Genomic DNA, 56569 nt, shown 5'->3' on the forward strand with positions numbered 1-56569 from the left:
CGTGGACCGACGCCTACAACCTTGCCCGCCCACACGCCGGCATCAAAGGTCTCACACCCTGGCAGCGTGTGAACAACCTTCTTGGAAACGACACCTAGGCCGCGTTCGCCGCGGATCGGGAAGGGGAAGCCGAAAGCCCCGGCGAGGTCTTGGGAAATCGCCCGCGATCCTGCTAAGCCCTTCCCATGCTGACCGATCCGCTGTTCTACGCCGTCGCCATCCCCGCCGTGATCCTGCTGGGCCTGGCCAAGGGCGGGTTCGCCGGGATCGGGGTGGTGGCGGTGCCGTTGATGGCGCTGGTCATCTCGCCGGTGCTGGCCGCGGCGATCACCCTGCCGATCCTGCTGGCCCAGGACGTGGTCAGCGTCTGGTCCTTCCGCAGGACCTGGGACAGGGGCCTGCTGGTCCTGATGCTGCCGGCCGCGGCGGTCGGCGTCTTCGTCGGCTGGCTGCTGGCGGCCCGGGTGTCGGTGGCGGCGGTCGAGCTGTCGATCGGCGTGATCTCGATCGCCTTCTCGCTGCAGCGCCTGTGGGCCGAACGGGCGGCCAAGGCCGCCGAGGCGGTCGAGGCCGGGCCGGGTCGGCCCCTAATAGGGTTGGGGCTCGGCGCCCTGTGCGGCGCGATCGCGGGCTTCACCAGCCAGGTGGCCCACGCCGGCGGCCCGCCGTTCCAGATCTATGTCCTGCCCCGCCGCCTGCCGCGCGACGTGTTCATCGGCACCAGCGCCATCTTCTTCGCCACCGTCAACTGGATGAAGGTGCCGGCCTATGTCGCCCTGGGCCAGTTCACGCCCCAGGTGCTAACCACGGCGGCCGTGCTGCTGCCCCTGGCCCTGGCCTCGACTTGGGCCGGCGTCTGGCTGGTGCGCCGGGTGCCCGCCGAGGGGTTCTACCGGGTGATCTATGTCCTGCTGATCGCGGTCGGGGCCAAGTTGGCCTGGGACGGGGCCCACGGCCTGCTGGCCTGAACGAAACCTGAGCGAAATAACATCGGCGGCCCTATCCCAGCCACGATGATCGGCGTTTATATGTCACCGATCGCGCATAGAGTGGGGCCATGACCGAGACGACCAGCATCATCCCGACCACGCCCGCGGCGCAGGTTCCGGCGACGGTCGCGGCCACCCACTATCCGACGCCGGCCGCCAAGTGCGCCGACCTGGTGGTGCACCTGGCCGGCCTGGCCTGCGCCCTGCTGGGCGGCGGCATCATGCTGGGCCTGGCCTTCGGCCTGGGTTCGCTGAGCCAGGTGGCGGCCATCGCCGTCTACACCGTCGGCCTGATCACCATGCTGTCGCTGTCGACCGCCTACAACTTCGCCAAGGCCCGCTGGCGGCCGCTGCTGCGCCGCTTCGACCACGCCGGCATCTTCATCATGATCGCCGCCTCCTACACCCCGTTCACCACCCAGAACCTGCATGGCTGGTGGGCGATCGGCATGACCACGGCGGTGTGGTCGGTGGCCGGCGTCGGCGTCGCCGCCAAGCTGTTCCTGCCGGGCCTCGACAAGCGCTTCTGGGTCGGGCTGTACCTGGCGCTGGGCTGGCTGGTGCTGGTGGCCATCAAGCCGATGATCGCCGGCATGGGGTGGGCAGCCCTGCTGCTGCTCGCGCTTGGCGGCGTGATCTATTCGACCGGTACGGTGTTCTACCTGATGAAACGGCTGAAGTTCCGGCGGGCGATCTGGCACGGTCACGTGATCGGCGGCGCCGGCCTGCACTACGCCGCCGTGCTGGTCGGGGTGGTCCTGGCCTCCAGCGGTCACTCCTGACCGTCCGTCCGTCGAGTTTGCCTTGAACACCCCGTCCGATCCCAAAAAGACCGTCCAGAGCTTCTTCCGGGATCGCGCGGCGAACGGCCAGCGCGGCAAGCGCCTGTCCGCCCCGCTGGGCCATGCCGACAACGCCATCGAGGCTGCCGGCTTCCCCGGGGTGCGGCTGAGCATCGACGAGGCCGACGAGGCCCTCCGCAGCGTCGCCGACCGCCTGGCCCCGATGCGGCCGCTGCTGGGGCGCGACGACTTCAACATCCTGGCCCTGTCCGGCGGCGCGGCCGGCGGCGCCTTCGGGGCCGGCGCCCTGATCGGCCTGACCAAGGCCGGGACGCGGCCGCAGTTCGCCATCGTCACCGGCGTCAGCACCGGCGCCTTGATCGCCCCCTTCGCCTTCCTCGGCCCAGCCTGGGACGACCGCCTGGCCGAGGCCTATGTCGGCGGCCACGCGGCCGACCTGCTCAGCCTCAAGAGCCTGGGTCCGACCCTGGGGCCCAGCCTGTTCCGCGGCGACTCGCTGGACGGGCTGGTCGCGCCGTTCGTCGACCTTGAGATGATCGAGGCCATCGCCGGCGAGCACGCCCGCGGCCGGCGCCTGTTGATCGCCACCACCAACCTCGACAGCCAGAAGGCGACGATCTGGGACATGGGCGAGATCGCCAGCCGGGGCGGCGAGGCGGCCGTTCGGCTGTTCCGCGACGTGCTGGTGGCCTCGGCCACCCTGCCCGGCCTGTTCCCGCCCAAGCTGATCGACGTCGAGGCCCCCGACGGTCATGGGGGCCTGACCCGTTATCAAGAGATGCACGCCGACGGCGGCATCGCCGCGCCGCTGTTCCTGATGCCCGACGCCCTGCTGCGCTGGCGCGAGCTGGGCCAGCGCCTGCGGCGCGGCCGGGTCTATGTGATCTTCAACACCGTGCTCGACCCCTCGCCGCGCACCACCGCGCCAGGCGTGACCTCGATCATGAGCCGCAGTTTCGAGACCATGCTGCGGTTCTCCTACCGCCAGGCGCTGAGCGTGGCCGCGGGCTTTTGCGCCCGCCACAACCTGCCGCTCTGGTCGGCCTCCATCCCGGCCAGCTTTTCGGACTTCAACATGATGAAGTTCGAGACCGCCGTCATGCGGCGGACCTTCGACGACGCCCAGGCCCTGGCGATCAGCGGCCAGCTGTGGTCCAGCGCCATCCCGACCCCCGAGCCCCTGTGGCGCGGGCTGTTCAAGCGCCAGGCCGGGGCCCGGCGGCAGGCGGTCAAGGATCCGATCCTGACGCCGGCCCTGGCCGCGCCGGACGAACCGCCCATCGATCTGGCGACCGATCCGGCGGTGGCCTCAGGCGTCGAACGGGAAGAGCCTATTTCTTGAGGTAGCGGGCGCGCAGCTTCTCGACGCGCGGCGGATCGGCCCGGAAGTCGGCGGCCAAGCCAAGGCGGGCGTTGCAGGACGGGCAGCGCACCGAGTCCTCGTCGGCCAGCTCGGCCGGCGGGTCGAAGCGCGTGCCGCAGGGCTTGCACTTGAAGTCACCCGTCGGCGGTGGCGGGGCGGGCTGCGGCGGCGGCTCGGGGGCCCTCAGCACGACGCGCTTGGCGCCGGCCGGCCGCGGGATGCGCTCGAGCGGCGGCGGGCCGCCCGGCGCGGCGACGCCGCTCTTCAGGCTCAGGATCTTGCGGCGAGGGGGCTCGCTATCGCTCATGACGCTGGATGGCTCGGCTGGAGGCCCGGCTGCAGGCTTCGGTGAAAGACGGGCGCTAGCTGCATGATCTGAGCCCGAAACTCAAGCGCCGAAGCGTGGGACGCCGGCGCGGCGGTCCTACCAGTGCGGCCTCAGGCTGAACGAGAAGGCGACCATCTCGTCCTTCTGGGTCGCCATGCCCATGATCTGGTCCTTGGCCCTGATCTTGCGATGAACATAGCCGAACGAGGCCTGCATGGGCCCCTTGCGCCAGGCCAGGCCGGCCTGGCCGTCGCCGACCAGCTTGCTGCTGGTGTCGGTGGTGACGCCGGCCCGGCTCCAGTCGCCGTCGCCGCTGCGCAGCATGTTCAGGCCGACGGCCTGACCGCTGGCGGCCGCGAACATGTACCAGCGCCCGCGCTGGCCGAACTGGCGGCCGTCCTCGACGCCCAGCGAGTCCACGACCCGGTCGCCCATCTTCTTGCCGAACCGCACCGTGGCCCCGGCCTCCGCCGAGCCGCCGGCCCCGCCGATGCCCAGGCCGGCGTGCGGCGTGACGTCCAGGGCGTACTTGCCCGCGCCCAGCGACACGGCGGCCGGCCAGCCGCGGGTGACGGTCACGTCGACGTCGCGATCCTCGAAACTGTCCTGCTCGGGCCGCACCAGGGCCAGGGGCCGGGTCTTGCCCACCGGCGCGACGCTGGCCACCGACACACGCACCGAGTCGACGGCGTGATGGCCCTCGCCGACCACGAAGGCGTTGGACCGCCAGGTGACCGGGCCGCGGCCTTCGTAATAGCGGTTGGCGTCCAGCAGGCCGGCGTCGCCATAGGCGCCGGCCGGCGACAGCGAGAAGGCGGGATCGGCGTCGCGCGCGGTCTTGGCGGCGGGCGCCTCGGCGAAGCCGACCGCGCGGCCGGCGGGCCGAACGTTGCGGACGCCCAGGTCCACGGGCGCACCGGCGCGCAGGTCGACGACAAAGCTGGGCGAGGCGGGCTTGCGAGCGGCGCTGGACGTCCTATCTGAAAGCCTGGACGACTTGCCAGCTTTCGGTGGGATGGACCGCGTCGGCGCGGCCTGCGCGGTGGCGACAGCCAGAGCGCTTACCCCCAAGATCGCGACAAATGCCGTGCAAGCACGCATTCAGGTCCCCAGAACCCTTTTTCCCCACCGAAAGCCTACTCGGAATCCGTATGACGTCCATGGGACAAATCCCCACGTCATGAACATTTCTTGGAAGCTAAGGTTCCCGACGCGAAAACGGCGCCGCGGGGATCCGCGACGCCGTTGATTTCAGGGTTCGCCGAGCGTTACCCGGGCCAGGTCACTGGCAGGCCAGGCATTCCTCGTAGTCGGTCTTGGACGGCGCGTCGAAGCCGTTGGCGGGGCCCGCCACCGCGACGTCGGAACCGGCGTAGGACGCCCGCTGCACCGACTTGGAGCGCAGGTAGTACAGCGACTTCACGCCGCGCTCCCAGGCCTGCCAGTGCAGCATGTGCAGGTCCCACTTGTCGACGTCGCCGGGCAGGAAGATGTTCACCGACTGGCTCTGGCAGACTTCCGGCGTGCGGTCGGCGGCCAGTTCGACCACCCAGCGCTGATCCAGTTCGAAGGCGGTCTTGTAGACGTCCTTGTCGTCCTGGCTGAGGAAGTCGAGGTGCTGGACCGAACCTTCGTTCTCCAGGATCGAACCCCAGACCGCGTCGGTGTTCTGGCCCTTCTCTTCCAGCAACTTCTCCAGATAGGGGTTCTTCACCGCGAACGAGCCCGACAGGGTCTTGTGGGTGTAGATGTTAGCCGGGATCGGCTCGATGCCGGCCGAGGTGCCGCCGCAGATGATCGAGATCGAGGCGGTCGGGGCGATGGCCAGCTTGTGCGAGAAGCGCTCCAACGAGCCGCGCTCGGCGGCGTCGGGGCACGGGCCCTTCTCCTGGCCGATGGCGATCGACGCCTTGTCGGCCTCGCGGCGCAGGTGCTTGAACATCCGCATGTTCCAACTCTTGGCCAGGGCGCTCTCGAACGGCACGTTCTGGCTCTGCAGGAAGCTGTGAAAGCCCATCAGGCCCAGGCCCACCGAGCGTTCGCGCATGGCCGCATAGGCGGCCGTCGAGGCGGCGTCCGGGGCGCGGTCGATGAAGTCCTGCAGGACGTTGTCGAGGAAGCGCATGATGTCCTCGATGAACATCGGATGGTCGCGCCACTCCAGGAACGTCTCGGCGTTGACCGACGACAGGCAGCAGACCGCCGTGCGGTCGTTGCCCAGGTGGTCCAGGCCGGTGTGCAGCATGATCTCGCTGCACAGGTTCGACTGGCGGACCTTCAGGCCCAGCTCGCGCTGGTGCTGCGGCATGGCCCGGTTCACGGTGTCGGAGAAGATCAGGTAGGGCTCGCCGGTCTGCAGGCGCAGCTCCAGCACCTTCTGCCACAGGGCGCGGGCGTCGACCTCGCGCAGGACCTCATTGGTCTTGGGCGAGCGCAGGCCGAACTTGTGGCCGTCGCGGACGGCGTGCATGAACTCGTCGGTGATCGAGATGCCGTGGTGCAGGTTCAGGGACTTGCGGTTGAAGTCGCCCGACGCCTTGCGGATCTCCAGGAACTCTTCGATTTCCGGGTGGTGGATATCGAGGTAAACGGCCGCCGAACCGCGGCGCAAGGACCCTTGGCTGATCGCCAGGGTCAGGCTGTCCATCACGCGGATGAAGGGGATGATGCCGCTGGTCTGGCCCTGGCCCTTGACCTTCTCGCCGATCGACCGGACGCCGCCCCAGTAGGTGCCGATGCCGCCGCCGTTGGCGGCCAGCCAGACGTTCTCGTTCCAGACGCCCAGGATGCCGTCCAGGCTGTCGTTGACCGCGTTCAGGAAGCAGCTGATCGGCAGGCCGCGCTCGGCGCCGCCGTTGCTGAGCACCGGGGTCGACGGCATGAACCACAGCTGGCTCATGTAGTCGTAGACGCGCTGGGCGTGGTCGGCGTCGTCGGCGAAGGCCGTCGAGACGCGGGCGAACATGTCCTGATACGACTCGCCCGGCAGCAGGTAGCGATCTTCCAGCGTGGTCTTGCCGAAATCGGTCAGCAGGGCGTCGCGCGAGCGATCGACCTCGACCTTGCGCACCAGCGCCAGTTTCGGACGTTCAGCCTTCATGCCGCCGGTGCGGGCCTGGGGGATCGCCGTCGTCTTCGCCGCTTCACTGCCGTTCATGATCAAAATCCATAATCAATCAGCGTGTTCCGGAAAAGGGAAGTCCCGTCCAGCCGCTATATCTTGTGGCCGAGGAGCCCCCTCAGCCCACATATGGGGCCACAGTGGCTAATGACTCGTCAACGACGAGATGCGCCTCCGAAGCGAGTTTTTTCTTAACAAGCTGTGAACGAACGCCGGTCCCTCGGAAGATGCTGGGCGCGATCAACGGGTTGCCTGATCAAGGCGATGACGCCTGCGACGCCCTGTCGCGGCCAACAAAGAAGTGATCCGGCCGCGGAGCGGATTCGCCCAAAAGGCGCTTGCCAATCCAATGCGCCCGAACGGCGGGCTTCTTCGGGAGGATGGCCCGGGCGCGACGCCTCAAGCGGCGCACCAACCGCCCGCGTCCCGCCGATCAACGCCCAAAAGAAAAGGGCCCGGCGTCGCCGCCGGGCCCTCAACCTTAGTGACGATCTTGATCTTAGAAGTTGATCGAGATCGTGGAACGGCGGTTCAGCGGTTCCTTCACACCGTCGCCGGTGGCGACGGCGGGGGCGCTTTCGCCCTTCCAGTCAACGGCCAGGGTGTCAGCGGCGACACCGGCGCCGACCAGGGCGTCAGCCACGGCCTTCGCACGACGCTCCGAGAGCTTGGCGTTGTACTTCGGCGAACCCGAGGTGTCGGTGTGACCGACAACCACCAGCTTGGTGGCCTTGCCCGAGGTCGCGTAGTTCGCAGCTTCCGAAACCACCGACTGGGCTTCCGGCGTCAGCACGTACTGATCGAACGGGAAGTAGACGATGAATTCGCGCGCTTCGTACTGCGCCACCGGCGGAGGCGGCGGGGGCGGAGGCGGAGGCGGCGGGGGAGGCGGCGGGGGCGGCGGCGGCGGGGGAGGCGGCGGCGGCGGCGGGGCGGCGAAGGAGTACCGCAGACCGACGGTCAGCGACTGGTCCTTGTACTGGCCCTCGAACGTGCCGGGGTTGATCGGGCCCGAGCTGGTGGTCTGCCAGGCATGATCCTGGGTCGCGAACCAGCGGTAGGTCACGTCGACCTTCAGCTTGTCGGTCGCCTTGATTGAGGCGCCGGCAATGGCTTGCCAGGCGACGGCGATGTCGTCGTCGTCGGCGGTCAGGTTCTGGATCGCCGGGTTGGTCGCGGTGACCGGGCCGACGCCGCTGTATTGACCCAGCGCGCTGACGTCCAGGCGGTTGATGCCGACACCGGCGCCCAGGAACGGGTTGATCCACGAGTCCGGCGCGAAATCGTACAGGACGTTGACCATCAGCGACCAGGAATCGATCGAGCCCGACGGGCTGCCGCAGTTCGGGGCGGCCGTGGTGCGGGTCACGCCGGGGGTGCAGAGGCCGATCGGCTGCTGACGGACCGGGTTGCCACGGACGCTGAGCAGGTCGCCGGGGCGATAGCCGCCCTCGACTTCGGCGCGCCAGTTCGGGTTGAACTGGTAGCCTAGGCGGACGAAGCCGGCCCAGTCGTTATCCGTCGCCCAGGTCCAGTGCGCCGGGGCGCCGTCCCGCACGTTCTGCTCGGATTCGGTATTGATGCCCTCGGGCCAGTGGTAGCCAAGGTCGACCGCGCCGTACCAGCCGGTCTCTTGGGCCGAAGCGGCGCCAGCGGCGAACACCGCGGCCAGAGCCACCCCCGCCAGGAGTTGAAGTTTCATATCAAGAGCCCTCTATTGCCCTGCACCGGCCGAGACCGACCGAGCATTGTTATACCAAGGCGCGCGATCCGCGAAAGTGTCAGCAGAGCAACACCCGCCAGGTTTCGGCATCCCCTAGAGACGACGCCGCGAACACCTGACCGCCCCCGCAGAATCAACTTCCGAGCGTTTCGGCTGACTGTCCCGGAAAAAGCGCCAGCGCGGTACCGGTTCGCACGTGAATCCGCGCAGCGCAAGGCCTTGAGCACGTTTTGCCCCTTCGAGGCGCGTAAAAACGTCACGTCCGGCCAGGAACTCCACCGCAGCGCACAAGGGGCGCCGGCTACCTCAGTCGAGCGTCCTGCGGTAGCGCGACATGGCGGCGGCGGCGATCGCCACGACAAATACCGCCAGGGCGGCAAGACTTGTCCACAGGTCCACAAGCCCCAGTCCTTTAAGTAAAGACCCCCGCACCACCCTCAGAAAATGGGTCACGGGAATCACGCTGCCCAGGGCCTGGGCCCAGGCCGGCATGCCCCGGAACGGGAACATGAAGCCCGAAAGCAGGATCGACGGCAGAATGTAAAAGAATGACATCTGCACGGCCTGCAGCTGGTTGCGGGCCACGGTGGAGATCAGGAAGCCCAGCGACAGCGACCCGAGGATGAACAGCACCACCCCCAGAGCCAGAGCGTCCCAGCCGCCGGCCATCGGCACCGAGAACAGCACCCGCGCCAGGACCAGGATCACCACCGTCTGGATCAGGCCGACCACCACATAGGGCGACAGCTTGCCGATCATCACCTCGATCGGCTTGGCCGGGGTGGCCAGCAGGCTCTCCATGGTGCCGCGCTCATATTCGCGGGTCATGCCCAGCGAGGTCATCATCACCAGGGTCAGGGACAACACCACGCCCAGCAGGCCGGGCACGATGTTGTAGGCGGTGATGGCCTCGGGATTGTAGCGTCGGTGGATCACCACCTCGAACGGGTCCTCGTCCCGTCGCCCGGCGGCCCCCACGAGGTCGCGGGAAAGCGCCGTGCGCGGAAGGTTGGCCAGGGCGGCGATAGCTCCGCCGGTGGCGGCGGGGTCGGACGCGTCGGCCTCGACCAGGATCTGGGCGTCGTCGCCGCGCACCACGCGCCGCGTGAAGTCGGCGGGGATGGTCAGGGCGAACTGCACCTCGCCCCGGGCGATGGCCTGGTCCAGTTCCTCGGGCGAGGCGGCCTCGCGGACGATCTTGAAATAGCCGTTATGGGCCAGGGCCGAGAGCGCCGAGCGGGCCATCGGTCCATGGTCCTGCACCAGCACCGCCGTGGGCAGGTCGCGCGGGTCGCTGTTGATGGCGTAGCCGAACAGCAGCAGCTGGACGATCGGCATGACCAGGATCATCGCATAGGTCAGCCGGTCGCGGGTGAGCTGGATGAACTCCTTGGTCAGCACCGCCAGGATGCGGTTCAGCGACAGGCCGCGATCGACGGGCGCCGCCGGATCGGAAGGCTTGGCGTCCATTGGGGCGCCCATTGGGGCGCTCATTGGAAGTTGTCCTTCGACGAGGCCATCAGCTGGATGAACACGTCCTCCAGGGTGGGCGAGACCTCGGTCCAGGTCAGCGGCGGCTTGCGATAGGGGGCGATGGCCGCCTCCAGCGCCGCGCGGTCCTGGCCGCTGACGTGCAGGGCGGCGCCGAACGGCGCGGCCATGGCCACGCCCGGCGCCCTGGCCAGCTCGCGGCCCAGGCGATCGGCGCCGGGCCCCTCTGCCCGGAAGGTCGTCAGGCCCGATTGGCCGATCACCTCGCCCAGGGTCCCGCGCGCCATCAGCTTGCCATAGGCGATGTAGGCGATGTCGTGGCAGCGCTCGGCCTCGTCCATGTAGTGGGTCGAGACCATGACGGTCAGGCCCTCGGCCGACAGGGCGTGGATCTCATCCCAGAACTCCCTTCTTGCCTGGGGGTCCACGCCCGCCGTGGGTTCGTCCAGCAGCAGCAGGCGCGGCTCGTGCAGCACGCAGGCGGCCAGGGCCAGGCGCTGCTTCCAGCCGCCGGACAGGCTGCCGGCCAGCTGCTTCTGGCGGTTGGCCAGGCCCAGGCGGTCCAGGGCTTCGTCCACCCGCTCCCGACGGCGGTCCAGGCCGTAGATCCGGGCCGTGAAGTCCAGATTCTCGCGGATCGACAGGTCCTCGTAGAGCGAGAACTTCTGGGTCATGTAGCCGGTCTGGCGCTTGACCGCTTCGGCGCGCCGCCGAAAGTCCAGGCCCAGCACCGTCCCCTCGCCGTCGTCCGGGGTCAGCAGGCCGCACAGCATGCGCAGGGTGGTGGTCTTGCCCGAGCCGTTGGGGCCCAGGAAGCCAGTGATCTTGCCCGCCCCCACCTGGATGGTCAGGTCCTGGACTACATGCTTGTCGCCGTACGACTTGTCCAGGCCGCGCACGTCGACGGCCAAGTCGGCGGCGCTCACTGGCCCGCCGCCTTCAGCGGGACCACGTCGACCGGCAGGCCGGGCGGCAGGTCGGCCGGATGGTCCGGCAGGGCCTCGACCAGGAACACCAGCCGGTCGCGGGCGTCGCGGCTGTAGATCACCGGCGGGGTGAACTCCGCCCGGGGACTGACGAAATTGATCCGTGCGCCGAGGCCGGTCCCGCAGCCGTCGCAGGCGAAGGCGATCCGCGTGCCCGGGCGATAGAGCGCGACCTCGGCCTGAGGCACGTAGAAGCGCAGGCGCACCCGGTCGTCGACCAGCAGGGCCACCACCGGCTGGTTGGCGGCCACCCACTCGCCGGGCTGGTAGAAGACGTCCTGCACCCGCGCGGCGGCCGGGGCCCTGGGGCTGATCTGATCCAGGCGGCTCTGGGCGACCGCCAGCTGGTCGCGGGCCGCCGCGGCCTGGCTTTCGGCGGCGCGGACGGCGTCGGTTCGCCCGCCCAGGGTTCCGACCCGGCGCTGCTGCTCGACGGTGCGGACATTGGCCTGGGCGGTCTTCAGCGCGGCGCGCGCCTGGTCGAGGCGGGCGGGGGCGTAGATGCCCTTGGCGGCCAGCGGCGCGACCCGATTGTAATCGGCCTGGGCCTCGGCGAGGGCCGCGGCGGCGGCGGCGCGCTGGGCGTCGTAGACCGCCAGCTCGTCGGGCCGCTGGCCCTTGGCGGCGTCCAGGGCCTGGGACTGGGCGGCGGCGGCCTGGGAGGCGGCCTGGTCGCGGGCGGCCACCAGCTGGGCGGCGTCCAGGGCGAACAGCGGCTGGCCGACGGCGACGCGTTGGCCGCGCTGGACCGACACCGTGCTGACCGGACCGGCCGCCGAGGCGCCGACATAAAGCGTCTCGCCCTCGACATAGCCCGACAGCCGCCGGGGATGGGCCGCATCCGGGCCCCAGAGCCGCCAGGCGACGAAGCCGGCCAGGCCGACGGCGGCCACGACCAGGACGATGCGGACCGGCGGCTTCATGCGCCCTCCTCCGGCTTGACCAGCATGCCCTGCAGGACGACCTCGGCGTGCTGGGCCAGCAGGGCCTTCAGGTCGATCGGCTTGACCCCGACCGGCACGAACACTTCGCGCCACAGCACGCCCAGCAGCAGGGGCCCGGCGAGGCTGAACACGTAGAGCTGGGGATCGCCGGGCCGCACCTCGCCGCGCGCCTGGGCGGCGGCCACCGCCGCACTGATCGCCCCCAGCATCACCGAGACCACGTCCTCGTGCCAGACCTTGGCCAGCTCCGGGAAGTTGCGCGACTCGCCGATCACCATCTTGGCCACCGCGCCCAACCGGCCCTCGGTGATCACCTCGGCGACGCGGGCGAAGGCCAGGCGGATCAGGTGGCCGAACGGCAGCGGGCTCTGGGCGATGAAGCCGGCGACGGTGGCCAGGTTGGGGACGATCGTCTCGCGCACCACCGCCCGGAACAGGTCCTGCTTGGTTTCGAAATAGAGGTAGAGCGCCCCCTTGGAGACCCCGGCCCGGGCGGCGATGTCGTCCAGCCGCGCGGCGGCGAAACCCTTTTCGGAGAATACCTCCAGCGCCGCGGCGATGATCTCGCCGGGCCGGGCCTCGCTGCGTCGTCGCCACTTGGGCTGGCCGGTCTGCATGGCAGGGGTGCTCGATGTATATAACTGACGGGTCAGTTATATACGAAATCGGGACCATCGCAAGCTCCGGCGAAGGTCGTGCTCCGCAGGTGAACCCGATGTCACTATGTCGAAGACCGCATCGCCCCTAGGTTGCCGTCCGAACCTCGGCAGCGGACCTCATTGATGAGTTTCATCCCCCGGACTTCCCCGACCTCGAGCCTGCCCCCGCGCGCGAGCGGCCTGGCGCGGCGCGAGTTGCTCGCCCTGGCGCCGGCGATTCCGCTGGCGCTGTCCGGTGCGGCGAACGCGGCCGGGACGGCGGATCCGGTGGGAACGATCGTCGCGGAGTTCGTGCGGGCGGGCCGCGTCGACGGGATCTCCGCCGCCGTCGTGCATGGCGGACGCACCCGCTTTCACAACGCCGGCCTGATCGCGCGCGGCGGCTCCACGCCGGCGACCGAGCGCAGCGTCTACGAGATCGGCTCGATCTCCAAGACCTTCACCGGCCTGCTGCTGGCCCAAGCGATCCTGGAGGGCCGCGCGGCCGCCTCCGACGAAGTGCGCAAATACCTGCCCCCGGGCTACGACAACCTGGCGCGCGGCGATCGCCCCGTGCGGCTGATCGACCTGGTCGACACCACCTCGGCCCTGCCGGACAACCTGCCCGACTGGCGCCAGGCGATCGGCGACGCCAAGCCCGACCAGATCCCGTTCATCGCCGCCAAGCTCCTCGACGGCTATACGTCCCAAACGCTGATGGCCGACCTGCGCACGGCCAGCCTGGTCGACACCCCCGGCGCGGCGCCGCGCCACTCCAACGTCGCCTCGCAACTGGTCGGGATCGTGCTGGAACGACTCTACGGCCGCCCGTACGAGGCCTTGCTGGCCCAGTATGTCGAGCGGCCGCTGGGCATGGCCTCGGGCGTCGCCGCGCCGTCGGCAGCCCTGGTCGCCCAGGGCTACGACCCCAGCGGCCCCGCGACGCCGGCGCTCACCGCCCCCGTGGTCCGCGCGGCCGGCGGGCTGCGCTATTCGGCGGCGGACATGGCCCGCTACCTCGCCGCGCAACTGGCGGCGCGCGATCCCGCCGTCACCCTGACCCACCAGCCGGCCTGGGGCTCGCCCGACACCGGCGCGATCGGCTTCCACTGGATGATCGCCAAGACCGCCGACAGCCAGGTCTATCTGCGCCACGGCGGCGGCACGTTCGGCTTCTCGAGCTACTGCGATTTCTATCCGGACAAGGGCTACGGCATCGTTCTGCTGGCCAATCGCGCAGGGCTCGAGGGCGCGCTGCAGTCGGCCGCCGACGCCGCGCACGAGGCGCTGTTCGGTCGGCCCAAGGGGCTGGCGGCGCTGGAGGCCGCGCTGGAGCAGAGCCGTTACGCCGACGTCGCCGCCTCGGTCGCCGACGCCCGCCGCCGCTTTCCGGAGCTTCATCTCACCGAGGAGCGCGTCAACGGCTGGGGCTACCGCCTGCTGTTCGCGCCGCGCCCCGCCGAAGCCAAGGCGCTGTTCGGCTACAATGTCGCCCAGCACCCCGACAGCGCCAACGCCCACGACAGCTACGCCGAGGCGCTGGCGGCGACCGGCGACAAGGCCGGGGCCATCGCCGAATACCGCCGCTCGCTGGTCCTCGACCCGGCCAACGACAACGCCCGCAAGATGATCGCGCGGATCTCGGCGGGACAGTAGCGTCTTGGTCCGAAAACCTCGTCCTTCGACAAGCTCAGGATGAGGTTTTCGACTGCCGCCGCCTAGACAATGGTCCCCATCCTGAGCTTGTCGAAGGACGAGGACCAAGCATCGGGCAAAACGCCCTAGACCCTACCCGCGTCCCGCAGCCGCTTCCTCTTCCCGCCCAGGGCGTCCGGCCGGTTCAGGACCTTGCGGTATTCGTCGCGGCGTTCGTGGATCGAGGCGATGACCAGGCCCATGGGCACGCCGATGTCGACCAGCACGGCTTCCGACAGCTGCAGGCTGGCCTCGATGGTCTCGGGCACGGCGTCGGTGGCGCCCAGCTCGTAGAGCCGGGCGGCGTGGCGGGCGTCGCGGGCCCGGGCGACGATGGTCAGGTCGGGGCGATGGCCGCGCGCCGTGGCCACCACCGCCTCGGCCGCTTCCGGCGAGTCCATGGTCACCACCACCGCCCGGGCGTGGTCCAGGCCGCAGCGCTCGAGCAGCTCGACCCGCGAGGCGTCGCCGAAATAGACGCGGTGGCCGGCGCGGCGGCCCTGCTGGACGAAGCTCGGGTCGCGGTCGATGGCGATCCAGGGCAGGTCGTGGCGGTCCAGCATGTCGCCGACCAGCCGCCCGACGCGGCCATAGCCGACCACCAGCACCCGGCCGGCCGGTTCCTCGCTGTGCAGGCCCACCAGGTCGGGCGCCTCGCTGACCGGCGCCGCCGCCTTCCTGGCCAGCCGCCCGCCCAGGCCCGACAGCAGCGGGATCAGGAACATGGTCAGGGTTGCGGCCACCAGCACGGCCTGGCCGACCTGGTCGGAGACCACGCTGGCCGCCATGGCGTTGTCCAGGATCACGAAGGCGAACTCGCCGCCGGCCGCCAGGGTCAGGGCCGCCTCGATGGACGCCCGGTTCGACAGGCCGAACAGCCGGCCCAGCCCCATGATCATCACCCCCTTGACCACGACCAGCCCGACGGCGACGCCCAGCACCAGGGCCGGCGAGGCGACCAGCAGCGACAGGTCCAGGCGAATGCCCAGCGACACGAAGAACAGGCTGAGCAGCAGGCCCTTGAACGGCTCGATCTTGACCTCGACCTCGTGGCGGTACTCGGTCTCGGCCAGCAGGATGCCGGCCACGAAGGCGCCCAGGGCCATCGACAGGCCCGACAGCGACGCCACCAGCCCCGCGCCGATGATCACCAGCAGGCAGGCGGCCATGAACATCTCTTCGCTCTTGGCCTTGGCTACCGAGCGCATCATCGGCCGCAGCGCCAGGCGGCCGAACAGCACGATCACCCCCAGGCCGATCACCGCCGGCCCCAGGGCCACCAGGTCGCCCAGGCCGAACGTGCCGTCGCCCCGGCCCAGGATCGCCAGGGTGATCAGGATCGGGGCCACCGCGAGGTCCTGGAACAGCAGCACCGAGAAGGTCGCCCGCCCGCCCTCGGCGTGCAGCCGCTTGCGCTCGACCAGCACCGGCACGGCGATGGCGGTGGACGACAGGGTCAGGGCCGCGCCGATCGCCAGGGCCGCCACCGGCGGCTGGCCCAGGGCCATGCCGATCGCCCCCAGGGCCAGCGAGCAGCCGATCATCTGCAGGGCGCCCAGGCCGAACACCAGCTTGCGCATCAGGCGCAGCCGCTCCCATGACAGCTCCAGCCCGATCATGAACAGCAGGAACACCACCCCGAACTCGGCCAGCTGGGCGATTTCCTGGGGGTTGTCGACGGTGACGTAGTCCAGCCACGGGAAGGTGTGGCTCAGCGCCCCCAGGCCGAACGGTCCCAGGATCACGCCGGCGATCAGGAAGCCGAGGATCGGGTTCAGCTTCAGCCGCTTGAACAGCGGCGCGACGATGCCCGCCGTGGCCAGGAACAGCACCAGGTCCTTGTAGTCCGCCGGCGATATCGCGTGGTTCACGTGCCCCTGCCCCTCTTCGCGCGTTCTAGCTGGCGATCTTCAGTCTCACGCCCGCCCCGGCCTCGGCCCCTTCGCCGCCTCCCGGCGGGATCAGCGCGACGCCGCCGGCTTCCAGCGCGTCGATCAGCAGGCGTTCGGTGCTATGGTGCAGGGCGTGGCGCTCGGTCTCGAAGTCCTTGACCGTGCTGCGCGATACGCCAGCCCGGTCAGCCAGCTCGCCCTGCGACCAGCTGAGCAGGCCGCGCGCGCCCCGGCACTGGGCCGGCAGGAGAATTTTGGCGTGGGGCATCTGGCGCTCCAGGTCGGCTCACCCATATTGGTTGACTACGCCCGAAAACGTTGACCGTCAAGGAGCGCCTTTGCACCATACCTCGCTGATCGCCACCATCGTCGCCGGCCTGGGCCTGGCCTTCGTGTTCGGCGCCATCGCCAACCGCCTGAAGCTGCCGGTGCTGGTCGGCTACCTGGTGGCCGGCGTGGTCGTCGGCCCGTTTACCCCCGGCTATGTCGCCGACCAGGAGCTGGCCCCGCAGCTGGCCGAGATCGGGGTGATCCTGCTGATGTTCGGGGTGGGGCTGCACTTCTCGGTCAAGGACCTGATGGCGGTGCGCAAGATCGCCATTCCCGGCGCCGTCGTGCAGATCCTGGCGGCCACGGCGATGGGGATCGGCCTGGCCCACCTGCTGGGCTGGACGCTCGGGGCCGGGATCGTCTTCGGCCTGGCCCTGTCGGTGGCCTCCACCGTGGTGCTGCTGCGCGCCCTGCAGGAGCGGCGGCTGATCGAGACCGACCGCGGCCGCATCGCGGTCGGCTGGCTGATCGTCGAGGACCTGGCCATGGTGCTGGCCCTGGTGCTACTGCCGGCCCTGTCGGGGATACTGGGCGGCGAGGCCCCGCCGCCGGGACCCGGGGGCCTGTTCGGCGCCTTCGCCATGACCATCGGCAAGGTGGTCGCCTTCGTGGCGCTGATGCTGATCGTCGGCCGCCGGGTGATCCCGTGGATCCTGCACCGCATCGCCCACACCGGTTCGCGCGAGCTGTTCCGGCTGGCGGTGCTGGCCATTGCTCTAGGAGTCGCGTTCGGCTCGGCGGCGCTGTTCGGCGTGTCGTTCGCCCTGGGAGCCTTCTTCGCCGGCATGATCATGGCCGAGAGCGAGCTCAGCCAACAGGCCGCCAACGAGACCCTGCCCCTGCGCGACGCCTTCGCCGTGCTGTTCTTCGTGTCGATCGGCATGCTGTTCAATTGGTCGGTGATCCTGCGCGAGCCCCTGGCCGTGCTGGCCACCCTGGCGATCATCGTGATCGGCAAGTCGCTGGCCGCCTGGCTGATCGTCATCGCCTTCAAGCGCCCGCAGAGCGTGGCCCTGACCATTTCGGCCAGCCTGGCCCAGATCGGCGAATTCTCGTTCATCCTGGCGGGCCTGGGCGTGTCGCTAAAGCTGCTGCCCAAGGACGGCCAGGACCTGATCCTGGCCGGGGCGATCCTGTCGATCCTCCTCAACCCGCTGCTGTTCGCCGTGCTGGACAAGGTGCTGCCCCGGCTGGCCGGGCGGGCGGGCGAACCGGCGGCTCCGGCGCTGGCGGCCCAGCCGCACGGCGTGCTGGTCGGCTACGGCCGGGTCGGCAAGGCCGTGGCCGAGGGGCTGAAGGGCCGCATGCCGCTGGTGGTGATCGAGGACGAAAGCGAGCGGGCCGACGCGCTGCGGGCCGGCGGCTTCGAGGCGGTCCAGGGCAACGCCGTCAGACCAGAGGTGCTGCTGCGGGCCGGCCTGGCCGAGGCCACCCACCTGTTCGTCGCCGTGCCCAGCCCGTTCGAGGCCGCCCGGATCATCGAGCAGGCCCGCGCCGCCAACGCCCGGGTCAAGATCATCGCCCGCGCCTATACCGACAACGACGTCGACCTGCTGACGGAGATGGGCGCCGACCACGCCCTGATCGGCGAGCAGGAAATCGCCCGCGGCATGCTGGCCCTGGCTCCGAAGCGGCCGGCGCCGGCGGCGTCGGTGCATTAGGGGAGAGCTGTTCGCCCTCGCCTGAAACGCCGCCGGTGGCTCGACATGCTGCCGCCGGCGTAAGTTTGCCGAACGATGTCGGTTTCCGGCCGGCGCGTTCGTCATCCCGACGGGACGGCAAAGAGGGCCGCTGACAACCAGGGAGGCCGGCGATGGCCAGGCTCGTGTTCGGAATGATGCAATCGCTCGACGGCTATGTCGCCGGGCCGCCCGGCGGGCCGGAGCTGCCGATGCCCGGCCCGGCGCTTCATCGCCACTTCAACGACCACGTCCGCGGCCTGGCCGGCTGCCTGTATGGCCGCCGCCTGTACGAGATGATGCGATACTGGGACGAGGACCGGCCGGAGTGGGACGCGATCGCCCGCGACTACGCCGAAGCGTGGCGGGCCCGGCCGAAATGGGTGGTGTCCAGCTCGCTGACCTCGGTCGGCCCCAACGCAACGCTGGTCTCGCGCGACGTCGAAGCCTTCGTCCGGCGGCTGAAGGCCGAGATCCAGGGCGACATCGACGTGGCGGGACCGGAACTGGCGGCCAGCCTGACCGACCTTGGCCTGATCGACGAATATCACCTCTACCTGCGTCCGTTCGTGTTGGGCGGCGGCAAGCCCTACTTCGCCGGGGCGCGTCCGCCCCTGCGCCTGATCGCCACCGACCTTGTCCCGGAGGACGCCGTCAGGCTGGCCTTCGCGCCCGCCTGACATGACCGGCTGTGATCCCCCGGCGATCGGCTATAAGAGCACGCCATGACCCGCCTTGCCCTCGCCGCCCTCGCCGCCGCCGTCATCCCCGCCTTCGCCGCACCCGCCCAGGCCGCCGACTATCGCGTCGGCGGGATCGAGATCCGCCATCCCTGGACCCGCCCGGCCAAGGCCGGCATGAACGGGGTCGGCTACCTGACCCTGGTCAATGTCGGCGCCAAGCCGGTCAAGCTGCTGATGGTCCAGAGCCCGGCCGCGCGGTCGGTGACCCTGCACCAGACCAGCCAGGCGGACGGGATCGCCTCGATGCGGCCGGTGACCGACGGGCTGAGGATCGCCCCGGGGGCCAGCGTCGCCTTCGCGCCCGGCGGCTATCACCTGATGCTGATGGGCCTGACCCGCGCCCAGGCGCCGGGCGGCAAGGTTCCGCTGACCCTGCTGTTCGACGGCGGGCGGCGGATCCGCATCGAGCTGGCGGTGGTATCGGCCGCCCCGAACGCCGCCGGAGCCGACCCGATGGCCGGCATGCACCACGACCACTGAAACATGACAAAAAAGTAAGGGACGAAACGCCCCGGTTGATGGCCAAGTCGCGGTTCGGTTTTTCAACGGATCGCTGCTTCATGAAACGAATCTGGTTCGCCGCCGCCGCCATGGCCGCGCTGTCCCTGTCCGCCTTCGGGGCGAACGCCCGCGAAGACCACGACCACGCCTGCCTGAACGCGGCCTGCACCCTGCAGTCGCTGTTCGTCGCCGCCGACACGCCGACGGCCGGCGCCCCGACGATGTCGCTGGAGTCGCCGCGCTACGGGGCCTGGGGCTTCGACATCGCCGGCATGGACCGCTCGGCCAAGCCGGGCGACGACTTCTACAAGTTCGCCAACGGGACCTGGGACGCCAACACCGCCATCCCCAGCGACCGCACCCGCTACGGCAATTTCGACAAGCTGGCCGAGCTGTCGGAAGCCCGCACCAAGGCGATCATCACCGAAGCGGCCTCGGCCAAGTCGCCCGACGCCGACACGGTCAAGATCGGCGCCGCCTACAAGGCGTTCATGGACGAGGCCCTGGCCGAAAAGCTCGACGCCAAGCCGATCGCCCCCGAACTGGCCGACATCCGCAAGGTCGGGACCAAGGACGACTTCACCGCCCTGATGGGCAGGAACCCCACCACCGGCTTCTCGGCGATCCTGGGCCTGGGGATCAGCCCCGACGCCAAGAACCCGACGCGCTATGCCGTCTACGCCGCGACCGGCGGCCTCAGCCTGCCCGACCGCGACTACTATCTCGACGCCAAGTTCGCCGAGAAGAAGACCGCCTACGAGGCCTATGTCGCCCAGATGCTGACCCTGATCGGCTGGGACAAGCCCGCCGAGAACGCCAAGGCGATCGTCGCCTTCGAGACCCAGCTGGCCGAGGCCTCCTGGACCCGCGCCGAGCGCCGCGACCGCGACAAGACCTACAACCCCATGACCCTGGCCGAGCTCCAGGCCTTGACCCCGGGCTTCGCCTGGAACCGCTATCTGGTCGGAACCGAGCTGCCGGCGATCGACCGCGTGGTGGTGACCACCAACACCGCCTTCCCCAAGTTCGCCAGGATCTACGCCGACACCCCGCTCGACACCCTGAAGGCCTGGCAGGCGTTCAAGGTGGCCGACGGCGCCGCGCCGCTGCTGTCCAAGCGCTTCGTCGACGCCAGCTTCGCGTTCCGCAACAAGACCCTGGCGGGCCAGCCCGAGCAGAAGCCGCGCTGGAAGCGCGCCGTCGCCTCGGTCAACGACCAGTTGGGCGAGGCGGTCGGCCGCGTCTATGTGGCCCGCTACTTCCCGCCGGAGTCCAAGGCCAAGATGATCGACCTGGTCGGCAACATCCGCGGGGTGCTGAAGGCGCGCCTGGAGACGCTGGACTGGATGTCGCCGCAGACCAAGGCCCAGGCCGAGGACAAGCTGGCCCAGTTCACCGTCAAGATCGGCTATCCCGACAAGTGGCGCGACTATTCCAAGCTGGTGATCAAGGCCGACGACGTCTACGGCAACGCCCTGCGCTCGGGCGCCTTCGAATGGCGCCACGACGTCGAGCGCCTGAACCAGCCGGTCGACAAGACCGAGTGGGGCATGACCCCGCAGACGGTCAACGCCTACTACAACTCGGTCAATAACGAGATCGTCTTCCCGGCCGCTATCCTGCAGGCCCCGTTCTTCCATCCGGACGCCGACCCGGCCGTCAACTACGGCGGCATCGGCGGGGTGATCGGCCACGAGATCAGCCACGGCTTCGACGACCAGGGCCGCAAGTCGGACGGCAAGGGCGTGCTGCGCGACTGGTGGACCACCGAGGACGCCGCCAAGTTCAAGGCCCAGGCCGACAAGCTGGGCGCCCAGTACGGCGCGTTCGAGCCCCTGCCCGGCGCCAAGGTCAACGGCCAGCTGACCATGGGCGAGAACATCGGCGACATGGGCGGCCTGGCCTTCGCGCTTCAGGCCTACCACGCCTCGCTGGACGGCAAGCCGGCCCCGGTGCTCGACGGCTTCACCGGCGACCAGCGCGTCTATCTCGGCTGGGCCCAGGTCTGGCGCTCGAAGATCCGCGACGACGCCCTGCGCCAGCAGGTGGTCAGCGACCCCCACTCGCCGGCCTATTACCGCGTCAACGGCACGATCCGGAACCAGGACGGCTGGTACAGCGCCTTCGACGTCAAGCCGGGCGACAAGCTGTACGTCGCGCCGGAGGACCGGGTCCGGATCTGGTAGTTGGGGCGGGGGACACGCCCTCGCGGCGTGTCCCCCCTTCAAGCGCGCCGAGCCAGACGGTCAGTGCGCACTGAAGTGGCCGGGGACACGCCGCAAGGGCATGTCCCCGGCGCATGAACCCCGCGTCACAGGATCTCGTGGACTTCGTAGCGGACGCCGCCTGGAATCCGGCCGCCCCGCGCAACGGCGACTATGCCGTTGAGCCAGCCATATTTTTCCGAGGACGTCTCGAAATAGGGGGTAGTGCGGAGATAATAGTCCGAGCTGTCCACGATCTCTCCGCGGGCGAGGCGTTGATCGACCTCCGCCGAAGCCCGGCGGACGCCGCGGTAGGTCATCAGGATCGGGGCGTCGTCCTCGGTCACCAGGAGGAGACGAACATCCTGCTGGAACGCGCCGTCGGCCCTGAGCAGGAGGAGATCGGATCCGATGAGCGGGGAGACATCGCCCTTCAATCGGTCGCCGTCGAAGGACCCGCCCGAAACGGGATAGACGCGACGATCGCCGGCCGGCGTCCGACCCAGTTCGATCATCGGGTGCAGGTGAATGGACAGGTCGAAGAGCGGACGGGATTGCAGGGACAAGTGCGCGGCTCCTTATGTAGGCGTGTGGACGACCTCCTCTGACACCCTGGCCGGCGACGGCAAAACGCGGGTTTCTTACGATCACGACAAGGATGGCTTGTGAAGCGTCCCTCTTTGGAATCCCTGCGGATCCTGGGCGAGTGCGTGCGGTCCGGCAGCTTCGCCGCGGCGGCCCAGACCCTGTTCCTGACGCCGGCCGCCGTCAGCCTGCGCATCCGCACGCTGGAGCAGGACCTGGGAAAGCCGCTGTTCGTGCGCAGAGGACCTCGCGCGACCGCCACCGACGACGCGATCGCGCTCGCGGCGCGCGTCGATCGCGCCCTGGACGACATCGACCTGGCGCTCGAGGCCTTCCACAACGCCCGCCCCGTTATCCGCATCACGGCGCCGCCGAGCTTCGCCTCGCATTGGCTGGCTCCGCGCCTGGAGCGGTATCAAGCCGACAATCCCCGCATCGCCATCGAGTTCGACGTATCGACGGACCTGCGCTCCAGGAGCGGCTTCGACGTCGCGATCCGAACCGGCGGCGGCCCCTGGCCCGGCTGGACATCACACCCGCTGTTTCCCGTCGACCTGACGCCCATGCTCAGGCCGGACCTGGTCGCGCGGCATCGCATCGTCCAGCCTTCGGACCTGGAGCGGCTCATCCTGTTGCCGCATCCGGACTGGCCGCTATGGCTGAGCGAAGCCGGCGCCCCCGCCGACCGCCGGTTTCAATTTGGGGCCGTGGACTATCCCAGCCATGAGCTGAACGCGAACGCCGCCCTGGCCGGCCAGGGCGCGGCGCTGCTGCCGCGCAGCCTGTTCAAGCCGATGGTCGACGACGGCCGCCTGGCCGCGCCGTTCGACCATGCGCTGGGCGACGCCGATTGGCATTTCGCGCTTCTGCACGAGCGGGAGGTGCGGCAAGAGCCGGCCGACCTCGTGGCGTGGCTGCTGTCCGAGGCCTGACCGAGTCCCGACGCGGCCGCATCCGGGCCTTCGCGCGCTTAGAAGGTGATGTGGACCAGCCCGCCGGACGCTCGCGCCGGAAGGACCTGGTCACTGGCTGGGCCAAATTGCCCGCGTTCGGGCTCGATACGAACAGGCGATCGGGCGGCCGAAAACGCGGCTCCGAAAGCCAAACAGCGTTTTTATCGATATTGTCAAAAACGTCGAGCCGAACCCGGAAAACACTAAACCCGTCGCGGGGGATAATCGCGACGGGTCCAGCTATTTCTCGATCACTCGATCTAGGTGGGCGTTTCCTCCCCGAAACGCCGAAGGAAGGGAGCTCTCTTTGGGCTCGTTTCTTCCTTGCAAGGGTTAGAAACGGCAAATCCGAGATGGTGTCAACGGCAACGATCGTGAATCCGGCGGGCGTGGCGTTATTTTTGACACAAAACCGTTAGATTGGACCGGCGGGTCAAACTTATCGCTGATCTCTCAGCCATTTTTTGACAACTCAGTCAAAACTTACCGAAACAGCCTCTGGTGAAGCTTGTCCAGCACGGCCGACCGCGACTCGAACACATAGTCCGGCCGCGAGACGGTGACCGGCTCGACTCCGGCCGCGCCCAGGGCGGCGGCCGCCTCGAACAGGTCGGCCGTGGCCAGCAGGGCGCCGTTGGCCCGCCGCGCGCCCTGGCCGACGAACGGAGCCACGGCCGCCTGGCCCGCGGCGTCCTGCTCGGCCGGCCAGACCAGGGTGGCCAGTCGGGCCGCCCGGCCCTTGGCCTCGACCACGGACAACAGCCGCGCCAGCGAGTCGACCTGGCCGTCCGTCCACGGCGTGATCAGCGAGGCGGTCAGTTGGGCCTGGCTCTTGAGGATCACCCCGTCGGACAGGATCTTCAGGCCGTTGGCCGCCAGGGTCGCGCCGGTGGTGGTGATGTCGACCACCAGCTCGGCCGCCCCGGCCGCCGGCGCCCCCTCGGTGGCCCCGCTGCTCTCGACGATCCGATAGTCGGCCACGCCGTGGCGGGCGAAGAAGGCCCGGGTCTGGGTGACGTACTTGGTGGCCACGCGCAGACGCCGGCCCGTCTTGGCCAGATGGGCGTGGCCCACCTCGTCGACGTCGGCCATGGTGTCGACGTCCAGCCAGCTCTTGGGGGCGGTGACCACCAGGTCGGCGCGGCCGAAACCCAGGGCCCGCAGCAGCATGACCCGTTCGTCCATGTCCTCGCCGCGCTCGCGCAGCAGGTCCTCGCCCGTGACGCCCAGGTGCAGCTCGCCGCTGTCCAGCCCCGCGGCGATGTCGCCGGCCGACAGCAGACGCACCGACACGCCGGGCAAGCCCGACAGCTCGGCCGAATAGCCGCGCGCGCCGCCCGACATCTCCAGCTTGAAGCCGCACTCGGCCAGCCAGGCCTCGACCTGGTCCTTCAGCCGGCCCTTGGACGGGATGGCGAAGATCATCGGGGCGCTCATTCGCCGCCTCCCGCATAGGCTCGCGCCGGGCGCACCATGCAGCCCACGGCGCCGGTCGTTGCTTCCGCCCCGAGTCGGGCGGGTAGGCCGTCATAGCGCCCGCCAGCCGCCACCGGCCGCTCCTCGTCCAGGGCGGCGCTGCGCACCTCGAACAGGAAGCCGTCGTAATAGCCGAAGGCCCGGCCGAAGGCGGCGGCCAGCACCATGCGGTTCTCGGGGACGCCGCGCGCCGTCATGCCGGCCAGCCGCCGCCGCCAGCCGTCCAGGGCCGCCTCCAGCGCGTCCCGTTGCGGACCGCCGAGGGCCGAGATGGCGTCCAGGGCCGCGCCCGGACGGTCGCTGACCGCCAGGAAGGCCCGCACCGCGTCGGCCTCGCCGGCCGACAGCTTGCCGGCCTGAACGGCCTGGGCGCGCTCGACCAGGCGGTGGGCGATCTCGGCCGGACGCCGGCCGCCGACCGGCTCGATGCCGGCCAGGGACCACAGCTCCTGCAGCACCGCCGAGGCCTCGGCCTCCGGCAGGCCGGCCAGCAGGGCGGCGATCCGGCTTTTCTCTTCGCCCGACCCCTCGCCACCGCCGCCGTCCAGCTCGATCTTCAGCTGGCGCGGCCGGGCGAAGGCCCGCCTCAGCCGCGCGCCCAGCGGCGGGGTCAGGCCCAGGCTGTCAACGAAGGCCCCGAACAGGCTGACATCGCCCAGCAGCAGGGTCAGGTCGTCGCGACCGCCCGCCGCCGAGGCCGCCCAGGCCAGGGCGGCGATCTCGGCGTCGGCGGCCACGGGATCGCCGGCCTCGAAGGCCTCGACCCCGACCTGCAGGAACTCCTCGGCCCGATCCGAGCCGCGCGGCGCGACGCGGAACGCCTTGCCCTCATAGAAGTAGCGGCCTTCGAGCGCGCCGGCCGCCAGGTGCTGGCGGGCGATGGCGACCGTGAAGTCGGGGCGCAGGCAGGCCTCCTCGCCCGCGTCGCCGGAGACCACGAACAGCCGCGACCGCATGGCCTCGCCGGCCAGGTCCAGCAGCAGGCCCAGCGGCTGCAGCACCGGCGCGTCGGTCGGCGTCGCGCCGGCGGCCAGGAACGGGGCGCGGATGGCGTCCAGCGCCGCCGCCGGAAGGGTACGCTCGAGCCTCATGCCTCAGCCCCCGATGATGTTGCGGACCGCCGCGACCAACTCGCCGCGCGGGATCGTCTGCTGGCCGGGCCGCTCGGCCTTCCAAGCGGCGTTGTCCGCCACCCCGGCGGCCAGTTCGCGGCCGAGGTCCAGGTCCTTGATGGTCACCGTGCCCGCCGCGATCTCGTCGCCGCCCAGCATGATGGCGGCCGGCGACAGGCGGCGGTCGGCGTATTTCATCTGCGGCCGCATGCCCGAGGTCCCCAGATAGACCTCGGCCGGGATGCCCGCCGCGCGCAGCTCGCCGGCCACGGCGAAATAGTCGCCCATGTGGGCCTGGTCGAAATTGATGATCACCACCGGCCCGCGCGCCGCGCCGCCCGGCTCGCGTCCCGCCGCCCGCAGGGCCGCCACCAGGCGCGAGACGCCGAACGAGAAGCCCGTGGCCGGGGTCGACTGGCCCGTGAACCGCGCCACCAGGTCGTCATAGCGCCCGCCGCCGCCGATCGAGCCGAAGCTGACCTTGTTCCCCTTGTCGTCCGTGGTCGACAGCAGGAGCTCGGCCTCGAACACCGCGCCGGTGTAGTATTCGAGCCCCCGGACGATGGACGGCTCAAAGAGCGCCTGGTCGTCGGCCACGCCCAGGCTCTTCAGGGCCGCGTCGATCTTGGCCAGTTCCTCCAGCCCCTCGTCGCCCTCGGCCGAGCCGCCGATGACGTTGGCGATCTTCGCCAAAGTCTCCGAGCGCCCGCCGGACCCGGCCTGGACGAAGTCCAGCACCGAGTCGATCGCCTTGCCGACCAGGCCCGCGCCCTTGGTGAAGGCGCCGCTCTCGTCCAGGCGCCCCTCGCCCAGCAGCAGCCGCACGCCCTCGACGCCCAGCCGGTCCAGCTTGTCGACCGCCCGCAGCACCGACAGCTTCTGGCCGTTGGTCTCGACCCCGGCCGCGGTCAGCAGGCCGTTCAGCAGCTTGCGATTGTTGATCTTCAGCACCGCCGCCCCGCGCGGCAGGCCGGCCGCCTCCAGCCCGGCGACGGCCATGGCGATGATCTCGGCGTCGGCCTCCGGACGGGCCGAGCCGACGGTGTCGGCGTCGCACTGGATGAACTCGCGGAACCTTCCTGGCCCCGGCTTCTCGTTGCGCCACACCGGCCCGAAGGCGTAGCGGCGGAACGGCTTGGGCAGGGTCTCCCAGTTCTGGGCGGCGAAGCGGGCCAGGGGCGCGGTCAGGTCGTAGCGCAGCGCCATCCACTGGTCGTCATCGTCCTGCAGGGCGAACACCCCCTCGTTGGGACGGTCGCTGTCGGGCAGGAACTTGCCCAGGGCGTCGGCATATTCGAACGCCCCGGTGTCCAGCGCCTCGAAGCCGTAGCGCTCATAGACCGCCGACACCGCCTCCAGGATCGCCCGCTCGGCCCGCAGGTCGCGGGCCCGCTTGTCGGCGAAGCCGCGCGGGCTGCGGGCTTCGGGACGGAAGGTCTGGTCGCTGGGTGTCTGGGTCTGGTCGGTCATGCGCGCGTCGGGTCCTGGTCGTAGGTCTCGACGGATGGCGCTTGTGCTCAAGCCCCATCCGCCTTGGGCGGGGCTCGGGCTGGGTTGTCGCTAGAGCGAACGGACCCGGCCGATCCCGCGAGGCGAGGTCGGATGGTGGTGGCGGCCGTGATGATGCGGCAGGCGGGTCATTGGGGCGGGGGTATAGAGGATAGGGGAGGACGGGGGAAGAGGGCGAAAACCTAGCTTCCAGCCCTTCTCGGAAGTTTAAACGACGAGCGGCCAATTCTCGAGGGTTGAGCTCGGCGGCGATTCGGGCCGTTGTGGTTGAAAATGGAAGTTTAAGGCGCCCCATGGATCACCCACTAGACGAAGGAAAGAGAAAACTACGACGCTTGGTACAAGGGGCCTCGCCAACGGAACCCACATTACCACGGCGGCCCCCTAGTCCCCATTTCACCACGAGCACACACTCACCCCGCCCCCAACAAATTCAACGCCCTACGCCCGCCCACGCCGAGCGTAGGGCCAATTTGATCCCTCACCTCCGAAACGCCCGCATAATCACTCTCGCCCCACCACCGGGGAGGCCGTCCAGCTGGCGACCTGGCGGGTGGCGGGGGCGGTCGAGCGGGGAGCGTCCGCCGGCCGGTGTCGGAGGGCCCTTCGGGTCGGTCGGCGGAGCGTGGAGGTCCTGGATGGGGCCTCGGGCGGTCCGGACCGGACGATGGGAACACCCCCTCGGGGCCGAACGGCGAAACGCACCAGGCGCGGGCTGAAATCGCCCGCGCGGTCCAGGACGGAGCCAACGTCCTGCCCGCCGGGGGCCTCCATCGGAGCGGGTTAAAAATCCGCGATCCGAAGGCTCTCGTCCACCGGCCGCGCGGAGCGCTCCGGCCCAGGCCGAAACGGTACACTCCAAATCCTACACCGGGCATGGCCCGGACGCTCCGCCGCCTCCCCAAGCCTCAGCGGGTTTCCGCGTGAGATCGAGAAACCGTGTCCCCTGTGGACGGGCGAGGTTTGGGGACACGCCGCGAGGGCGTGTCCCCGGCCGCGGGGCCACAGTGTTTCTCGGGCCTGACCCAAGTCTTAACGACGCCTTCACCAGTGTTATCCACAGGTCACGCCAGTCCAGCAACATGAACGCCGCGTAATCTGTCCGCGAAGTAATCCACCTTTCTGGCTTGTAACTTGAGATGACGGTCCTAGGTCGGCAGGTATCGCCTCACATCTGAGGGGATGACATCCATGACCAAGACCCTGCTGCTGGCGACCACCGCCGCCGCCCTGATCCTGACCGCCGCGGCGGGCGCGCAAGCCGCCGAGGCCGCGCCGCAGGCCGCCCAGGCGCCGGTCCCCACCGGTCCGACCAGCCAGGCACCGCTGGACGACGCCATGCAGAAGGGCGTGCTGGTCTTCACCCCCGACTTCTTCGCCGCCCAGCGGCCCAACACCGCCCTGGACATGGTCGACCGGGTCCCCGGCTTCACGGTCGACGACGGCACGGGGGCGCGCGGCTTCGAGGGGGCGGTCGGCAACATCCTGATCAACAACAACCGCCCGGCCTCGAAGAACGACGCCGGCTCGGACGTGCTGGAGCGCACCCCCGCCAGCCAGGTCGACCGCATCGAGCTGATCCGCGGCGGCGCCCCGGGCATCGACATGCAGGGCTATTCGGTGGTGGTGAACGTCATCCTGAAGACGGCCGCCAGCCGCCAGTCGATCCTGACCTGGAACAACGTGCTGTTCGACGGCGGCCACGACGTCTGGGGCGGCAGCTACCAGTTCACCGCCAAGAGCGGCGAGCGCAGCTGGAGCGTGCTGCTCAGCGACGGCGTCTCGACCAGCGACTCCAACGGCGTGGGCCGCAACATCCGCCGCGACGCGGCCGGGGCGGTGCTGCGCGACGAGGCCTTCGTCAACGACAGCTGGGGCGGCAGCGACACGGCCCGGGTCAACTATTCGGGCCCGCTGGCCGGCGGCAAGGTCGAGGCCACGGCCGAGTACGGGGTCCACGACTGGAAGGAATGGCAGAGGATCAGCTCGCCGGGCGTGCTGCGGGCCAGCGACTATGCCGAGGACACCAGGTCGGGCGAGCTGGGCGTCACCTGGATCCGGCCGCTGAAGCCGAAATGGACGCTGGAGACCCGGGTCATCCACCAGTTCGAGCGCTTCGACGACGTGGCCACCGGCAGCGACAGCGAGGAGGGCCTGGACCAGCGCTTCACGGCCAAGGGCGACTCCTCGGAATCGATCGTCCGCGCCCTGGTCCGCCACGAGGCCGGCGCGGCCCTGACCATCGAGGCCGGCGGCGAGCTGGCCTACAACATGCTCGACACCCGGCAGGCCTATGTGGAGAACGGCGCGCCGGTCGCCCTGCCCTCGGCTTCGGTCAAGGTGGAGGAGCTGCGCGGCGAGGCCTTCACCAAGACCACCTGGCGGGTGAACCCGCGGCTGACCCTGGAGGGCGGGCTGCGGCTGGAGACCTCGACGATCAAGCAGTCGGGCGACGCCTCGAACAAGGAAAGCTTCTTCTACGCCAAGCCGCGCTTCCAGGCGACCTGGACGCCCAAGGCCAACCACCAGGTGCGGGTGCGCTTCGAGCGCGAGCTGGGCCAGCTGGACTTCGAGGACTTCGTAGCCTCGTCCGATTTCGACGACGGCAACGTGCACGGCGGCAATGTCGACCTAGTGCCCGAGCAGCGCTGGATCTCGGAGATCACCTTCGAGCGGCGGTTCTGGGGCGAGGGCATCGTCTCGATCGGCTACCGCCACGACCAGATCATCGGCGTGATCGACCGCAAGCCGCTGGACGGCGGCCTGTCGGCGACGGGGAATATCGGCGACGGCACGCTGGACCGGCTGTCGGTCAATATCGTGGTGCCAACCGACCGGTGGGGCGTCAAGGGCGGGCGCCTGACCTTCAAGAACGACTGGAACGAGACCCACGTCACCGATCCGACCACCCACAAGGATCGTCCGATCTCGGAGGTGCGGCCGACCCAGGCCAATATCGGCTTCCAGCAGGACATCGCCGCCTGGAAGACCCAGTGGGGGATCACCTGGCTGCCGAAGCTGGGCCGGGAGACCTTCGACCCGGACCAGACCGGCGGCTGGCGCGGCGCGGCCTATTTCGAGACCTTCGTCGAGTACAAGCCGACCCCGACCCTGTCGCTGCGCGCCCAGCTGAACATGTGGGACGACTTCGTCGTCCGCCGCACCGTCTACGCCGACCGCGACACCCGGGCGGTGGCGTTCACCGAGGACCGCGACATCAATCCGCGCTCGTTCTGGACGCTGCGGGTGAGGAAGACGTTCTGAGGTGCGTGGCCCTCGTCCTTCGACAGGCTCAGGATGAGGGCCATGGCACGGGTCCCGGCAGTAGAAAACCTCATCCTGAGCTTGTCGAAGGACGGGGTTTTCTGTTCCCGGAGCCGGCGGCTGCTACGCCTTCAGCCGCTCGATCAGCGCCGCGGTCGACGGATCGTGCTGGCCCACAGCCCCGCTCTCCAGCTCCGGCAGGATGCGACCCGCCATCACCTTGCCCAGCTCCACGCCCCACTGGTCGAAGCTGTTGATGCCCCAGATCACGCCCTCGACGAAGGTCTTGTGCTCGTAGAGGGCGATCAGGGCGCCGAACGCCTGGGGCGTCAGGCGCTCCATCAGCACCAGGGTCGACGGCCGGTTGCCGGCGAAGGTGCGCTGCGGGGCCAGGGTGGCGATTTCGGCTGGCGAAACACCCTTGGCGGTCAGCTCCGCGACGACGTCTTCGGTGGTGCGGCCCACCATGAACGCCTCGGCCTGGGCCAGCAGGTTGGACAGCAGCTTCTCGTGCATGCCGGCCGGGCCCTCGTCCGACTTGGCCACGCCGATCAGCTCCATCGGGGTGATGTCGGTGCCCTGGTGCATGCACTGGAAATAGGCGTGCTGGACGTTGGTGCCCTCGTCGCCGAACACCACGGTGGCGGTGCCCCGTTTGACCGGCTGGCCGTCGGGCCCGACCGACTTGCCGTTGCTCTCCATCTCCAGCTGCTGGAGGAACGAGGCCAGGCGGCGCAGGCGGTGCGAATAGGGCACGACCGAGCGGGCGCGGCGGTCCAGGCCGTTGCGGTTGAAGATCTGGGCCAGGGCGATCAGCACCGGGGCGTTGGCCTCCAGCGAGGCGGTGCGGAAGTGCTGGTCCATTTCGGCGGCGCCGTCCAGGAAGCCCTGGAATGCGTCCCAGCCGCAGGCGACGGCCACCGACAGGCTGACCGACGACCACAGCGAATAGCGGCCGCCCACCCAGTCCCAGAAACCGAACACCCGGTCATCGGCCACGCCGAAGGCGGCGGTCTTGTCCAGGGCGGTGGAGATGGCGGCCAGGTGGGCGTTGGCGCCCGCCTCGCCCAGGGCCGCGGCCAGCCAGGCGCGGGCGGCGCCGGCGTTGGCCAGGGTCTCCTGGGTGGTGAAGGTCTTGGAGACCACGATGACCAGGGTCGTTTCCGGGTCCATGTCGGCCGTGGTCAGGGCGAACTCGGCGCCGTCGACATTGGCCACGAAGCGCAGGTCGATCTGCGGCTTGATCGGCCGCAGGGCGTCCCACAGCAGGCGCGGGCCCAGGTCGCTGCCGCCGATGCCGATGTGCAGGATGGCCTTGAACGGCTTGCCGGTGGCGCCCTTGATCGCGCCGGAGCGGACGGCCTCGGCGAAGGCCTTCATCCGGGCGCGGACGGCCTCGACCTCGGCCATGACCGGAACGCCGCCGGCCTTGACGTCGGCGCCGACCGGGGCGCGAAGGGCGGTGTGCAGGACGGCGCGGCCCTCGGACGAGTTGATCGCCTCGCCGCCGAACATCCGGGCCCGGGCGCCCTCGACGTCGGCCGCGTGGGCCAGGTCCAGCGCCGCCTCGAGCCCGGCCTCGTCCCAGGCCTGCTTGGACAGGTCGATGTGCAGGCCGGCGACGTCCAGGGTCAGGGTCTCCAGCCGCCGGGGCTCGGCCTCGAAGAACTCGACGATGCGCTTTTCGCCGGCGGCCTTGGCGGCGGCTTCCAGGCGGGTCCAGGCGGCGTCGAGATCGGCCATGCGGCGTTCCTTCATGCGAGGGGTCACGGTTTTGGTAAATCGGCGTTTACCCGCGCGGGCTTACCAAACCCCTGCCGCCGCGTCATGAAGACCAATGACGTTTTTCGCGGGGAGAACTCCATGTCCTGTGACGCCGTCGCCTTTTCCGCCATGCTCTGGTTCGCCTCGGGCAGCCCGGGCCTCAAGGCCGTCGACCCGGCCCCGGCCGTGATCCAGCAGGGGCAAGCCCCGGCCTCGGTGGCCGGCGAGCCGCTATTTGTCGACATCGTCGGCCGCGCCAAGCGGCTGAAGGCCCAAGCCGAGACCTACCGCACCGGCCTGCCCAAGGACCCGGCCGCCGTCGCCGCGGCCCTGAAGGGCTTCGACGTCTTCCAAGGCCAGATCGCCGAGCTGGCCGCCCAGGACATGAAGGGCCACGTGACCCTGAAGGAGCGCGGGGCGGTCGACGACCTCAAGTGCATCCTGCGCGGCATCAGCCAGGACCTGCCCGAGAAGCTGAAGGCCGTGGGCGAGGCCAAGACCGTCAAGGACCAGGACCTGGCCCTGCGCGACATGGTCTATCTGCTGAACGACAACGTGGAAGTGATCACCGCCCCGCCGCAACCGGCGGCGTGAGGCCCTGCGTCCTTCGAGGCTCGCCTAAGGCTCGCACCTCAGGATGAGGACTGTGGGTTGGCTCTGAGTTCCTCATCCTGAGGCGCCCGCGCAGCGGGCCTCGAAGGACGCACCGCCTTATGCATCCCGATACTTCAACCCGCCGCCGCACCTTCGCCATCGAGGCTTGATAAGGCGCAGCTCGCCGTCCAGAAGGTCGCCTCCTCGCGAAACTCCTCCGCCGATCATGCCGCCAAAGTTCAAGTCCGCCGCCGTCCTCGCCGCCAGCCTGGTCCTGGGCGCTTGCGCCACCGAGACCAAGACCACGGTCTTCGTGCCGGTGGTCGCCCCCACCCCGCCCAGCTCGCTGACGCCGCAGCCGGTGATGCTGTTCAACCAGACCAAGGACGGCCGCAAGCTGTTCACCCTCGATGCCGAGTTCCCCTATTGCGACGCCGAGACCGGCAAGGTGATCGTGGTGCCGCGCTGGTACGTCACCGACTTCGCCAGCGTGCCCTGGTACGGCCAGGGCTTCGTCGACCCGCAGGGGCCGACGGCGCGGGCCGCCATCGTCCACGACTGGCTCTACACGATCGGCGAGCCGGGCAAGCGCGAGGAGGCCGACGACATCTTCCTGCGGGCGATGCTGAAATACGGCGTGCCGCCGTTCCAGGCCAACATCGCCTACAAAGCCGTGCGCATCGGCGGCGAGAAGGGCTACGGCCTGCCCACCGACTGGAAGTTCACCGATCCCAAGCGCCAGGACGTCTTCCAGCCCGCGCCCTTCGCCAAGCCCCGGACCGGCGCGGTGCGGATCTTGCCGCGCTGCCAGGGCTTCGGGGCGCTGATCCAGTCCGGCTGGCGAGCCTATCCGATCAAGGCCCCGGCGATCGCGGCCCCGCCGCCGGTGGTGGTGACGCGCACGCCGCTGGACCAGGTGCGCGAGCGGCTGCCGTTCGGCGGCAAGGGCGAGAAGAAGAAGTAGGGGGTCTCGCCCCTACCCCTTCGCCGCGGTTTCCACCGCCTCTATAACCAGCCCCTCGGTCAGCAGCTGGGGCAGGATCACCGGCGCGCCGGATCCCTTCGGATAGACCAGGTACAGCGGCACGCCGGCCCGGCCGTGCTCGGCCAGGGCGGCGGCGATGGTCGCATCGCGCTTGGTCCAGTCGGCGCGCAGCAGCACCGCGTCGCTGGCCTTGAAAGCGTCGACCAGGCGCTGGCCCTTCAGGGCGGTTCCCTCATTGACCTTGCAGGTCACGCACCAGTCGGCGGTGAAGTCGACCATCACCACCTTGCCCTGGGCCTGCAGCACCTTGACCTTCTCGGGGCTCCAGGACTCGGCCGCCAGCCCTGGGCCGGCGGAGATCTCGGCCGAAACGGCGGCCGGAGCCGAGGCGGCCGGCGCGGCGCGGACGCCAGCGACGACCAGGGCAATGGCGGCCACCAGCGACAGGGCCGCCAGGACGAACGGGACGGCCGCGCCCTTGCCGGCGATCGACCGCGCCTGGGCCAGGCCGTAGAGCCAGGCGGCGAAGGCGATCAGCACGCTGGCGGCCAGCAGGGCGGCCAGCGGGATCGACCCGGTCTGTTGGCTGTAGACCCAGGCCAGCCAGGCGGCGGTGGCGTACATCGGGAAGGCCAAGCCCTTCTTCAGCACGTCCATCCACGGACCGGGACGCGGCAGGCGGGCCAGCAGGCCGGGTATGAAGGCCAGGAGCACGAACGGCGCGGCGAAGCCCAGGGCCAGGGCCAGGAACACCAACAGCGAGGCCAGCGGCGGCTGGGTCAGGGCGAAGCCCAGGGCGCCAGCCATGAACGGCGCGGTGCAGGGCGCGGCCACGACCACGGCCAGCGCGCCGGTCAGGAACGAACCGCCCAGACCGCTGCTGCTGGTCCCCGACGCCACGCCCTGCACCGAGGCGCCGACCTCGAACACGCCCGACATGTTCAGCGCCACCAGCAGCATCAGCAGGGCCAGGCCCGCCACCACCGCCGGCGACTGCAGCTGGAAGCCCCAGCCCACGGCGGCTCCGCCCGCCCGCACCGCGATCAGCAGGCCGGCCAGGGCCAGGAAGGTGACGACCACCCCGGCCAGGAAGGCCAAGCCCTGGACGCGGGTTCGACCGGCGTCATGGGCGTGGGCGGTCAGGCTGGCCGCCTTCATCGACAGGATCGGGAAGACGCAGGGCATCAGGTTGAGGATCAAGCCGCCCAGGAAGGCGAAGGCCACGGCCAGGGGCAGGCCCAGGCTGGCGCCGTCGGCCGAGCCATGGGCCTTGGCCGGCGCGGCGGGCGGCGCGCCCAGGCCGCCGGCGGCGGCGGGGATCGCGCCCGGCGTGGCGGTGATCTCGTAGGCCGCGCCGTTCAGGGCCAGCACGCCGGCCAATTCCGTGGGTTTGGCCTCGGCCTGGGTGAAATCGTAGCCGGGGGTCAGCGACAGGGTCAGGCCCCCGGGGCCGCGCTCGATCGCCTGCTCGGGCGGGTGCTCGATGACCTTGCCGGAATAGGGATAGAAGAACGCGCCGGACAGGTCGGCGCCCTTCAGCGGCGCGCCGGTGACGGCCAGCTTCAGCACCGAGCCCTGGAGGTCGAACACCGCCTTCAGCCCGGCCGGCTTGGGAGCCTTGGCCAGGGTCTCGGCGACCTTGGCGCCCCACTTCGGGTCGGTCTGAGGCGTCCCCGCCACCACGGGCAGGGTCAGGGTGACGACGGCGTCCTCGGGCACGCAGACCTGCTCGCAGACCAGAAAGGCGGCGGCGGCCTTCAGGGTGACCACCGAGCCGACCTGGGCGCTGGCCGGCGCGCTGATCGGCACGGGCAGCAGCACCTCGCCGGTATAGGCGAAGTCCAGCAGCGGCCCGACACGGCTCTTCTCGGGGGTCGGCCAGACGATGTCGCCGGCGGTCCAGCCGGCCGGCAGGGTCCAGACGATGCGCGTCGCGTCGCCGGCGTCGCCGGGATTGCGCCAATAGGTGTGCCAGCCGGGCTGGATCTTCTGGCGCAGGGCCACATAGACGGTCGAGCCGGGCGCGACACCGGCGTCCTGCGACACCAGCTCGACCTCGATGTGCCCGGTCTGGATCGGTTCGGCCTTGGCCGTTCCGCCCAAGCCCGGCGCGCCGACGCAGAGGGCGATCACCAGCGCCGGAAGGACGGCGAGCAGCTTTCGAAGCGACATGAACAGGTTCCAGGCTGGCCCAGGGTACAGATGGGGCAAGACACATGACCTCTCCAAGCGCTCTCGACAATGGCCAAGCCGCCGTGATCAGGTCGGTGACCCGCGTTCGCAAGAGAGTCGCCCACCCATGCCCGCTTCCTTCGACGATATCGAGATCGGCCAGGTGGTCACGCTGGGGACCACGGTGGTCGACGGCAAGGCGTTGGACGCCTTCTGCGCGGCCTTCCAGCCCGGCTGGCCGGCGGCCAGCGGCGCGCCCGACACCATGGTCTTCGCCATCTGGTCCAAGCTGGACGCCGAGGCCAGCGCCGCCTGGCCCCAGACCAAGCGGGTCGGGGTCGACGCCCTGCGCTGGCTGCGCAACCCGCCGGCCGGCGAGCTGTTGCGCGGCCGCATGACGGTGATGGGCAAGGACCCGGTGGGCGACGGCAAGGGCATCGTCATCGCCCAGCACGACCTGCTGGACGAGGCGGGGCGCCTGGTCTTCTCGTGCCTGACGCGGAGTATCTTCGCGCGGTGAGGCCTTGCGTCCTTCGAGGCTAGCCTGCGGCTCGCACCTCAGGATGAGGACCTCGGTGCACCGCATTCCTCATCCTGAGGCGCCCGCGCAGCGGGCCTCGAAGGACGCACCAAGTTCACTTCAGAAACGAAAAAGGCGGCGGGCTCTTTCGAACCTGCCGCCTCTTCCAACGCCGTGGAGCGTAAAGCCTAGTTCAGCGCGCCGTTGGCGACCTGCTGCTGCTGGCGCAGGGTGGCCAGGGCGATCAGGCGGTCCCAGCCGATCAGCGACACCAGGTGCGCATAGATCTGAGCCAGGGCGCCGCTGGTCTGCAGCTCCTTGATCTTGTCGGCCGGCAGGGCGTTCAGCTTCTCTTCCGAGACGCCGAAATACTCGGCCACGGTCTGCGGCTCGCCCGGCTGGCCGTTCTGGTCCATCGGGGTGAAAACGGCCTTCTTCAGTTCGAAGAGGTCGTTGTCCTTCAGCAGTTGCACGAACGAGTCGGTGCGGCGGCGCTCGACTTCGAAATCGTCGCAGAACTTGATGCAGTTCTGGGTGTATTCGGTCGGCTCGCCCTTGTCGTCGAACAGCGGGGTCTGGCCGCCCTCGGCCAGCAGGTCCGAGCCGCGGTCGATGCAGACGATCAGCCGGTCCTGGCTCTCGTCATTGGCCAGGACGAACGGATAGCGGCGGATATAGGCGGGGATGTAGGCGCCCGCCTCGAAGGCGCCGTCGGCCTGGATGAACAGGTTCTCGCCGGTGTTCAGGCCCATCACGGCCAGCGGCACGCGGTCATCGCCGGCGAAGATCACCGGATAGCTGAGGGCGGCCGGGGCGAATTCGGTGACGGCCAGCGGCACGGCGGTGCCGTTCAGGGCGAAGCTGTACGGCTTGTCCTTGTGGACCAGGGCGAGCTTGGCGTGCTGCTCGCGGTTCAGCGGCTCCGGCGAGGAGTAGAAGAGGACGTTGCCGGAGATGCCGCCGGCGGGTTGGGTCGTTTCCATGAACAGCTCGACAAAAGGCTAATGAACGGACGCCTATTGCGCTCAGGCGGCCTTTAAAGGTCTGGCGCTTCTAGCCGATCCCGCGGGGCCTCGCAATCGACCCCTCCGCCCTGCGGTTCAGCGGCGCTTCGGTTTCGCCCGTGGCGGGAGAACGGACGCGAAAGATCGCCGCGTCGGGCGGCTTCCGGGGCGACCATCGCACGGCCGCGCTTGACGCAGGCCCTCGGCGCCGGTCTGTGGGAAGGATCGAGCGGAGGCCGTCCATGACCCGAAACGCCCTGTTGTCGGCCGCCCTGGCCGGCCTCCTGCTGGTGGGTTGCGCGCCGGTCCAGGACCGGTTCTCGGGCTCGAAGGCCGCGCCCTACGCGGTCAGCCCCAGCACGAGCAGTTGGACCAAGCCGCCGCCCGGCTACCTGACCACTGGCATGAACCTGGACGGGGCGCTGATCGTCGGCCCGCCGCCGGCCCCGGACTCGCCGCGCGGCAAGGCCGACCGGGCGACCTTCGAGGCCACGCGCAAGCTGGCCGGCACGCCGGCCTGGAACACGGCCATCGCCGACGCCGACCTGTCGGGCGCGCACGGCTTCAAGAGCTTCTCCTGCGCGGCCGGCGTGACGATCGGACCGCAGGCGACCCCGACCCTGGCCCGGCTGCTGCTGCGGATGACCGACGACGCGGCCACCCTCTACCAGCCGGCCAAGGCCGCCTTCCAGCGTCCGCGCCCGCCGGTCGGCAATACCCGGCCGATCTGTGTGCCACGCGAGAAGTGGATCGAGACCGATGGCTCCTACCCGTCCGGCCACGGCCTGATCGGCTGGTCCTGGGCGCTGGTGATCGCCGAGGTCGCCCCCGAGCACGCCAGCGCCGTCCTGGCCCGTGGTCGCGACTTCGGCGACAGCCGCGTCGTCTGCGGCGTGCACTATCCCAGCGACATCGAGGCCGGCCGCTATCTGGGCTCGGCCCTGGTCTCGCGCCTGCATCAGGACCCGGCGTTCATGGCCGACCTGGCGAAAGCCAGGGCCGAGGTGGCGGCGTCCCGGGCGAACGGAACGCCGACGGGGTGCTCCGCCGGGTAGGCGGGCGGCGTTCACCCCGCCTTCTCCGGGCTCACCGCCGCTCGAACGGATCTCAATCCAGCATCCGCTCCAAGGTAGAAAGCTCATCGGCCTCGCGGGAGGGTTTGTCCCAGCGGATCCGGTTGATGCGCGGGAACCGCATGGCCACGCCTGACTTGTGGCGGGTCGAGCGCTGCAGACCCTCGAACGCCACCTCGAACACCAGGCCGAACTCCAGGTCGGCGCGCACCGAGCGCACCGGCCCGAACCGCTCGATCGTGTGGTCGCGCACGAACTTGTCGATCTGTTTCAGCTCCTCGTCGGTGAAGCCGAAATAGGCCTTGCCCACCGGCGTCAGGTGGCGCGTCCCGGTCTCATCCTCGCGCCAGACTCCGAAGGTGTAGTCGGAATAGAAGCTGGACCGCTTGCCGTGGCCGCGCTGGGCGTACATCAGCACCGCGTCGATCAGGCGAGGGTCACGTTTCCACTTGAACCACGGGCCCTTGGGGCGGCCGGGCTCGTAGACGCTGTCCCAGCGCTTGAGCATCAGGCCCTCGGCGATGGCTGGATCGCCTTCCGGCGGCTGGGCCCGCAGGGCCGCCAATTCCTCCCAGGTCGCGAAGGGCTGGATCGGCGACAGGTCGATGCGCGGGCTGGCCGCCTGGTCCACGAACGCCTCCAGCCGCGCCCGGCGTTCCCGGAACGGCAAGCCGCGCAGGTCGGCCTCGCCGTCCAGCAGCAGGTCATAGGCGCGGATACCCGCCGGATAGGCGTGCAGTTGCTTGGCGTCGACGGTCTTGCGGTTCAGTCGCTGCTGCAGGTCGCCGAAGCTGGCCACGGCCCCGTCGCGCATTACCAAGAGCTCGCCGTCGATCGCCCCCTCGAAGGTCAGGGCCTCGACCACGTCGGGAAAGGTCGCCGAGATGTCGTCGCCGGTGCGGGTATAGAGCCGCTTCTCGCCCCGCTCGCTGACCGCCTGGACGCGGATGCCGTCCCACTTCCACTCGGCGGCGTAGTCGGCCGGATCCAGCTTGGCGAAGTCGACCGCCTCGTCGATCGCCTGGGCCAGCATGACCGGCCGGAAACGACCGGGCGCGTCGGGCGAGGGCTGTTCGGAGCGCCCCTCCAGCCAAGCGAACAGGTCGCCATAGGGCGGGGTCATGGCGTGCCAGACCTCCTCGACCTGGCCAATCTCCACCTGGCCGAAGTCGGCGCAGGCCTGCTTGGCCAGCCGCGCCGAGACCCCGACCCGCAAGCCGCCGGTCATCAGTTTCAGCAGCGCCCAGCGGCCGTCGGCGTCCAGGGCGTCCAGCCAGCCTTCGATCAACCGCTGCACTTCGGATCGGGACGCGGTGCGCAGGCTCTCGACCACTTCAGACAGGTCGGGCTCTCGATTGGCGCCGGGCTTCTCGGGCCATACCAGGGCAACGGTCTCGGCCAGGTCGCCGACATAGTCATAGGACCAGGCGAACAGCTGGGGGTCCATCCGGCCCTCGACCGCCTTGCGGATGAAGGCCGGCTTGGCGGCGTTGAACGACAGCGCTCCGGTCAGGGCCGCCAGCACCCAGCCGCGCTCGGGATCGGGGGTCTCGCCCAGGAAGTCCTTGATCAGGGTCAGCTTGGCGTTGCGCGAGCTGGTCAGGGACAGCCGGTCGAGAAGGTGGGCGAAGGCGCGCATGATCGTCTTTCAACGCACGAGATCGCGCGGCGGCCAAGCCTTCGCTGTGGCCAAGCTTTCATCGCCAAGCTACCCTGGGTGCGTTGCTTGGGGGAAACACGTCTTGCGTCAGTTCGAAGCCGCCGTGGCGGCAATGGTCCTCTGCGTCGCCGCGCCCGCGTTCGCGGCCGACCAGCCTTCCACCCCGCCGGCGGTCACGGCTTCCGCGCCGGACCTGTCCTGGCAGGACAGGCTGGAACGCCATACCGGTGTGGTCGATCTGCCTCAGGCCAAGGCCCGGCTCAATCTCGGGACCGACTACTATTATCTCGACGCGGCAGCCTCGCGGCGCGTGCTGGTCGAGGGCTGGGGCAATCCGCCGGACGCCGCCGATGGCGTGCTGGGCATGATCTTTCCCGCCCGCTTCAAGCCGCTGGACGGGCCGTCCTGGGGCGCGGTGATCAGCTACCAGGATTCCGGCTATGTCGCCGACAAGGATGCGCGCGACACCGATTACGACAAGCTGCTGGACGACCTGCGCAAATCCGAGCCCGAGCAGAACGCCGAACGTGAAAAGGCCGGCTATGCCAGCCTGCACCTGGTGGGCTGGGCCGAGCGGCCGACCTATGACGCCACGCGGCACGTGGTGATCTGGGCGCGCGACCTGAAGGCCGGCAACGCCTCGGTCGACACCCTGAACTACGACATCCGCCTGCTGGGCCGCAAAGGCGTGCTGAGCCTGAACGTCATCTCCAGCATCAACGACCTGCCCGAGGTGCGCGCCGCCGCCGGCCACATCGCCGACCAGGCCGCCTTCGTGCCGGGCCAGACCTATGCCGACTTCCACAAGGGTCAGGACAAGATGGCCGAGTATGGCGTCGCCGGCCTGATCGCCGCGGGCGTGGGCGCCGCGGCCGCCAAGAAGCTGGGCCTGCTGGCGATCCTGGCGATCTTCCTCAAGAAGGGCGCCGTGCTGCTGGTCGCGGCGTTCGGCGCGGTCGCCGCCTGGTTCCGCCGGACCTTCCTGGGCCAGAAGGACGTCGCGGCGAAGGCCTCCAAGCCGCCCAGCGGGCCGGACCTGATCTCCTAGGATCGGGCGAGGGGTCCGGCGGCGAGGTCGGGCTTGCGAGCAGCTCGAACATCTGTTTGATTGGCCGCGTCCGGAGCCCGGACCCGGAGGCGCCATGAGCCCGCCCGAGCCGTTCGTACCCCATCCACGCAAGAGCCCGCTGACCACGCCGTGGGAGCCGATCTTCGCCGACATCCGCGACGATCGCTGGGTCCTGGCCGTGGAATTGCGCGAGCCGCACACCAACTCCCGTGGCGGCCCGCACGGCGGCCTGATCGCCGCCCTGGCCGACAACGCCATGGGCTTGTCGTGCGGGGTGATGCTGGCCCGGCTGGAGATCCCCAGCAGGGGTCTGGTCACCGTCTCGCTGGGGCTCGACTACCTGGCCGCCGCCGAGATCGGCCAGTGGCTGGCCTTCGACACCGACTTCATCAAGCCGGGCAAGAGCCTGTGCTACGCCGAGGCCACGGTGCGGGCCGACGACAAGCCGGTGGCCCGGGCCCGAGCGACGTTCAAGGTGATGTGAGGGGGCCCCCTACTCCCCCTCCTCCTCGTCGTAACCCACCAGCCGCAAGGCCCGCGCCGGGATGCCCTGCAGCTCGCACCAGCGTTCCAGGGCCTCTTCGCGGCCGTGAGTGATCCACACCTCGCCCGGGCGCAGCTCGTCGAGGGTGGCGGTCAGCTCGTCCCAGTCGGCGTGGTCGGAAATGATCAGCGGCAGCTCCACGCCCCGCTGGCGGGCCCTGGCCCGCACCCTCATCCAACCGCTGGCGAAGCAGTCGACGGGATCGGGAAACCGCCGCGACCAGCGGTCGGCCAGGGCCGAGGGCGGAGCGACGATGATCGCGCCCTCGAAGTCCTTCTTCGTGCCGGTGGTGGCGGGCGCCAGCAGGCCGAGATCGACGCCGTGGCGGCCATAGAGCCGGTTCAGCCGGTCCATCGCGCCGTGCACGTGGATGGTTCGGTCCCAGCCGGCCTCGCGCAGCAGGCGGATCACCCGCTGGGCCTTGCCCAGGGCGTAGGCTCCGACGATGTGCGCGCGCTCGGGAAACTGCTCGACGGACTTCAGGAGAGCGGCCACCTCGCCCCTGTCATCGGGGTGGCGGAAGACCGGCAGGCCGAAGGTCGCCTCGGTCACGAACACGTCGCAGGGCACGGGCTCGAAGGCCGGGCAGGTGGGATCGCGGCGACGCTTGTAGTCGCCGGAGACGACGATGGTCATGCCCTTCCAGCGGATCACCGCCTGGGCGGAGCCCAGCACGTGGCCGGCCGGGACCAGCCCGACCTCGACGCCGTTGTGGGTGAAGGCCTCGCCGTAGGCCACTGGCTGGCGGCGGCCGGCGAAGTCGTCGCCGTAGCGCTCGGCCATGATCGCCAGGGTCTTGGGGGTGGCGGCGACCACGCCGTGTCCGGCCCGGGCGTGGTCGGCGTGGCCATGGGTGATCACCGCCCGGTCCACCGGGCGGACGGGGTCGATATAGAAGTCTCCGGGCGGGCAGTAGAGCCCGTCGGGCTTCGGACAGATCAGGTCCTGCGGCTTCATTGGCTGGATATGGGAACGCGCGCGGCTATAAACCTATCCGCAGGAGCCTTGAATGAACAAAGATCTGAGCGCGGGCGAACAGCATCGGCTGATCGCCAACACCATGAACGAGGGCAGCCCCCAGGCCCGGGCCCTGGGGTTCCAGACCCTGGAGATCGGCGAGGCCGTAGCCATCCTCAAGGTCCCCTACCGGCCCGAAATCGTCGGCGACCCGGAGACCGGGGTAATCGCTGGCGGGGTCGTCACCACCCTGCTCGACCACGCCAGCGGCCAGGCCGTGCACGCGGCGATGACCGAATGGACCTCGATCGCCACCCTCGACCTGCGCATCGACTACATGCGGCCAGCGCAGCCGGGCCGCGACGTCCTGGCGCGCGCCCATTGCTACAAGCTGACGCGCTCCGTGGCCTTCGTGCGGGCCGTCGCCTACGAGGACGATCCCGACGACCCGGTAGCCGCCGCCCAGGCCGCCTTCATGCTGGATTCCAGCGCCGGCAAGAAGCCGGGTGCCAACCTCAAACCGCCACGATCCAAGACGGAGGGCGCGGCATGAGCGACGCCGACAGCCGACTGAGCGCCGTCTTGGGCTCGATCCCCTACGCCCGGTTCATCGGCATGCGCGCCGAGCTGGCCGGCGACGAGATGACCGCCATCCTGCCGTTCTCCGACCGCATCATCGGTAATCCGATGCTGCCGGCTATTCACGGCGGAGTGCTGGGCGCGTTCATGGAGATGACCGCCCTGGCCCAGCTTTCGGTGGCCGAGCCGCTGAAACGCCAGCCGCGCACCATCGACATCTCGATCGAGTACCTGCGCTCGGGCCGTCCGCTGACCACCTTCGCCCGCGCCAGGATCAACAAGGTCGGCCGCCGGATCGCCAATGTCCATGTCGAGGCCTGGCAGGAGCAGCGCGCCGCCCCGATCGCGGCCTTGCGCGGCCATTTCCTGCTGACCTCCGCGGAAGACTGATCCGAACGGAGAACGCCGGTCCCGAAGGTAAAAGTTTCCACTGTAACGGTTTCATTAGACAGCATTACACCTCTGTAATGCCAATTACCGCCGTCAACGTTTCTTAAAAACGCTTCATGAAGCAAAGGTAACGGGTGTTCACCATCCCGCGGGCCTATACCCCTGATCACCGGACGCGGACGGTGCGCCGGACCAACAGGGAACCAAGACAATGACCTTCTCGAACAACGCCTTCTCGGGTTTCGCCAGCATCGTTCTGGCCATGCTGCCCCTCGTCGTGATCGCCGGTTCGCTCGTCACGAGCTTCTGAGTGATCGCCGCGTAGCTCCACCGGGATTGCGACCCTCAGGCGCTCAGCGCCGCGCGGGCCGCCCGGTGGAGAAGGGCGTGACGATGCGCCAATCGATCGATGTCGGCGTCGTATCCGCCGCCGATCACCCCCGCCACGGGGATCCTCCTTTCCAGACACGAGCCCAGGACGAACGCCTCGCGCCGCGCGAGCTCCTCGTCGCTCAGGCCTAGACGCCCCAGCTTGTCGTCCGCGTGCGGATCGACCCCGGCGTTGAAGAACACCAGGTCCGGCGCCACGTGCGCCAGCAGGTCCGGCACGACCTCCATCAACTTCTGCAAATAGGCCTCGTCGCTCGTGCCGTCCGGCAGGTCGATGTCCAGATCGCTGACCGCCTTGCGGGCCGGGAAGTTCTTCTCGGCGTGCATCGAGAAGGTGAAGACGCTGGGATCGCCTTCGAAGATCCGGGCCGTGCCGTCGCCTTGATGGACGTCCAGGTCGACGACCAGAACCTGACCGACCTTTCCTTCCGCCAGCAGCCGGCGGGCCGCCACCGCGACGTCATTGAACACACAGAAGCCCGCTCCGGTGTCGGCCTGGGCGTGATGGCTGCCGCCGGCGGTGTTGCAGGCGATCCCGTGGGCCAGGGCCAGGCGCGCCGCCGCCAGGGTGCCGCCCACGGCCGCCTGGGCGCGCCTGGCCACCGACTCGGTGTTCGGCAGCCCGACCCGTCGCGCCACGTCGGCCGGCAGCGTCAGATCGATCACCCCGCGCACATAGGCCTCGTCATGGACCATCAGCAGGCTGTCCAGATCGATCGGGTCGGGTCGGACGAACCCCGCCGGTCCGGCGACGCCTTCGGCTTCCAGCACGGCGGCCAGCCGCGCGAACTTGTCCATCGGAAAGCGGTGGCCGGCCGGCATCTCGGCGCGGAAGGCGGGGTGGTGGACGATGGGCGGAAACGGCGTGGCCATGACGCAACGATGGGAAAGGCGCCGCCCTGACGCAAGGTCACGTCTTGCCCCGCCCGCCCGGCGCGCCTAACCAACCGCCATGCGCACGCCCGAGAACCTCGCCGAGATCCTGACCCTCGAAGCCATCGAGGTGAACCTGTTCCGCGGCGTCAGCCGCAATGACGGCTTTCCCCGCATCTTTGGCGGCCTGGTCATCGCCCAGGCCCTGACCGCGGCCTACAAGACCGTGCCCGACCGGATCTGCCACTCGCTGCACGCCTATTTCATCCGGCCCGGCGACGTGGACGCCCCGGTGCTCTACGAGGTCGAGCGAGCCCGCGACGGCGGCACCTTCACCACGCGCCGGGTGGCGGCCATCCAGCACGGCGAGCAGATCTTCAACCTGGCCTGCTCGTTCCAGACCCCGGAAGACGGCCTGGAACACCAGATGGGCATGCCCGACGCGCCCGATCCGGAAAGCCTGCCCACAGACGCCGAGTACCTGCGCTCGCTGGGCGAGGAGGCGCCTCCCCGCTTCGTGAAGATGGCCGAACACCCCCGGCCGGTGGACCTGCGCTGGGTCGATCCGCAACATCCGACCCGGCCGACGCCCAAGCCGTCGACCAAGCAGGTGTGGATGCGGGCCCGCGCGCCCATCGGCGATGACATCCGCCTTCAGCAGTGCGCCCTGGCCTACGCCTCGGACATGGCCTTCATGGAAAGCGCCCTGCGCCCGCACGGCCTGATCTGGACGACGCCCGGCCTCCAGGCCGCCAGCCTGGACCACGCCATGTGGTTCCACCACCCCTTCGACTTCAACGACTGGATCCTGTTCGCGCAAGACAGTCCGTCAGCCTCGCAGGGTCGCGGCCTGGTGCGGGGCCAGATGTTCAGCCGCGACGGCAAGCTGGTGGCCTCCGTGGCCCAGGAGTGCTTGATGCGGGTGCGCAAGTAGCGCCGCGCGGCCAGCCCTCTCAGGCTGCGGACCCGCCGGCCGTCATCGTCACCACGCCAGCGTGGGCCAGGCCGCGCAGCAGCGAGCCGACGTGCATGCCGACGTCCAGTTCTCCGGCCAGGGCCATCCGCAGGGCTTCAGCGGCGGGGACCCAGAACGGTTCGATGCGTTCGGTGGGATCATTCTTGGGCGCGGCGACCCGCACGACGTTGCGCGCCAGGACGATATGGGCCCGATTGGCGTGGGTGGAGGCGTTGGGCCGGGCGTCGCCCACCCACACCATGTCACCCGCGCAGCCGGTTTCCTCCAGCAGCTCGCGGGCCGCCGCCGTGCACGGATCAGCGTCCGACGGATCCATGCCGCCGGCGGGCAGCTCGATGGAAAAATCGGCGATGCCATGCCGATACTGCCGCACCAGCAGCAGGTTGTCGTCGGCGTCCAGAGCGACGATCTCGACCCAGTCAGGGTACTCCAGGACGTAGTAGGGAGCGACGGAGACGCCGTCCTCGGTGACGCAATCGTCCGCGCGCACCGCGATCCAACGGTCCTTGTGGACATAGCGCGAGCCGGTCACGCGCCACTTTCCCCCTTGGGCCAACTCGTCCGCCATTTTGCCCTAGACCTCGTCCCCGTCTTCCAGCGGACCTTCGGGCTCCCCGACCATCGCCGGCGGATCGGCCAGGACCAGGCCCTCGGCGATCTTGACCTCGGGCACGGCCGCGCGGGTGAACGGCAGGTACCAGGTCTGGCCGCCCAGGGCCGGGGTGATCTCCAGCAGGTCGTCCGCGCCGAAGTTCTGGACGCTCTTGATCCTGCCGATCAGGTCGTTGGTGACCGCGTGGCGCACGGTCAGGCCGATCAGGTCGGCCAGGTAGAATTCGTCTTCCTCGGGCTCGGGCAGGGCCGAGCGCGGGACGTGGAGGCGCAGGCCACGCAGGGCGTCGGCCGCTTCCTTGGTGTCGATCCCAGCGCAGCGGGCGACGACGCCGTCCTTGGCCACCCGGGCGCTGCTCAGGGTCAGGGCGGGCGAGCCGTCCTGCCGCATCAGCACCTTGAACTTGGTCAGGGTAAGCGGGTCTTCGGTATAGGCCGCGATCCGCACCTCGCCACGCACGCCGAACGCGCCGGCGACGCGGCCGACCAGGATCAGGGTCTGCGAGGGAGACTGGGTCATGGGCGTGACTTGCGGAGCGCGCAAAAGAAAACGCCGCCGCCGAACGGATGTCCGGCGGCGGCGCTTCCGAGGGCCTTAGCCTTCGGTGGTTTCTTCCGAAGCCGGAGCTTCTTCAGCGGCGGCTTCGGCGGCCGGAGCCTCTTCGGCGACGACTTCCGGTTCCGGAGCCGGAGCCGCGGCGGCTTCGGCGGCCGCGGCGGCGGCGGCTTCAGCGGCGGCCTTGGCGTCTTCCTTGGCCTGGGCTTCAGCGGCGGCGCGCTCTTCGTCGCGCTGGGCGCGTTCGGCCAGGCGCTCTTGCGCCTTCTTGCCCGGAGCGCCCTTCTGCGGGTTGTTGCCGTGGGCCCAGGTGGTCAGGCCTTGAGCGGCCAGGAAGCGAGCGACGCGGTCGGTCGGCTGGGCGCCCTTCTTGAGCCACTCCTGGATGGACTCGACCTTCAGGGTCACGCGCGCGGCGTCGTCCTTCTTGAGCAGCGGGTTGTAGGTGCCGACCTTCTCGATGAAGCGGCCGTCGCGGGGCGAATGGCTGTCGGCGACGACGATCGAGTAGTAGGGGCGCTTCTTGGCGCCGCCACGGGCGAGACGGATCTTCAGCATAGTCTTAGTCCTTGGTCTAAAGTTCTATTTCTTGAACGGGTTGAAGCCGGGCAGGCCCAGGCCGGAGAGAGGGTTGGGCTTGTCGCCGCCGCCCCCGAGACCCGGCATGCCGGGCAGCCCCGGAAGGCCTTGGCCTCCCGCTGCATTGGGATCGGGCTGGGCCAGCTTGCCCCCGCCCATGGATTTCAGTCGGCTCATGTCGCCGCCGCCCATCATCTGGGCCATGCGGGCCATGCCCTTGCCACCGTCCTTGCTCATGGCCTTGAACATGTCGGCCATCTGGCGGTGCTGCTTGAGCAGGCGGTTGACCTCGGCCACGTCGACCCCGGCGCCGGCCGCGATGCGGCGCTTGCGCGAGGCCGCCAGGACGTCGGGCTTCTTGCGCTCCAGCTTGGTCATCGAGCTGATGATCGCCTGCTGGCGGCGGAAGATGCTGTCGTCGATGCCGCTCTCGGCGATCTGCTTCTTGACCTTCTGAACGCCCGGCAGCAGGCCCATGATGCCCTGCATGCCGCCCATCTTCTGCATCTGCGACAGCTGGGCCGACAGATCGTTCAGGTCGAACTGGCCCTTGGCCAGCTTCTTGGCCATGCGCTCGGCTTCGGCCACGTCCAGGTCCTGGGCGGCCTTCTCGACCAGGGCGACCACGTCGCCTTGCCCGAGGATCCGGCCGGCCACCCGGCGGGCGTCGAACACATCCAGGGCGTCGATCTTCTCGCCGGCCCCGAGGAACTTGATCGGCAGGCCGGTGACGTGGCGCATCGACAGCGCCGCACCGCCCCGACCGTCGCCGTCGGCGCGGGTCAGGATCAGGCCGGTCAGCGGCAGGCGCTCGTGGAAGGCTTTCGCCGTGCGCACGGCGTCCTGGCCGGTCAGGCTGTCGGCGACCAGAATGGTTTCGGACGGCGTGGCGATGCGGGCGATTTCCGCCGCCTCGCTCATCATCGCCTCGTCCAGGGTCGTGCGGCCGGCGGTGTCGAGGATCAGGACGTCGTAGCCGCCCAGCTTGGCGGCCAGCATGGCGCGCTTGGCGATATCGGCGGCGCTCTGGCCGGCGACGATCGGCAGGCTCTCGACCTCGACCTGCTTGGCCAGCATGGCCAGCTGTTCCATGGCGGCCGGGCGGCGGGTGTCGAGCGAGGCGACCAGCACCTTCTTGCGCTCGATCTTGTTCAGCCGCAGGGCCAGCTTGCCGGTGGTGGTGGTCTTGCCCGAGCCCTGCAGGCCGGCCATCAGGATCACCGACGGCGGGTTCAGGGCCAGGTTCAGGCCGGTGGGGACCTCGCCGCCCAGCATGTCGACCAGGCCGTCATAGACGATCTTGACCACCTGGTCGGCCGGCTTGACCGAACGGATGACCGCCTCGCCCGAGGCGGCTTCCTTGGCCTTGCTGATGAAGTCCTTGACCACTGGCAGGGCGACGTCGGCTTCCAGCAGGGCGACGCGGACCTCGCGCAGCGCCTCGTCGACGTCCTTCTCGGACAGCACGCCGCGACCACCGAGGCGGTCGAAGACCCCTGAAAGTCGCTCTGTAAGGCCGTCGAACATGCGGAACCCACACCAAACCAAAAGACCAAACGCGATCAGCCCCCATGGACGATCACGTCGATGGGGGTCCTCGCCGTCCTCGTCCGGATGGATCCTGCGCTAGCAGGCCGGGGTCGTGACGGTGGAGGCGCTGCTGATGAAGCGCCGGAAGCGCGCGCTTATGCACGAAAGGGGGCGGGGAGTCAAAGTGGGGCGGACTCTTCCGCGCGGGCTTTGGCGGCCACGGCCGGGACATGCTCAACGATCGCGTTGAATTCGTCGCGGCCGATCGGATCGAGATCGTCATAAGCGCGCAGGTGAGCGGGCCACCAGCCGTGACGCATGCCGGCGGCGAAGAGAGCTCGAGCGGTTGCGTTCAGTTCGAAATCGGACGGTCGATCGGTCATCAGCCCCGCAGCTCCAGCCCGTTGCCCTCGGGGTCGGACAGATAGAGCGACGTCGCCTCGCCGGTCGAGCCGTAGCGTTCGCCGACGTCGCCGATCTTCACGCCGTGACTTTCCAGGTGCGCCCGCACCGTGTCGACGTCGAAATCGACCACCCGCAGGCACAGGTGGTCCATGTTGTGGCCGTCCGCGCCCGGCGCCGCCCCGCCCATTTGGCCCAGGCGGCCGGCGACGTCGACCAGGTCGATCAGCTGGGCGCCGGCTCGCAGTTGCACCAAGCCGATGGCGTCCTGCCGGCGCTCGACGGCGCAGCCCAGCACCTCGACATAGAACCGCTCCATCAGGACCGGGTCGCGGGCGCGGATCACCACGTGGTCGATGCCGAGCAGGCGCATGGCGAAGGTCTCCGACGACTATCACGCCGAGGTATTCACGGTCGGCCGGCCCGGCAAGGCCGGCCGACGCGTGTTCGCTTCAGAGCAGCCAACCGCTGGTCGACAGGCCGCTTCCCAACACCAGCACAGCGAAGTCGGAATTGGCGTCGCCGTCTAGGTCGCCCCAAATGACCGAGGCCTGGCTGAACAGCCCGCTCAAGCCGAACGCGCCCAGATCTACGCCGCCCAGAGCGCCGACCGCCGAGAAGATGCTGGCATAGGTGCTGACCATGATCTGGCCCAGGCCGCTGGCGGTGAGGTGCGAGACCAGCGAGAAAGCCTGGTCGCCGTCCAGGGCGCTGTTGGCGTCCAAGGCGCTGAAGTCGAACAGGTCGCCGCGGCCGTAGTCGCTGACGAAGTCGATCGACCGCCCCCCGGTCCCGAACGAGGCGCTGTCGAAGACGAAGATGTCGCCGCCGCCGCCGCCGACCAGGATGTCGAAGTCGGCCCCGCCGTTCAGCCGGTCGGCGCCTGACCCGCCCAGCAGGATGTCCTTGCCGCCGGCCCCGAACAGGCTGTCGGCGCCGCCTTCGCCGCTCAGCACGTTGAAGGCGTCGTTGCCCTCGATCACATTGGCCGCACCGTTGCCCGTGCCCAGGGCGGCGTCGCCGGTCAGCCGCAGGTTTTCCAGGTTGGTCGAGAGGCTGTAGCTGATCGAGCTCCAGACGGTGTCGGTTCCACCGCCAGCCAGTTCGGTCACCGTGTCACGCCAGGTGTCGACGACATAGCGGTCGTCGCCGGCTCCACCGGTCATCCGATCGACGCCCGTCCCGCCGTCCAGCACATCATTGCCCAATCCGCCGATCAGGACGTCGGCCCCGTCGCGGCCTTCCAGCGTGTCATTGCCGGCGTTGCCGGTCAGGGTGTTGGCGGCGGCGTTGCCGATCAGCCGGTCCGAGCCGCTGCCGCCGACGCCGTTCTCGATCGTGGCTCCATAGGCGATGCCGACATTGTCGGTCAGCCGGCCGACCACCGGGTTGGAAGCCAACAGGGCCATGTTGGACGTGTAGGTCGCCAGTGACACGGGAGTGTAGCCCGCCGCCGCTCGGTCGGCGTTGACCTGCTCGAACGATGGCGCGGTGTCGTAGGTCACCCCGCCGATGCTGCTGAGCGAGCCGGGGGTCAAATCGATGACCTGATCAGTGGCGTAGCCCGAGGCGTCCAGGGTGTCGATCCCGCCGGCGTCCCAGATGGCCATGACCGGCGCCGGGGTCTTGGTGAAGTCGTAGGAATCACGCCCGGCGTTGCTGTTGAAGCCGTAGGTCGTGTCGCCCGTGCGGGTGGTCATGTCGGCGCCGTAGATCGCCTGGATGGCGGCGATGTCGTGCACCAGCGGGGTCGAGGCGTAGACCGTGGTCGAGAGGTTGAAGTCGAAGTGCCGCGCCCCCGTCTCGGCGGCCGCGAAATAGGACATGATGCTGTAGGCTCGGCTGTCCTGGTAATACTCGGCGTCGGCCGCATAGGTGATGCTGACGCCGGGGGCGGCGTTGTAGTCGCCCGGATGCTCCAGTCCCAGGGCGTGGCCGCTTTCGTGGGTCAGGGTGTGGATGCCGTAGAGCCCCTCGTCCAGCTGGAAATTGCTGGGCTGGTTGGCGCTGACCCAGACGTCGCCGGCGATCAGATCGGCGTTGTCGGGCGTATAGTCGTGCGGCAGGTAGGCGTAGGCCTGGGTGCCGGGACGGTTGGTGTAGTTCGCGAAGGTGATGTCGGCCTGTTCGGGCGCGGTTTCCACCAGGGTGGGGGCGATCAGGTCATCCCAGCTGGCCATGGCCTCGCGGGCGGCCGCCTTCTGATCCTCGGTGAACGGAGCGAAGCCGAAATATTCGGGCCGGCCGAACAGTTGGCCGTCTTCTTCATAGACGTAAGGTTCGGCGAACATGCTTTCGGCGGTGTGGAAGCCAAAGTTCAGCACACTGACGTCGCCGTCGCGGGGTACGGCGTGCTCGACGTCGCCCGGCGTCCAGCCGGCGCCGCCGCGATTGAGCTGCTCGATCACCTGCTCGATGGTGAACACCGGCTTGTCGCGGATCGTACCGCCCTGGCCGTCCACCGAGGCGTTGACCGGCTCGACCGAAACGTCCAGCGCCGGCGCCACCGCGTCGGTCGCCCCCTGGAACACCGGGAAGTCGATGTCCCTGTGGAGATCCTGGTCCAGGCTTTCGTCGTGGAGGCGCATCGGCTTTTCCGTGGTTGGTGTGGAGGTCGTTCGGTGGCGGTCAGGCCGCGCGGGTCAGGGCGCCGGCCGTGATCGCCACGGCAGGGTCTCAGCGAGCGCGGCGTTCACGGCCGCATCGAATTGGGAGCTGGGATCGGCGCCAAAGGCGGGCGGCGCCATGGCGCGGGGCGCCGCGCCGAACAGCTCGGACGGCGCGGCCGTGGCGCGGAAGACGCGGAGACTGAAGACCAGCAGCGATCCGCCGCGGCTTCCAAGGGATTGAGGCCCCTCGGACTGGATGTTGGCGTGGAACAGCAGGACGGCGGTGTCGGCGGCGATCAGGCCGGGGTCGCCCGGCGCGAGCAGAACGACCGGGATCGGCGCCTTGTCGGCGGCCAGGGCCCGGACCCGGTCGCAGAGCGCGGCCTGGAGTCGGCGGCGATCCGGCGCCCGGTCAGGATCGACCAGGCACTGCACGCCCAGGCGCCGGGCGCCGTCCCAGGCCAGGGCCGGGGTCGAAGCCGTGGCGACGCCGCCGCAGATCATGACCCCGATTGGGGACAGGGCGCAGGCCCATGCCATGAACTGTCGAATTGGCGACATAGATTTCCCGCAAGCCGATCCGTCTTGAGCGTCTTCGGCCCTCTGACCTTCGCGGGGAAACTGCCGTTATGCAAGTCCAAGGTGTATTGTAAAGCTTACATATTTCAAGGCGTGCTCAAGCTTGCGACGGCGCGACCTCAATCGGCCGGCGAGGTGATGGTCGCGCCCGAAGCCTTCAGGCGATCAAGCACGCCGTTGGACGGCAGCAGGAAGGCCAGGTCGACGACGGCGATGGTCACACCGGGCCGGTTCAGCGCCTCGTTCAAGGCGTCGGCCGACTGGCCGATCTGCTGCGCCAGCAGGGCCGGACCGCCAGGCGCGCGCATCACGCAGCGCTGGGCGGCCGAGCTGGAATAGCGGGCCCGTACGCTGGCCAGGTCGCCGTTCGCCCAGTCGGTCCCCATGTCGGTGGGGTGGGCGCCGTCATATTCCAGTTCGGTCAGGGCGTCGCGCAGGCAGGCCAGGTTGGCCTCGTCCGACAGCTTTCCGGCGCTGGCTAGGATGGGACCCAGGCGATACTGGCTCATCGCCTTGACCTTGACACCCTTGGTCTTGGCCATGCGCTCGATCGTGCTGACCGGCTTGGCCTCGGACAGGCCCGCCGCCTGGCGGAAGTCCGACAGCAGGATGAAGCCGGCCACGGCGGGCTTCCAGTCCTTGTAAGGGACGGCCGTGCGGCCGGCCCGTTCGCGGGCGCTGACGAACCGGGCTTTCAGGTCGGCCGGGAGACGTTCCTCCAGGTTCTTGCTGAAGGGGCGGTAGCGCACCCCGCCCCCGCCGGTCAGGAAGAACTTGGTGACCTGCAAGGGCCCGACCGACGCTTCCGGCGGGATCAGGACCAGGCTGGCCTGGTCCATGGCGCGGTTCAGCCGCGGGCTGTCCCACTTCAGCTGATGAGGCAGGGGCGGGGCCGAGCCGATCACATAGAGTTTGGCGCCGCCCTTCTCGACCAGCCAGAGGGCGGGGCCGGGCGGCCGGGCGACCACCTGCAACGCCTCGACCACCGCGCTGCCGGGGTCCTGGGGGAACAGCTCGACGGTCTGAGGCGGCGGAGGGGTCTGGGCCGAAACCGGGACGGTCAGAACTGTCAACGCGAGCGCCGGGCCGATCAGCGCCGATAGGGGTCGAACCATGGCCGTCTCCTGAAGCCTCACCCGGAGAATAGGGGCTCTAGTGCCGTGGCGAAAGCGCGGCGGGCGGCAGGTCGCGCAAGGTCTGAGCCAGCAGCCGCCCCTCGGCGCCCCGGCTGGAACCGGCCCGCCAGGCGACGACGATTTCGCGGCTGGACTGGTCGGAATCCAGCGGCCGGATGGTGACCGGCGCATTATGGGCCAGGCCGGCCGCCACCGCCATCGACGGCAGGAACGACACGCCCAGGCCGGAACCGATCATCTGCACCAAGGTGGGCAGGGAGGTGGCTGCGAAGCTTTCCTCGTCGCCAAAGCCGGCGCCGCGCGGCGGCTCCAGCCCGCAGGCGGCCAGGGCGTGGTCGCGCAGGCAGTGACCGTCCTCAAGCAGGATCATGTCGTCGCCGCGCAGGCTTTCCGGATCGACCCGATCAAAGGCGGCCATGCGGTGGTTGGCCGGGGCGGCGGCCAAGAGCTCGTCGTCCTCGACATGGGCCCAGTCCAGGCCGGTCATATCGTAAGGCAGGGCGATCAGCGCCGCGTCCAGTCCGCCGGATTTCAGCGAGGCGATCAGCCGATGGGTCAGGTCCTCGCGCAGATAGAGCTTCAGCTTCGGAAACTGGTCGCGCAGGGCCGGCAGGGCGCGGGGCAACAGGTAGGGGGCGACGGTCGGGATCACCCCCAGGCGGAACCGGCCGGCCAGGGGCTGGCCCGCCCCGCGCGCGGCCTGCACCAGGTCCTCCGCCTGGGCCAGGATCGCCTCGGCGCGGCGCACGGCTTCCTGGCCGGCAGCGGTCAGGATCACGCCGGACCGGGCGCGGTCGACCACTGGGGAGCCGAGGATCTTTTCCAGCTCCTGGATGCCGGCCGACAAGGTCGGTTGGGTGACGTGGCAGGCCTCGGCCGCCCGGCTGAACGAGCCATGCTCCGAAAGAAGCTTCAGATATTGCAGTTGGCGCAGGGTGGGAAGCATGCCGTGAAGATAGGCGCGATCTATCGGAAATCAAAAGACAATCGACGATATCTCTGCCGCACCCGCGAACATCGAAGGGCGACACCATAGAGACACCCTATCGTCGAGAATGAAACAATCGATTAGCCCTATCGGATTCCCTTGCGTAGAAGGGCCTTCGCAATTCCTGCAGGAGAACTTCATGTCCTTGATCAACACCCAGATCAAACCCTTCACCGCCCAGGCCTACAAGGGCGGCAAGTTCATCGAGGTCAGCGACGCCGACCTGAAGGGCAAGTGGTCCGTCGTGTTCTTCTATCCGGCCGACTTCACCTTCGTCTGCCCGACGGAGTTGGAAGACCTGGCCGACAACTACGCCACGTTCCAGCGCCTGGGCGTCGAGATCTACGCCGTGTCGACCGACACCCACTTCTCGCACAAGGCCTGGCACGACACCTCGCCGGCCATCGGCAAGATCCAGTACACCATGGTCGGCGACCCGTCGGGCCAGATCACCAACAACTTCGGCGTCATGCGCGAAGGCGTGGGCCTGGCCGACCGCGGCACCTTCCTGATCGATCCGGAAGGCGTGATCCAGTTCGTCGAAGTGACCGCCGAGGGCATCGGCCGCAACGCCATCGAACTGCTGCGCAAGATCAAGGCCGCCCAGTACGTCGCGTCCCACCCGGGCGAAGTCTGCCCGGCCAAGTGGGAAGAGGGTGAAAAGACCCTCGCCCCGTCGCTCGACCTGGTCGGCAAGATCTAAGCCTGCCAACGACTTGCCGCGGCCCCAGGGTCGCGGCAGGGCTCGCCGCTGGTTCCTCCGTCCCTTGATGGGCTTGGGAACCGGCGGCTTCGCCCCCTCATTCCAGACATTCCACAAGATCCGGCGCCGCGTCCCTCCCCGCGCGCCTGAAAGTCGGAGCCCGCCATGTTGGACGATGGTCTGAAGACCCAGCTGAAAGCCTATCTGCAGAACCTGCGCCAGCCGATCGAACTGGTCGCCTCGCTGGGCGAGGGCCAGGGCTCCAAGGACATGCTAGCGCTGCTCGAGGACGTGGCCGGGACCTCCGACAAGGTCAGCCTGAACCTGGCCGGCGACGACGCCCGCAGGCCGTCCTTCGCCATCACCCGCGCCGACGGCAGCGCCGATGTCCGCTTCGCCGGCCTGCCCCTGGGTCACGAGTTCACCTCGCTGGTGCTGGCCCTGCTGCACGTCGGCGGCCACCCGCCGAAATTCGACGCCGAGGTGCTGGACCAGGTCCGCGCCCTGGAAGGCGAATTCCGCTTCGAGACCTATTTCTCGCAGAGCTGCCAGAACTGCCCGGACGTGGTCCAGGCCCTCAACACCATGGCGGCCCTGAACCCCAACATCACCCACGTGGCCATCGACGGCGCCCTGTTCCAGGCCGAGGTCGAGGAGCGCCAGGTCATGGCCGTGCCGACCATCCTGCTGAACGGCCAGCCGTTCGGCCAGGGCCGGATGAGCCTGGAGCAGATCCTGGCCAAGCTGGACACCGGCGCGGTGGCCCGCGAAGCCGAGAAGCTCAAGACCAAGGACGCCTTCGACGTCCTGGTGGTCGGCGGCGGGCCGGCTGGGGCCGCGGCGGCGATCTACGCCGCCCGCAAGGGCATCCGCACCGGCGTGGCCGCCGAGCGCTTCGGCGGCCAGGTGCTGGACACCATGGCCATCGAGAACTTCATCTCGGTGTCGCACACCGAAGGCCCCAAACTGGCCTCGGCGCTGGAGCAGCACGTCAAG

At 69.5% G+C, this 56569-nt stretch carries 50 protein-coding genes and 2 pseudogenes (1 of these 52 cut by a window edge); 22 read left to right on the top strand and 30 right to left on the bottom strand.

Features of this window, described 5'->3' with window-relative positions; all coding sequences use genetic code 11:
- The first annotated feature begins 185 nt into the window (after positions 1–185).
- The 3 genes from ASD47_RS13765 (at position 186) to ASD47_RS13775 (ending at position 3134) form a co-directional block, all read left to right on the top strand.
- Positions 186–968 carry a sulfite exporter TauE/SafE family protein gene (locus ASD47_RS13765; RefSeq protein ID WP_056757418.1) on the top strand — a complete coding sequence of 261 codons (783 nt, stop codon included), beginning with the start codon at positions 186–188 and terminating at the stop codon, positions 966–968.
- Between the two features lie 89 nt (positions 969–1057).
- On the top strand, positions 1058–1771 hold the full coding sequence (locus tag ASD47_RS13770) for a hemolysin III family protein (protein ID WP_056757421.1): 714 nt from the start codon (positions 1058–1060) through the stop codon (positions 1769–1771).
- Between the two features lie 22 nt (positions 1772–1793).
- Complete coding sequence (locus ASD47_RS13775; protein ID WP_082564610.1) at positions 1794–3134, top strand: patatin-like phospholipase family protein; 1341 nt, start codon at positions 1794–1796, stop codon at positions 3132–3134.
- Here the strand turns inward: ASD47_RS13775 and ASD47_RS13780 are convergent.
- From ASD47_RS13780 to ASD47_RS13815, 8 genes are all read right to left on the bottom strand, one after another.
- On the bottom strand, positions 3124–3462 hold the full coding sequence (locus ASD47_RS13780; RefSeq protein WP_056757424.1) for a hypothetical protein: 339 nt from the start codon (positions 3460–3462) through the stop codon (positions 3124–3126). The genes ASD47_RS13775 and ASD47_RS13780 overlap by 11 nt on opposite strands.
- Positions 3463–3579: 117 nt before the next feature.
- Entirely contained in the window at positions 3580–4392 is an 813-nt protein-coding gene (locus ASD47_RS13785) for a lipid A-modifier LpxR family protein (RefSeq protein WP_310030139.1), read from the bottom strand.
- Positions 4393–4765: 373 nt separating this feature from the next.
- Entirely contained in the window at positions 4766–6646 is a 1881-nt protein-coding gene (locus ASD47_RS13790) for a ribonucleoside-diphosphate reductase subunit alpha (RefSeq protein ID WP_156402243.1), read from the bottom strand.
- A 457-nt stretch (positions 6647–7103) separates the two neighbouring features.
- Positions 7104–8306 (bottom strand): OmpA family protein, encoded by a 1203-nt coding sequence (locus ASD47_RS28040; protein WP_056757429.1) that lies wholly within the window; start codon positions 8304–8306, stop codon positions 7104–7106.
- A gap of 327 nt (positions 8307–8633) precedes the next feature.
- A complete protein-coding gene (locus ASD47_RS13800; RefSeq protein WP_056757432.1) occupies positions 8634–9797 on the bottom strand; it encodes an ABC transporter permease in 1164 nt (387 codons plus the stop codon).
- 20 nt (positions 9798–9817) lie between these two features.
- Complete coding sequence (locus ASD47_RS13805; RefSeq protein WP_056757435.1) at positions 9818–10744, bottom strand: ABC transporter ATP-binding protein; 927 nt, start codon at positions 10742–10744, stop codon at positions 9818–9820.
- Positions 10741–11727 carry an HlyD family secretion protein gene (locus ASD47_RS13810; protein WP_056757438.1) on the bottom strand — a complete coding sequence of 329 codons (987 nt, stop codon included), beginning with the start codon at positions 11725–11727 and terminating at the stop codon, positions 10741–10743. The genes ASD47_RS13805 and ASD47_RS13810 overlap by 4 nt, the downstream gene beginning before the upstream one ends.
- The gene (locus ASD47_RS13815) at positions 11724–12365 is read right to left on the bottom strand and encodes a TetR/AcrR family transcriptional regulator (protein ID WP_056757441.1); all 642 of its coding nucleotides are present in this window, start codon (positions 12363–12365) and stop codon (positions 11724–11726) included. Before ASD47_RS13815 ends, ASD47_RS13810 begins: the two co-directional genes overlap by 4 nt.
- Before the next feature lie 165 nt (positions 12366–12530).
- On the opposite strand from ASD47_RS13815, the gene ASD47_RS13820 reads away from it, so the two are divergent.
- Positions 12531–14042, top strand: a complete 1512-nt coding sequence (locus ASD47_RS13820; protein ID WP_056757444.1) for a serine hydrolase domain-containing protein — start codon at positions 12531–12533, stop codon at positions 14040–14042.
- A gap of 125 nt (positions 14043–14167) precedes the next feature.
- Here the strand turns inward: ASD47_RS13820 and ASD47_RS13825 are convergent, their stop codons facing one another.
- On the bottom strand, positions 14168–15952 hold the full coding sequence (locus ASD47_RS13825) for a cation:proton antiporter (protein ID WP_056757447.1): 1785 nt from the start codon (positions 15950–15952) through the stop codon (positions 14168–14170).
- Positions 15953–15977: 25 nt separating this feature from the next.
- Positions 15978–16241 (bottom strand): helix-turn-helix domain-containing protein, encoded by a 264-nt coding sequence (locus ASD47_RS13830; RefSeq protein ID WP_056757450.1) that lies wholly within the window; start codon positions 16239–16241, stop codon positions 15978–15980.
- Positions 16242–16311: 70 nt separating this feature from the next.
- Here ASD47_RS13830 and ybaL point away from each other — a divergent pair, with 70 nt between their 5' ends.
- The 4 genes from ybaL to ASD47_RS13850 all read left to right on the top strand — a co-directional run bounded on the left by ybaL (position 16312) and on the right by ASD47_RS13850 (position 21412).
- Positions 16312–17964 carry a YbaL family putative K(+) efflux transporter gene (gene ybaL / locus ASD47_RS13835; protein WP_056757452.1) on the top strand — a complete coding sequence of 551 codons (1653 nt, stop codon included), beginning with the start codon at positions 16312–16314 and terminating at the stop codon, positions 17962–17964.
- 152 nt (positions 17965–18116) lie between these two features.
- A complete protein-coding gene (locus ASD47_RS13840) occupies positions 18117–18662 on the top strand; it encodes a dihydrofolate reductase family protein (RefSeq protein ID WP_056757455.1) in 546 nt (181 codons plus the stop codon).
- A gap of 45 nt (positions 18663–18707) precedes the next feature.
- Positions 18708–19205, top strand: coding sequence for a copper chaperone PCu(A)C (locus tag ASD47_RS13845; protein ID WP_056757458.1), 498 nt, complete (start codon positions 18708–18710; stop codon positions 19203–19205).
- Between the two features lie 80 nt (positions 19206–19285).
- Positions 19286–21412 carry a M13 family metallopeptidase gene (locus ASD47_RS13850; protein ID WP_056757587.1) on the top strand — a complete coding sequence of 709 codons (2127 nt, stop codon included), beginning with the start codon at positions 19286–19288 and terminating at the stop codon, positions 21410–21412.
- A gap of 125 nt (positions 21413–21537) precedes the next feature.
- Here the strand turns inward: ASD47_RS13850 and ASD47_RS13855 are convergent, their stop codons facing one another.
- Entirely contained in the window at positions 21538–21996 is a 459-nt protein-coding gene (locus ASD47_RS13855) for a DUF3237 domain-containing protein (protein WP_056757460.1), read from the bottom strand.
- A gap of 99 nt (positions 21997–22095) precedes the next feature.
- On the opposite strand from ASD47_RS13855, the gene ASD47_RS13860 reads away from it, so the two are divergent.
- Positions 22096–22947: a LysR substrate-binding domain-containing protein gene (locus ASD47_RS13860; protein ID WP_056757463.1), complete on the top strand. Its 852-nt coding sequence runs from the start codon at positions 22096–22098 to the stop codon at positions 22945–22947.
- A 504-nt stretch (positions 22948–23451) separates the two neighbouring features.
- On the opposite strand, the gene hisG is transcribed toward ASD47_RS13860, so the two are convergent.
- The 3 genes and pseudogenes from hisG to hisS form a co-directional block, all read right to left on the bottom strand.
- On the bottom strand, positions 23452–24405 hold the full coding sequence (gene hisG, locus ASD47_RS13865) for an ATP phosphoribosyltransferase (protein ID WP_056757466.1): 954 nt from the start codon (positions 24403–24405) through the stop codon (positions 23452–23454).
- A pseudogene (locus tag ASD47_RS13870) lies at positions 24402–25564 on the bottom strand (ATP phosphoribosyltransferase regulatory subunit); the annotation flags it as partial. The pseudogene ASD47_RS13870 and the gene hisG, both read right to left, overlap by 4 nt.
- The gene (gene hisS, locus ASD47_RS13875; RefSeq protein WP_056757473.1) at positions 25539–27026 is read right to left on the bottom strand and encodes a histidine--tRNA ligase; all 1488 of its coding nucleotides are present in this window, start codon (positions 27024–27026) and stop codon (positions 25539–25541) included. The pseudogene ASD47_RS13870 and the gene hisS, both read right to left, overlap by 26 nt.
- Before the next feature lie 1230 nt (positions 27027–28256).
- Between hisS and ASD47_RS13880 the strand changes: the two genes are divergently transcribed.
- On the top strand, positions 28257–30329 hold the full coding sequence (locus ASD47_RS13880; protein ID WP_056757476.1) for a TonB-dependent siderophore receptor: 2073 nt from the start codon (positions 28257–28259) through the stop codon (positions 30327–30329).
- A gap of 123 nt (positions 30330–30452) precedes the next feature.
- On the opposite strand, the gene pgi is transcribed toward ASD47_RS13880, so the two are convergent.
- On the bottom strand, positions 30453–32072 hold the full coding sequence (gene pgi / locus ASD47_RS13885) for a glucose-6-phosphate isomerase (protein WP_056757478.1): 1620 nt from the start codon (positions 32070–32072) through the stop codon (positions 30453–30455).
- 120 nt (positions 32073–32192) lie between these two features.
- On the opposite strand from pgi, the gene ASD47_RS13890 reads away from it, so the two are divergent.
- The 3 genes and pseudogenes from ASD47_RS13890 to ASD47_RS13895 all read left to right on the top strand — a co-directional run bounded on the left by ASD47_RS13890 (position 32193) and on the right by ASD47_RS13895 (position 33651).
- Positions 32193–32687: a hypothetical protein gene (locus tag ASD47_RS13890; RefSeq protein WP_056757481.1), complete on the top strand. Its 495-nt coding sequence runs from the start codon at positions 32193–32195 to the stop codon at positions 32685–32687.
- Between the two features lie 3 nt (positions 32688–32690).
- Positions 32691–32799, top strand: a pseudogene (locus ASD47_RS28235) (hypothetical protein); the annotation flags it as partial.
- 114 nt (positions 32800–32913) lie between these two features.
- Complete coding sequence (locus ASD47_RS13895; RefSeq protein ID WP_056757484.1) at positions 32914–33651, top strand: DUF1353 domain-containing protein; 738 nt, start codon at positions 32914–32916, stop codon at positions 33649–33651.
- Positions 33652–33663: 12 nt separating this feature from the next.
- Here ASD47_RS13895 and ASD47_RS13900 read toward each other — a convergent pair whose 3' ends face one another.
- Complete coding sequence (locus ASD47_RS13900) at positions 33664–35844, bottom strand: protein-disulfide reductase DsbD (protein ID WP_056757490.1); 2181 nt, start codon at positions 35842–35844, stop codon at positions 33664–33666.
- Between the two features lie 127 nt (positions 35845–35971).
- On the opposite strand from ASD47_RS13900, the gene ASD47_RS13905 reads away from it, so the two are divergent.
- Positions 35972–36364, top strand: coding sequence for a hypothetical protein (locus ASD47_RS13905; RefSeq protein WP_056757492.1), 393 nt, complete (start codon positions 35972–35974; stop codon positions 36362–36364).
- Between the two features lie 188 nt (positions 36365–36552).
- Here ASD47_RS13905 and ASD47_RS13910 read toward each other — a convergent pair whose 3' ends face one another.
- Positions 36553–37347, bottom strand: a complete 795-nt coding sequence (locus ASD47_RS13910) for a SapC family protein (protein ID WP_056757495.1) — start codon at positions 37345–37347, stop codon at positions 36553–36555.
- Between the two features lie 263 nt (positions 37348–37610).
- Between ASD47_RS13910 and ASD47_RS13915 the strand changes: the two genes are divergently transcribed.
- Positions 37611–38423 carry a phosphatase PAP2 family protein gene (locus ASD47_RS13915; RefSeq protein ID WP_056757498.1) on the top strand — a complete coding sequence of 271 codons (813 nt, stop codon included), beginning with the start codon at positions 37611–37613 and terminating at the stop codon, positions 38421–38423.
- A gap of 52 nt (positions 38424–38475) precedes the next feature.
- Here ASD47_RS13915 and ASD47_RS13920 read toward each other — a convergent pair whose 3' ends face one another.
- Entirely contained in the window at positions 38476–40080 is a 1605-nt protein-coding gene (locus ASD47_RS13920; protein ID WP_056757501.1) for a cisplatin damage response ATP-dependent DNA ligase, read from the bottom strand.
- A 103-nt stretch (positions 40081–40183) separates the two neighbouring features.
- Here ASD47_RS13920 and ASD47_RS13925 point away from each other — a divergent pair, with 103 nt between their 5' ends.
- A complete protein-coding gene (locus tag ASD47_RS13925) occupies positions 40184–41149 on the top strand; it encodes a DUF2167 domain-containing protein (RefSeq protein WP_056757504.1) in 966 nt (321 codons plus the stop codon).
- Positions 41150–41243: 94 nt separating this feature from the next.
- Positions 41244–41654, top strand: a complete 411-nt coding sequence (locus ASD47_RS13930; RefSeq protein ID WP_056757507.1) for a PaaI family thioesterase — start codon at positions 41244–41246, stop codon at positions 41652–41654.
- A gap of 9 nt (positions 41655–41663) precedes the next feature.
- Here ASD47_RS13930 and ASD47_RS13935 read toward each other — a convergent pair whose 3' ends face one another.
- Positions 41664–42671, bottom strand: coding sequence for a ligase-associated DNA damage response exonuclease (locus ASD47_RS13935; RefSeq protein ID WP_056757510.1), 1008 nt, complete (start codon positions 42669–42671; stop codon positions 41664–41666).
- Positions 42672–42735: 64 nt separating this feature from the next.
- On the opposite strand from ASD47_RS13935, the gene ASD47_RS13940 reads away from it, so the two are divergent.
- Positions 42736–43224 carry a PaaI family thioesterase gene (locus ASD47_RS13940; protein WP_156402248.1) on the top strand — a complete coding sequence of 163 codons (489 nt, stop codon included), beginning with the start codon at positions 42736–42738 and terminating at the stop codon, positions 43222–43224.
- Entirely contained in the window at positions 43221–43640 is a 420-nt protein-coding gene (locus ASD47_RS13945) for a PaaI family thioesterase (RefSeq protein WP_056757514.1), read from the top strand. Before ASD47_RS13940 ends, ASD47_RS13945 begins: the two co-directional genes overlap by 4 nt.
- Positions 43641–43985: 345 nt before the next feature.
- On the opposite strand, the gene ASD47_RS13950 is transcribed toward ASD47_RS13945, so the two are convergent.
- A complete protein-coding gene (locus ASD47_RS13950; RefSeq protein WP_056757517.1) occupies positions 43986–44903 on the bottom strand; it encodes a histone deacetylase in 918 nt (305 codons plus the stop codon).
- A 79-nt stretch (positions 44904–44982) separates the two neighbouring features.
- Here ASD47_RS13950 and ASD47_RS13955 point away from each other — a divergent pair, with 79 nt between their 5' ends.
- Complete coding sequence (locus tag ASD47_RS13955; protein WP_056757520.1) at positions 44983–45837, top strand: acyl-CoA thioesterase II; 855 nt, start codon at positions 44983–44985, stop codon at positions 45835–45837.
- A 19-nt stretch (positions 45838–45856) separates the two neighbouring features.
- Here the strand turns inward: ASD47_RS13955 and ASD47_RS13960 are convergent, their stop codons facing one another.
- The 10 genes from ASD47_RS13960 to ASD47_RS14005 all read right to left on the bottom strand — a co-directional run bounded on the left by ASD47_RS13960 (position 45857) and on the right by ASD47_RS14005 (position 54828).
- Positions 45857–46447 (bottom strand): NUDIX hydrolase, encoded by a 591-nt coding sequence (locus tag ASD47_RS13960; RefSeq protein ID WP_056757523.1) that lies wholly within the window; start codon positions 46445–46447, stop codon positions 45857–45859.
- Positions 46448–46453: 6 nt separating this feature from the next.
- Positions 46454–47011, bottom strand: coding sequence for a ribosome maturation factor RimM (rimM, locus tag ASD47_RS13965; protein WP_056757527.1), 558 nt, complete (start codon positions 47009–47011; stop codon positions 46454–46456).
- A 75-nt stretch (positions 47012–47086) separates the two neighbouring features.
- Positions 47087–47605 (bottom strand): 30S ribosomal protein S16, encoded by a 519-nt coding sequence (gene rpsP / locus ASD47_RS13970; protein WP_056757530.1) that lies wholly within the window; start codon positions 47603–47605, stop codon positions 47087–47089.
- Between the two features lie 24 nt (positions 47606–47629).
- Complete coding sequence (gene ffh, locus ASD47_RS13975; protein WP_056757532.1) at positions 47630–49153, bottom strand: signal recognition particle protein; 1524 nt, start codon at positions 49151–49153, stop codon at positions 47630–47632.
- Positions 49154–49335: 182 nt separating this feature from the next.
- Positions 49336–49539, bottom strand: coding sequence for a hypothetical protein (locus tag ASD47_RS13980; RefSeq protein WP_056757535.1), 204 nt, complete (start codon positions 49537–49539; stop codon positions 49336–49338).
- Positions 49539–49931, bottom strand: coding sequence for a VOC family protein (locus tag ASD47_RS13985; protein ID WP_056757537.1), 393 nt, complete (start codon positions 49929–49931; stop codon positions 49539–49541). The genes ASD47_RS13980 and ASD47_RS13985 overlap by 1 nt, the downstream gene beginning before the upstream one ends.
- Positions 49932–50010: 79 nt before the next feature.
- On the bottom strand, positions 50011–52146 hold the full coding sequence (locus tag ASD47_RS13990) for a M10 family metallopeptidase C-terminal domain-containing protein (protein WP_056757540.1): 2136 nt from the start codon (positions 52144–52146) through the stop codon (positions 50011–50013).
- A gap of 54 nt (positions 52147–52200) precedes the next feature.
- Positions 52201–52707, bottom strand: a complete 507-nt coding sequence (locus ASD47_RS13995) for a hypothetical protein (RefSeq protein WP_056757543.1) — start codon at positions 52705–52707, stop codon at positions 52201–52203.
- 158 nt (positions 52708–52865) lie between these two features.
- Positions 52866–53861: a TraB/GumN family protein gene (locus ASD47_RS14000; RefSeq protein ID WP_056757546.1), complete on the bottom strand. Its 996-nt coding sequence runs from the start codon at positions 53859–53861 to the stop codon at positions 52866–52868.
- A 37-nt stretch (positions 53862–53898) separates the two neighbouring features.
- Complete coding sequence (locus ASD47_RS14005) at positions 53899–54828, bottom strand: hydrogen peroxide-inducible genes activator (protein ID WP_056757550.1); 930 nt, start codon at positions 54826–54828, stop codon at positions 53899–53901.
- Between the two features lie 181 nt (positions 54829–55009).
- Between ASD47_RS14005 and ahpC the strand changes: the two genes are divergently transcribed.
- Positions 55010–55573: an alkyl hydroperoxide reductase subunit C gene (ahpC, locus tag ASD47_RS14010; RefSeq protein ID WP_056757554.1), complete on the top strand. Its 564-nt coding sequence runs from the start codon at positions 55010–55012 to the stop codon at positions 55571–55573.
- 165 nt (positions 55574–55738) lie between these two features.
- Positions 55739–56569: the 5' portion of an alkyl hydroperoxide reductase subunit F gene (gene ahpF, locus ASD47_RS14015; protein ID WP_056757557.1), read on the top strand. 756 nt of this gene lie beyond the right edge of the window; 831 of the gene's 1587 nt are visible here — the first part of the coding sequence; the start codon lies at positions 55739–55741; its stop codon lies beyond the right edge, outside the window.

The organism is Caulobacter sp. Root1472, assembly GCF_001426985.1.
Classification (GTDB): Bacteria; Pseudomonadota; Alphaproteobacteria; order Caulobacterales; family Caulobacteraceae; genus Caulobacter; species Caulobacter rhizosphaerae.

Bases quoted from the DNA above. Each gene is read 5' to 3' on its own strand.
- ASD47_RS13770 (WP_056757421.1), top strand. From the start codon at position 1,058: ATGACCGAGACGACCAGCATCATCCCGACCACGCCCGCGGCGCAGGTT.
- ASD47_RS13920 (WP_056757501.1), bottom strand. From the start codon at position 40,080: ATGCGCGCCTTCGCCCACCTTCTCGACCGGCTGTCCCTGACCAGCTCG.
- hisG (WP_056757466.1), bottom strand. From the start codon at position 24,405: ATGAGCGCCCCGATGATCTTCGCCATCCCGTCCAAGGGCCGGCTGAAG.
- rimM (WP_056757527.1), bottom strand. From the start codon at position 47,011: ATGACCCAGTCTCCCTCGCAGACCCTGATCCTGGTCGGCCGCGTCGCC.
- ASD47_RS14005 (WP_056757550.1), bottom strand. From the start codon at position 54,828: ATGCTTCCCACCCTGCGCCAACTGCAATATCTGAAGCTTCTTTCGGAG.
- ASD47_RS13930 (WP_056757507.1), top strand. From the start codon at position 41,244: ATGAGCCCGCCCGAGCCGTTCGTACCCCATCCACGCAAGAGCCCGCTG.
- ASD47_RS13980 (WP_056757535.1), bottom strand. From the start codon at position 49,539: ATGACCGATCGACCGTCCGATTTCGAACTGAACGCAACCGCTCGAGCT.
- ASD47_RS13915 (WP_056757498.1), top strand. From the start codon at position 37,611: ATGACCCGAAACGCCCTGTTGTCGGCCGCCCTGGCCGGCCTCCTGCTG.
- ASD47_RS13950 (WP_056757517.1), bottom strand. From the start codon at position 44,903: ATGGCCACGCCGTTTCCGCCCATCGTCCACCACCCCGCCTTCCGCGCC.
- ASD47_RS13850 (WP_056757587.1), top strand. From the start codon at position 19,286: ATGAAACGAATCTGGTTCGCCGCCGCCGCCATGGCCGCGCTGTCCCTG.
- ASD47_RS13890 (WP_056757481.1), top strand. From the start codon at position 32,193: ATGTCCTGTGACGCCGTCGCCTTTTCCGCCATGCTCTGGTTCGCCTCG.
- ASD47_RS13840 (WP_056757455.1), top strand. From the start codon at position 18,117: ATGGCCAGGCTCGTGTTCGGAATGATGCAATCGCTCGACGGCTATGTC.
- ASD47_RS28040 (WP_056757429.1), bottom strand. From the start codon at position 8,306: ATGAAACTTCAACTCCTGGCGGGGGTGGCTCTGGCCGCGGTGTTCGCC.
- ASD47_RS13990 (WP_056757540.1), bottom strand. From the start codon at position 52,146: ATGCGCCTCCACGACGAAAGCCTGGACCAGGATCTCCACAGGGACATC.
- ahpC (WP_056757554.1), top strand. From the start codon at position 55,010: ATGTCCTTGATCAACACCCAGATCAAACCCTTCACCGCCCAGGCCTAC.
- ASD47_RS13910 (WP_056757495.1), bottom strand. From the start codon at position 37,347: ATGGAAACGACCCAACCCGCCGGCGGCATCTCCGGCAACGTCCTCTTC.
- ASD47_RS13945 (WP_056757514.1), top strand. From the start codon at position 43,221: ATGAGCGACGCCGACAGCCGACTGAGCGCCGTCTTGGGCTCGATCCCC.
- pgi (WP_056757478.1), bottom strand. From the start codon at position 32,072: ATGGCCGATCTCGACGCCGCCTGGACCCGCCTGGAAGCCGCCGCCAAG.
- ASD47_RS13815 (WP_056757441.1), bottom strand. From the start codon at position 12,365: ATGCAGACCGGCCAGCCCAAGTGGCGACGACGCAGCGAGGCCCGGCCC.
- ASD47_RS13955 (WP_056757520.1), top strand. From the start codon at position 44,983: ATGCGCACGCCCGAGAACCTCGCCGAGATCCTGACCCTCGAAGCCATC.
- ASD47_RS13765 (WP_056757418.1), top strand. From the start codon at position 186: ATGCTGACCGATCCGCTGTTCTACGCCGTCGCCATCCCCGCCGTGATC.
- ASD47_RS13880 (WP_056757476.1), top strand. From the start codon at position 28,257: ATGACCAAGACCCTGCTGCTGGCGACCACCGCCGCCGCCCTGATCCTG.
- ASD47_RS13830 (WP_056757450.1), bottom strand. From the start codon at position 16,241: ATGCCCCACGCCAAAATTCTCCTGCCGGCCCAGTGCCGGGGCGCGCGC.
- ASD47_RS13845 (WP_056757458.1), top strand. From the start codon at position 18,708: ATGACCCGCCTTGCCCTCGCCGCCCTCGCCGCCGCCGTCATCCCCGCC.
- ASD47_RS13985 (WP_056757537.1), bottom strand. From the start codon at position 49,931: ATGCGCCTGCTCGGCATCGACCACGTGGTGATCCGCGCCCGCGACCCG.
- ASD47_RS13780 (WP_056757424.1), bottom strand. From the start codon at position 3,462: ATGAGCGATAGCGAGCCCCCTCGCCGCAAGATCCTGAGCCTGAAGAGC.
- ASD47_RS13810 (WP_056757438.1), bottom strand. From the start codon at position 11,727: ATGAAGCCGCCGGTCCGCATCGTCCTGGTCGTGGCCGCCGTCGGCCTG.
- ASD47_RS13935 (WP_056757510.1), bottom strand. From the start codon at position 42,671: ATGAAGCCGCAGGACCTGATCTGTCCGAAGCCCGACGGGCTCTACTGC.
- ASD47_RS14000 (WP_056757546.1), bottom strand. From the start codon at position 53,861: ATGGTTCGACCCCTATCGGCGCTGATCGGCCCGGCGCTCGCGTTGACA.
- hisS (WP_056757473.1), bottom strand. From the start codon at position 27,026: ATGACCGACCAGACCCAGACACCCAGCGACCAGACCTTCCGTCCCGAA.
- ASD47_RS13820 (WP_056757444.1), top strand. From the start codon at position 12,531: ATGAGTTTCATCCCCCGGACTTCCCCGACCTCGAGCCTGCCCCCGCGC.
- ASD47_RS13800 (WP_056757432.1), bottom strand. From the start codon at position 9,797: ATGGACGCCAAGCCTTCCGATCCGGCGGCGCCCGTCGATCGCGGCCTG.
- ASD47_RS13895 (WP_056757484.1), top strand. From the start codon at position 32,914: ATGCCGCCAAAGTTCAAGTCCGCCGCCGTCCTCGCCGCCAGCCTGGTC.
- ASD47_RS13905 (WP_056757492.1), top strand. From the start codon at position 35,972: ATGCCCGCTTCCTTCGACGATATCGAGATCGGCCAGGTGGTCACGCTG.
- ASD47_RS13960 (WP_056757523.1), bottom strand. From the start codon at position 46,447: ATGGCGGACGAGTTGGCCCAAGGGGGAAAGTGGCGCGTGACCGGCTCG.
- rpsP (WP_056757530.1), bottom strand. From the start codon at position 47,605: ATGCTGAAGATCCGTCTCGCCCGTGGCGGCGCCAAGAAGCGCCCCTAC.
- ffh (WP_056757532.1), bottom strand. From the start codon at position 49,153: ATGTTCGACGGCCTTACAGAGCGACTTTCAGGGGTCTTCGACCGCCTC.
- ASD47_RS13995 (WP_056757543.1), bottom strand. From the start codon at position 52,707: ATGGCATGGGCCTGCGCCCTGTCCCCAATCGGGGTCATGATCTGCGGC.
- ASD47_RS13900 (WP_056757490.1), bottom strand. From the start codon at position 35,844: ATGTCGCTTCGAAAGCTGCTCGCCGTCCTTCCGGCGCTGGTGATCGCC.